The sequence below is a fragment of the Brucella sp. HL-2 genome (assembly GCF_025846885.2).
GTDB lineage: Bacteria > Pseudomonadota > Alphaproteobacteria > Rhizobiales > Rhizobiaceae > Brucella > Brucella quorumnocens.
The window spans coordinates 1-57671 of record NZ_JAOYTK010000008.1 but is presented as its reverse complement, the minus strand read 5'-3'; the positions used below and the strand labels follow the sequence as shown (position 1 = coordinate 57671).

The window sequence follows — 57671 nt, the reverse complement described above, 5'->3', positions numbered from 1 at the left end:
CCAAGCCGAAGACAACGCGTAAGAAGGCGGCACCTGCTGCTGCAGAAACGCCGGTGGCAGCCAAGCCCGTCAAGCCGAAGGCTGCGACCGCGAAGCCAAAAGCCAGCGTCAAAGCTGAACCGGCTGCAAAGCCGGCTGCACCCAAAAAGGCGTCTCCAGCAAAGCCTGCAACGGTGAAGGCGGACACTCCCGCCAAGAAGACCACGAAAAAGACGACTGAAAAGACAGGAAGCAAAGCGTGAAACGGGACGAGGACGAAATTGAACAGAGCGCCGCTCCTCTGCTCGAACACCTTATCGAACTGCGCCGCCGCCTGATCTGGGCGATAGTGGCGTTTTTCCTTGCTTTTATTCTTTGTTTTGCCTTTGCAAAGCACCTCTTCAATCTGCTCGTCGTTCCCTACCAATGGGCACTCGACTGGGCCGGGATGGACCGCTCGAAAGCAGAGCTGATCTATACCGCACCGCAGGAATTCTTCTTTACGCAGGTCAAGGTCGCGATGTTTGGCGGCGTTGTGCTGGCGTTCCCGATTATCGCTGCGCAGATTTATAAGTTTGTGGCCCCTGGCCTCTACAAGCATGAGCGTATGGCGTTTCTGCCATTCCTTATTGCTTCGCCGATATTGTTCCTGACCGGCGGTGCACTCGTTTATTTCTTCTTCACGCCTATGGTTATGTGGTTCTTTCTGGCCATGCAGCAGACGGGCGGTAATGGCGAAGTGCAGATTTCACTTCTGCCAAAAGTTTCCGAATATTTGAGCCTCATCATGACGCTCATTTTTGCTTTCGGTCTGGTCTTCCAGTTGCCTGTCGTCACAAGCCTTATGGCCCGTGTCGGGTTGGTTACGTCTGCAGGTCTCAAGGACAAGCGCAAATATGCGATTGTGATTGCTTTCGTGGTGGCCGCTGTTCTGACGCCACCCGATCCGGCGAGCCAGATCGGTCTTGCCTTGCCGACGATCCTTCTCTACGAGATTTCCATCATATTGGCCCGAATGATCGAAAAGAAGAGGGATGAGGCAAAGGATGAAGCTGAGGGTGATACCAAGGCCGATACTGGGGCAGAAGACAACGCCCCCACTTCCTGATCCGGCTATATGTTAAACAGAGGCTGCATAATCGCAGCCTCTCTTTCTGTTAAATTTCATGAAACGGCTTTTCTCATGCTCGATATCAAATGGATTCGCGAAAACCCTGAAGCTCTCGACAAGGCGCTTGCTAAGCGCGGAGCAGGGCCGCTCTCGTCCGAACTGATCGCGCTTGACGAAAAGCGGCGTGAGAATGTCGGCAAAGTTCAGGCTGCGCAGGAGCGCCGCAATGCGGCCTCCAAGGAAATCGGCAAAGCAATGGCCGAGAAGGACGCAGCGACTGCTGACAAGCTCAAGGCTGAAGTTGGTGAGTTGAAAACTTTCCTTGCTGATGCTGAGGAAGAAGAACGCCGCCTGGTCAAGGAACTGAACGACGCGCTTTCGAGCCTTCCAAATGTTCCAGCTGACGATGTGCCGCTCGGCAAGGACGAGGCAGATAATGTCGAAGTCCGTCGCATTGGCAATCAGCGCAATTTCTCGTTTCAGCCAAAGGAACATTATGAGCTAGGCGAGGCGCTTGGCTATATGGACTTCGAGCGTGCCGCGAAGATCGCAGGTGCACGTTTCACCGTTCTGAAAGGCCCGTTGGCACGTCTTGAGCGCGCACTTGGTCAGTTCATGCTTGATCTGCACACCACAGAAAACGGCTATATGGAAACCATGCCGCCGCTGATGGTGCGCGACGAAGCCGTTTATGGCACAGGTCAGCTGCCGAAGTTTTCGGAAGACTTGTTCCGTACGACGGATGGTCGTTGGCTGATCCCCACTGCCGAAGTTCCGCTGACCAATCTCGTTGCCGATGAAATCGTCGACCTTAAGACTTTACCACAGCGCTACACGGCACTCACACCTTGCTTCCGTTCCGAAGCAGGTTCAGCTGGTCGCGATACGCGCGGTATGCTGCGTCAGCATCAGTTTCTCAAGGTTGAGATGGTGTCGATTACTGATGCGGATAGCTCGGCAGCCGAACACGAGCGTATGACGGCCTGTGCTGAAGAAGTGTTGAAGCGTCTCGGCCTGCCGTTCCGCACCGTTGTTCTTTGTACGGGTGACATGGGCTTTGGCGCGCAGAAGACTTACGACATTGAAGTATGGATGCCGGGTCAGAACGCTTATCGCGAAATTTCGAGCTGCTCGGTTTGCGGAGATTTCCAGGGGCGCCGAATGAATGCGCGTTATCGCCCAGAAGGCGAAAAGGCCACACGTTTTGTGCATACGCTGAATGGGTCGGGCGTTGCAGTCGGTCGCGCTCTGATTGCTGTCATGGAAAATTATCAGCAGGAAGACGGCAGCATTCATATTCCTGAAGCATTGCAGCCATACATGGGCGGTCTCACGCGTATCGAGAAAGCCGCGTGAATTTAAACAGTTAAAACATTTCCAGCAAAAGTGGGAACCGGTTTTGCGTTCGGAAATGCGTAAAAACAAATAGTTACAGCGGTTCCAGCGATTCAATATTAACTAGAACCGCTGTAACGATGTGAATGAAGGAGAGACGACGTGCGAATTCTGCTGACGAACGATGATGGTATCCACGCTGAAGGCCTCGCAGTTCTGGAGCGTATCGCACGCCAAATCTCGGATGATGTTTGGGTTGTTGCCCCAGAAACAGATCAGAGCGGTCTTGCACATTCATTGACGCTTTCAGAGCCTCTGCGCCTGCGCAAGATCGATGATCGTCATTTTGCGCTACGCGGCACGCCGACTGATTGCGTCATTATGGGCGTTCGCCATGTGTTGCCGGAAGCGCCTGACCTCATCCTGTCAGGTGTCAATTCTGGTGCCAACATGGCCGATGATGTGACTTATTCGGGAACCGTTGCCGGTGCCATGGAAGGCACGCTTCTCGGTGTTAAGGCAATCGCACTGTCGCAGGAATATGATTACGAAGACGGCCGTCGCATTCTGCCATGGGAAACAGTGGAAGCTCACGCGCCTGCATTGATCAACAAGTTGATTGAAGCGGGTTGGCCTGAAGGTGTTCTGCTTAACTTGAATTTCCCGAATTGTGCTCCAGATGAAGTCAAGGGCACACGTGTAACAGCACAGGGCAAACTCAGCCATGATGCGCGCCTCGAAGAGCGTCGTGACGGTCGTGGCTTCCCTTATTTCTGGCTGCAGTTTGGTCGCACCAAAGCAGAAGTTGCAGGCGATAGCGATATCGCTGCCATCCGCGCGGATTATATCTCTGTAACGCCGCTGCATCTTGATCTGACGGCACAGAAGGTACGGGCTGAACTCAGCAAAGCACTTGGGGTTGAAGCATGAATCAGGCTGTGTCTGAACGCCAGCAGCTTTCGGACAGGGAAGGATTTGCCTCCTTCGTCATGCGCATGCGAGCGCGGGGCATCAATGATGCCCGGCTCTTTGCTGCAATCGAATCGACGCCGCGTCAAAGCTTCATGGGTTCGTCATGGGCGCATCTTTCATTTAGCCAGCGTACTGCACCGCTCGATTGCGGCGAGTATATCGAAGGCATCGACGATCAGGCGCGCGTCATTGCCGCACTTCAATTAGAATCAGGCCATCGCGTATTGGAAATCGGCACCGGCTCTGGCTTTACCGCTGCAGTCATGTCGATGCTTTCAGGTCGCGTCACGACAGTCGAGCGCTATCGCAAATTATGCGACCGCGCCTTGCAGCAGTTTGTAACGCTCAAGCGCGAAAACATCATGGTGAAACATGCCGATGGTCGCCACGGTATGCCGGGTGGACCGTTTGATCGCATCGTGATCTGGTTGGCTTGTGAAGACATTCCGCGCCATTTCGTAGAGCTTCTGGCAACCCATGGTGTGCTTATCGCACCAATTGGGCCTGGAGACGGTCAGCAAATGGTGACGCGAATCGCAAAGGTCGGTAGCCGCTTCGAGCAGGAAAACATCATGCCTGTTCGTTATCAGCCATTTATCGAAGGCATGTCCTCCGTTCTGTGAGGACTTCGCAGCCTCTTTTTTGAGACTTACAGCGGTTCCAGTTAGTATTGGATCGTTCGAACCGCTGTAACTATTTGTTTTTACGAATTTCCGAACGCAAAACCGGTTCCCACTTTTGCTGGAAATGCTTTAACCGCTGTTGCATCGGCACGATGCAATAGAGCTCCACGCGCCCTCTTGGGCGCACAAAGGCCACTTTAAACTATTCAATCTATGCATCGTGCTTACCAAAAATCGTTTCCGATTTTTGGGTCGATGCTACGGCGGTTTTTTTGTGTAATGCACGAGCAAAAAAACGCTTTTGTGCGCTTATGGTATTTAATTGGTGAATATTTTTTCGAAGAAATCTCGATTCTTAACCAGCGAGTAACATTAACGCGTTTTAATGAGTCCAAGTGAGTATTAGAGTATGGGCGAGTTGAACATGCGTTTTCCAATATTGCAGCATACGTCCGAACGTCTCCTGCGGAATGCAGCGATCGTTCTGATTGCCGGTTTTGGTGCAGGGTGCAGCGCCGATACGATGCGCTTCACGGATGGCCTTTATACTGGCTCCACGTCTAATCAGCGTGTTGTGCAACAACAGCCTGCCGGCGATGTTTATGCATCTGCGCCGGTGGCGGCCGCCCAGCCGGTTTCGAGCGGGTCGGTTCAGCGTAACAGTCTGCCGCCAGTGTCCTCTGCGCCGGTTGTGGCTGCGGCAACGCAGGCACAGAATCAGGTTAATCAGGCTCAAGACATGGCCGCCAATCGTGTGAATGGCGCTGTGAACAATGCTGGAACTCAGGTGGCAAGCGCCGCCGGTGCTGCAAACAATGCAGCCGCTAATGCGAAATCAAACGTTCTCGGGCAGTTGCCAGCAACGGCAAATGGCGTTCCATTGCCGGCCGCTAACCATGCTGCTGCACCGCAGGCGCAAGCTCCTGTTGCAGCTCCGCAAACTGCCGCAGCAGGTGGTGCTTACACAGTTAAGTCCGGCGATTCGCTTTTCTCCATTGCACAAAAGCACAACGTACCGGTTGAACAGCTAAAGCAGGCGAATGGCCTTACCAACGGTGCAATTCGTGTCGGTCAGTCTCTGGCAATTCCATCAGCCGCCGGTGGTGCAACACAGGTTGCAGCGGTTTCACCGCAGCCAGCAAAACCAGCCGCAGCAGCGCCAGTGCAAACTGCATCAGTGGCGCCTGATGCCGCGTCAAATGTGAAGCCTTATACGCCACCACAGGCGAGCAATAAGGTGATCGAAGACGCTGAGAAGGATCAGTCGGCTGCTCCATCTTCAACGGGCATTTCGCAGATGCGTTGGCCAGTTCGTGGCCGCGTTCTTGCAAGCTTCGGCCAGCGTGATGGCACTTCAGTTAATGACGGTATCGACATCATGGTTCCGGAAGGTACCGCTGTTAAGGCCGCTGAAAATGGCGTTGTCATCTATGCAGGCGACGGCTTGAAGGAGTTCGGTCAGACGGTTCTGATCCGTCACGACAATGGACTGGTTACAGTCTATGGCCATAACAGCCAGATTCTCGTGCAGCGCGGTCAGAAGGTTCGTCGTGGCGAGGACATAGCGAAGTCCGGTATGAGTGGGAACGCAAAATCGCCTAAGCTGCACTTCGAAGTGCGCAAGAATTCATCACCGGTCAATCCTTCCAAGTATCTGGAATCTTGATCGAAAACGGTTCGACGGAATAAGAAAGGCGGGTTAGACCCGCCTTTTTCTTTACATCGCTTTGCCCATACGACCAGCAAGATCCTGAATATACTGCCATGCAACACGACCAGAACGATTGCCACGTGTCGTCGCCCAGGTCAGGGCTTCTGCGTGCATCGCCTGCGGATCATAATCCAGCTTGTAGTGTGCTGCATAACCATCAACCATCGCGAGATAGTCGTCCTGGCTGCATTTGTGGAAGCCGAGCCAAAGGCCGAAACGATCTGACAGTGATACTTTTTCCTCAATGGCTTCAGACGGATTGACGGCGGTCGAACGCTCATTGTCAATCATATCGCGCGGCATCAGATGGCGGCGATTGGACGTTGCATAGAAGATCACATTGTCCGGGCGCCCTTCGACGCCGCCTTCGAGCGCTGCCTTCAGCGATTTGTAGGACGTATCATCGTGATCAAAAGAAAGATCGTCGCAGAACAGGATGAAGCGATACGGCGTTTCCTTGATGATGTTCATCAGGGCAGGGAGGCTGTCGATGTCTTCACGATGAATTTCAACAAGCTTCAATGGCAGCTTTTCGGTCTGCTCTGCATTGACGCTGGCTTGTGCCGCTTTGACGAGCGATGATTTGCCCATGCCGCGCGCGCCCCAGAGCAGGACATTATTCGCCGGATAGCCTTTTGCAAAACGTCGGGTATTGTCAACGAGCTGGTCACGCACCAAATCAACGCCACGAATGAGCGAGATATCGACGCGATTAACGCGGCTGACGGGGTCGAGTGTTAGACGCTCGGGTGCCCAGACGAAGCAATCGGCTGCTTCAAGGTCGGGTACGGTTGGTTGTGGTGGAGCAATACGCTCCAGTGCAGCGATCAGTCGGTCCAGTTTCTGGCTGAGTATATTTTCGGTGGTCATTCCAAGCCCTCAAATAGTGAGGATCAGGGCTTAACATGCCACAGCGGGCGGGAAAAGTGTGCGACCTTGGCGCAGTAGGGCCTTCGCCGGTTGCAATTGACGCGCTAACCATTGTAATGCCGTAAAGAATTTGTCTTCGAGACTTCAGAGGAGTTCCTAATGTTCGTAACACCGGCTTTTGCACAAGCCTCCGGCGGCGGCGCCGGGCCAGACATGCTCATGAGCATTCTGCCTTTCGTCCTGATCTTTGTAATCATGTACTTTCTCATCATCCGCCCACAGCGGACCCAGATGAAGAAGCGTCAGGAAATGCTGGCAGCAGTTCGTCGCGGCGATACGGTTGTGACCGGTGGCGGCATTGTCGGTAAGGTCCAGAAGGTCCACGACGACGGCGAACTCGACGTTGAAATCGCTGAAGGCGTTCGCATTCGCGTTCTGCGCAGCGCTCTTTCCGAAGTGCGGGTCAAGGGCGAACCAGTCGCCGACAACAAGAACAAGTAATTTTTATCAGATTACGCGAGTCCGGTAAGGTTTCCATAACCGGGGCTCGCTCATTATCGCGTGTGGGTCATATATTGTGACCCATTCGCCAAGCTGGAGAGCCGTTTGTAACACGTACGCTCCGGCACGCTCTACCCAAGCCGAAACGGAATTGCTGTTCGATGCTTTATTTTTCACGTTGGAAGTCGGCTCTGATCTGGTTGGCAATTATTGCCAGCTTCCTCATTGCGTCGCCTAATTTTTTCTCGCGTGAAACACTGGCAAATCTGCCCGGATTTTTGCCCACAAAGCAGGTCGCGCTTGGACTTGATCTTTCCGGTGGTTCCCGTCTTGTGCTTCAGGTGCAGAATGCTGGTAGGGGCGATCTTGATCGCACCAAAGAGATCATGCGCCAGCGTCTTGAAGAACTTGGCTATGGCAATCCCATTGTCGAGGAAGAGGGACGCAATCGCATTCGCGTTGAAGTTCCCGGCCTTTATGACGCTCAGCTTCTAAAAGACATTCTCAGCATCCGTGGCAATCTTTCCTTCCGCGCAGTTGACGACAGCGTTTCGCCCGACGATGCTATTCGCGGAACGCCGCCTGCCGACAGCACGGTTGTTTATTCTTATGATGACCCGCCTATTGGTTATCTTGTGAAAAACGAGCCTGTGTTTACAGGGGCTGACGTTACGGATGCCAAAGCCACACTTTCTGAAGACGACAATGAACCAATCATCACGCTGACGCTGGATGAGAAGGGGCGCAGCAATCTGGCTGCAGCGACCACTCAGGCCATCGGCAAAAGCTTTGCAATCGTCGTCGATAATCAGGTTGTTTCTGCACCTGTTGTGAGCGAACCGCTCGATACAAATGAATTGCAGATTTCAGGCGCGTTCGATCTGCAGTCCGCCAACAATATGTCAGTTGTTCTGCGGTCCGGTGCGCTGCCACAGGCAGTTTCTGTTCTGGAAGAACGCACAATTGCTTCGGCGTTGGGTGACGACTATGCAAGTGCTGCTGTTTCCGCAGCACTGCTGGCCGCCTTGCTCGTCGGTCTTTTCATGGTGCTTTCCTACGGCATACTTGGCGTCATCGCCATGGTGGCGCTCGCCGTCAACATGATTATCCTGATCGCGATCATATCGCTGATCGGTGCATCTATTACGTTGGCGAGTGTCGCGGGTTTGGTGCTGATTATCGGCATGGCCGTCGATGCCAACATTCTTATTTATGAACGCGTTCGGGAAGACCGCCGCAAAGGTTATTCCGTTGTTCAGGCAATGGAATCCGGCTTTTATCGCGCACTTTCGACGATTGTCGACGCCAATCTCACGACAATGATTGCAGCTCTGGTGCTGTTCCTGCTTGGCTCTGGTCCGGTTCATGGCTTCGCGCTGACTGTTACAATCGGTATTGGCACGACGCTATTTACCACGCTGACCTTCACGCGCTTGCTGATTGCCCAATGGGTGCGCACGGCGAAACCGAAAGAAATCCCCAAGCGTCGTCTGAAACTGGTTCCGACAGTTACGCATATCCCGTTCATGCGCCTGCAGTTCGTAACGCTTGGCATTTCTGTTCTGGCGAGTGCGATCGTTGTGGCACTTTTCGTCAATATCGGCCTCAACTACGGCATCGATTTCCGTGGTGGTTCGATGGTTGAATTGCAGGCCCGTAGCGGCGATGCAAATCTGCCGGATATTGAAGAACGTATGAGCGAACTCAATATCGAAAGCGCGCGCGTTCTTCCTGCCAAGTCGCCACGTTCGGCGCTCGTGATCATCGGCAGTCAGGAAGTGGGCGACGATGCGGAGCAGACCGTTGCCGTCAAACTACGTGGTGAGTTCGAACAGGATTATTCGTTCCAGCGCGTCGAGGTTGTCGGTCCAACGGTTTCGGAACAGCTGTCACAGGCGGGGCTTCTGGCGCTATTTCTCTCGCTGGCAGGTATCTTCATCTATGTCTGGATAAGATTCCGCTGGCAGCTGGCACTCGGTGCTGTGTTATCGACCCTGCACGACGTTATCATTCTGGCCGGTGTATTCATTGTATTCCGAATGGAATTCAATTTGTGGAGCGTTGCCGCCGTTCTGACCATTATCGGCTACTCGCTCAATGATACGATCGTCATCTATGACCGCGTGCGGGAAAATCTGCGCCGTTATAGCAGCGCGCCATTGCCCGCGATTATCGACGCCTCGATCAATCAGACACTGTCACGCACCTTGCCTACCGCCTTTGTGACTTTCATTGCACATATTCCGCTCTATATGTTCGGTGGAGCGGATATTCGTATGTTCGCACTGGCACTGAGCGTCGGCATTATCGTGGCGACTTATTCTTCGATCTTTATTGCAGCACCTCTGCTTGTACAGTTTGGCCTCAAGCCGCGTGCAGCCGAAGGAGATGATGCGATGGGCGACGATCTTGCACAATCGCTCAATCTGGACAGTTAGAGCGCATCCCGAAAAGTGTGAAACGGTTTTCGGACAAGATGCGCGTAAAACAAATGGATAGAGCATTTCTAATGACTCAATCCAAACTGGAAATGCTCTGACATGGCAAAAGGCATAGAAATTCGCGAAGCCCATTTTCCGGGCCGGGCACCTATTGATGCATATGGCAATGGCGGCTTTCGCTTTGCAGATATGTCGCACAAGGGGTCTATTCTCTGTTTGCCGTCGGGTATTCATGGCTGGGACCCACAGACACCGCCAATTATATCGCGCCATGATCTGGGTGCCATTCTTGAGCAGGCGAACGATATAGAAATCCTCCTGGTCGGTACGGGTATGGATTTGCGCCGCATTCCGGAAGACGTGCGCGCTGTGCTTCGTGAACACCGTATTTCGTCCGATCCAATGAGCACAGGTGCTGCGGTCCGCACTTATAATGTGCTGCTCGCTGAAGATCGCGCAGTTGCCGCTGCACTGATTGCTGTAGACTGATTTTCATGAACCAGAATGAGGCACATTGCTTGGCGCTTCTGCGCGAAGCCGACCGGGATCGTTATCTTTCGGTGCTTTATGCGCCGGAGGATAAACGCGGCGCGCTTGCAGCACTTTACGCGTTCAATGCGGAAATCGCCCGCATTCGCGATCTGGTTCACGAGCCACTGCCCGGCGAAGTGCGTCTGCAATGGTGGCGCGATCTTCTCAATGGTGAGGCAAGGGGCAGTGCAGATGCTCATCCGGTTGCCGCAGCTCTGATTGAAACAATCACCAAATATGATCTGCCGCGTTCTGCATTCGACAATTATTGCGAAGCGCGGATTTTTGACCTTTATGACGATCCGATACCAAGTAGGAACGATCTTGAAGGCTACTGTGGTGAGACCGCTTCCGCTCTCATTCAGCTGGCAGGTTTCATCCTCGACCGTGATGCAGCCCAGTCTCATGCTGAGACAGCGGGACATGCAGGCGTTGCGCAGGCTGTGACGGGTCTGTTGCGTCTGATGCCGATCCATCGGCGTCGCGGACAGCTTTATGTCCCTGCAGATATGTTACAGGCCGTTGGTGTGACGCGCGAGGCCTTCCTTGGCAATGAAGACAAGTCGGCACATGGGCGTGTGATTAGCGTGATGACGGCTCTCGCACGTGAACATCTCGTGATTTTTGAGAAATCCAGACAGGCTTTGCCCAAAAGTCTCGCTCCGGCATTCTTACCGTTGGCGCTAGTCCCTGCTTATCTGAAGTCGATTGAACGACTGGGGGACAAGGCGGCTGATCAGGTTGCTGACCTTTCAGCGCTGCGCAAACAATGGCTGATGTTCAGAGCTGGTTTCTAAAAGATAGGGCGGTTTTCTTTTTCAAGAGAACCGCCTTAAGTCTTTGATTTACATTTTCTTTCAAAACTATGCGTTATTATCCAGCCATTCCTGGAAATCAGCGAGTGCGCGAGCAGACAATGCGCGCTTTTTAGCAATCGTCTTTTCCTTGCCGCGCAGACGCTTGCCTTCCGGCTTTGGAACGTCAATCGGCGGAAACAATCCGAAATTCACATTCATTGGCTGGAAAGAGCGCTTGCCGGGTTCTTCATCGTCAGCAACGATGTGACCGCCGGTGATGTGGCCGAGAAGCGCACCGAAAGCTGTGGTCTGTGGTGGCGCAACAGGAGTATTTCCGAGCTTTTCAGCGGCGGTAAAACGTCCTGCAAGCAGGCCAATTGCAGATGATTCGACGTAGCCTTCGCAGCCGGTAATCTGGCCCGCAAAACGCAGGGATTGGCGCGATTTCAACCGCAGTACGTTATCAAGTAGCACCGGCGAATTGAGATAAGTGTTGCGATGCAGCCCACCAAGACGTGCGAACTCTGCATTCTCAAGGCCGGGGATCATCTTGAAGATACCGGTTTGCGAGCCGTATTTCAGCTTCGTCTGGAAACCGACCATATTGTAGAGCGTGCCAAGCGCATTATCCTGACGCAATTGCACGACCGCATAGGCTTTCACTGTCGGGTTATGCTCATTGGTAAGGCCCATTGGCTTCATCGGTCCATGGCGCAATGTTTCGGCGCCGCGTTCGGCCATGACTTCAATCGGCAGGCAGCCGTCGAAATAGGGCGTACCTTCCCATTCCTTGAACTCAGTCGTATCGCCTTCGATCAGTGCTGCGACAAAAGCCTCATACTGCTCCTTATCCATGGGGCAGTTGATGTAATCCTTGCCGGTACCTCCGGGGCCGACCTTGTCGTAGCGCGACTGGAACCAGCAAATATCCATATTGATCGAATCAAAATGCACAATCGGCGCAATCGCATCGAAAAATGCCAGTGCATCGGCGCCAGTCTGTGCCTGAATGGCTTCAGCCAGTGATGGCGCCGTCAGCGGGCCGGTTGCCACAATCGCCGTGCCCCATTCTTCCGGTGGCAGGCCCGCGATTTCTTCGCGCTCAATGGTGATGAGTGGATGGGCTTCAAGTTTTGCGGTTACCGCCTGCGAAAAACCTTCGCGATCAACAGCCAAAGCACCGCCGGCTGGAACCTGATTTGCATCCGCACAAGCCATGATCAGCGAGCCTGCAAGGCGCATCTCGGCGTGGAGCACGCCTACAGCGTTGGTCTCTGCGTCATCCGAACGGAAAGAATTTGAACAAACCAGCTCTGCCAGCTGCTCTGTCTTATGCGCATCTGTGCCACGGACGGGACGCATTTCATGCAGGATAACAGGAACGCCAGCCTGCGCAATTTGCCACGCGGCTTCAGAGCCGGCGAGGCCGCCACCAACAACATGTACGGGGGAGAAATCGGTATCTTTTGACATGGCAAATCCCTTACCGCCTTTGCATGTCGCCTTCAATGGGAGATGAGCGTCAGAGGTTCGTAATTAGATGCCAGAAACACAAATGGCATCCGGCGCGGGAGGAGGTGCGACGGATGCCATTATTGTCAGACCGGAATTGGGAGGAGGAGAGACCGGTCTTGGTATCGCAAAGCATGGGAGGAGGAGTGCTTTGCGACGAACCGAGCCTGATGGGAGGAGGATTCAGGCTCAGGAAACTGAAATCTGATTAGCGTGCCTTGGACTGACGCGCTACATATGGGATGTCTGCGCGGGAAATGCCAAGGTCGTTAAGTTCGCGAGTCGAGAGCTGGTTCAGCTCGTTAACGGTATCGCGGTAACGGCGCCAGTTGTTGTAAGAGCGGAAGAGGTTCATGGTATTATTCCTTCATCGTTGAGGAACTGGTGATCAATTCATCTTGTTTGTTGCCCATTATATAACTCATTGTTTTCGCTACTTGCAGACCCGAGTTTGCATAGCTGCCTTGCGGGTTCTGCACGACGCGCTAAATCGATTAGACTGGTCAGGCACAAATTTGCCTCAAACTGATTTGCTCTAACTATTTGCCGACTGGCGAGTTTCCTATATGTTCTCAGCCACTTGGTAAGTTGGTGACATCAACGGATAGATTGTTCGGGAGTTGTTTTGTCGTTTTCAGTATCTGTAGAGCGCCTGATTGAGCGCTGGCAGCATGAAGGACTTATCGATGCTGAAACGGCATCGCGCCTGAATGTTGATCTCGAAAAACGTGGTCCCCGGTTCAGTCTCGGCTCGGTTCTCGCGACGCTTGGCGGATTATTGCTGGGAGCTGCGGTCATCATGCTGATTGCAGCGAACTGGCAGGACATGCCACGCATCATGCGCATTGGCCTGATCTTTGTATTGATCTGGGCTTGTTATCTCGGTGGGGCATGGCGGCAGTCGCGTGGCGACAGGCTATTGCCGCAAGCGCTTTATATAGTGGCGGCATCATCCTTTGGTGCGGGCATAGCGCTCGTCGGTCAGATGTATCATCTGTCGGGTGATGTGCATTCGGCAGCACTGGTCTGGGCAGGCGGTGTCTTGGCTTCTGCCTTCCTGTTGCGTTCGCCGGTGCTGACTGCTTTCGGTGCAGGAGTCGCATGCTTCTATCTGTCTACATATGCTTTCGATAATGACTATGGCGATCTCAGCTATCGCTGGATGGGGCCTTTGTTGGTTCTGGTGGGCGCGGGCGCTGCGCGTTTTACGCGATCTCGTCACGCTGCGCATCTCTGGTGCCTGTTTGTTTTGGGTTGGGCTGTTCTTCTTTATTCGGAACATGAAAGCCGAGCGATTCTCGGCATGATGTTGATAATCGGTATCGCCCTGATGCTGGCAGATGCATTTGCACATGAAGCTCTTCAAAAGCTGACGCGGTTTGCGCATCCTCTGGCTTCCTACGGTTTGCTGCTTGCTCTTCTGGCACTTGGCATTCTTCAGGTCGACAAAATGATTTCCTCGATCTTCAACCAGGCCGTCACGCAAGACGTCGTCTATGGAATCCTCATTCTCGCGCTTTCCATCGGAGCGCTGGCCATATGTGGACGTGACAACGGCAGCTTGCGCTCGATTGCTTACGCAGCCTTCTCAGTTGAAGTGCTTTACCTCGCCTTCACGACCGTCGGCTCGATGATCGGTACGTCTGGCTTCTTCCTCACTGCTGGCGTGCTGGTGTTACTGCTTGCGGCCTTTGTGCGTCGTATGGAGAGCAGGTTCGGGCGAAAGCGCGCAGTGGAGGTGCAGCCATGAGCATAATAAGAAGGAAATGGCTCTACGCGGGCGCGGTTATTACTGCAGTGCTGCAGACAGGCATTCTGTATGCGAGCATCGAGAAGCGGGCTTCGGTACTGCGTTCTGGCCATGAGATTGTGTTGCAGACGCGGCCTGTTGATCCTCGCGATCTGATGCGCGGCGATTATGTGATCCTTGGCTATGATATTACATCGATTGATCGCAAGATTATTCAGGGGACCCCTGCCGACGGTTCTCGCACTGTTTATGTCGCGGTGAAGCCTGACGACAAAGGAATATGGAATATTTCGCGCGCGTCGTTCACGCCGTTTGCAGACTTAGCTTCTGATGAAGCTCAGATTCGCGGACAATCGACCTACGCCATCTCCGATTTCCCGGATGCGACAATCAACATGCGTTACGGCATAGAACGCTATTACGTACCCGAAGGTGAGGGCCGTGTAATAGAGGATAGCCAGCGTGATTTGGATATCACTGCGGTAGTTGCCGTCGATGATACGGGCACCGCTGTGATGAAAGCTTTGCGCGATAACGGCAAGCAACTTTACCAGGAGCCGCTCTATTAATATCGCCCTTGAAGAAAAGGGGCTTGGCTAAGGCTATAAGATCGCTATATAGGGGCGGACAGAACGAAAGCGCTTCGGCTTGAAAGAGCTGGCAAATCAATGCCGGTAAAACGGCTTTTTTCCTTTGAACCGGGAAAATTGAATGATATAGAGACGCGCGCTTTCGAGAGGCGGTTCATTATCTGAGGCGAATTTAGTGCATTCGGTGGAGTGCACTTCGGTTCAGAGGCGGATATGGCGAAATTGGTAGACGCACCAGATTTAGGTTCTGGCGGGAGACCGTGGGGGTTCGAGTCCCTCTATCCGCACCAACTGCCTTAAGGCAAAAGAATTTCTCTCCCGCGACGAGGCATAAGCGCCGGTAACGGCGGGACAATGACAAGAAGTGAAGGTTTGAACATGCAGGTTACCGAAACGCTCAATGAAGGGCTGAAGCGCGAGATTAAAGTCGTGGTTCCGGCCGGAGATCTCGAAGCCAAGCTCGCTGAGCGGCTCGAAACTGCGCGTGGTCGCGCCAAGATCAATGGTTTCCGTCCAGGCAAAGTGCCAACGGCACACCTGCGCAAGACCTACGGCAAGTCCTTCATGGCTGAGATCGTGAACGAAATCCTCAACGATTCGTCGCGCTCGATCCTCGCTGAGCGCAACGAAAAATCGGCAACCCAGCCAGTCGTTTCTATGTCGGAAGACGAAAAAGAAGCCGAACAGGTTCTCGACGGCAAGGCTGATTTCGTTTTCTCGCTGAACTACGAAGTTCTGCCAGCTATCGAAGTCAAGGATTTCTCGAAGATCGCGGTAACCCGTGAAGTCGTAGACATCGCTGATGAAGAAGTTGACGAACAGGTTAAGCGCGTTGCTTCATCGACCCGCACTTTTGAAACCAAAAAGGGCAAGGCCGAAAATGAAGATCGCGTAACGATCGACTATCTCGGCAAGCTTGATGGCGAACCATTTGATGGTGGCGCAGACACTGATGCGCAGCTCATCCTCGGTTCGGGCCAGTTCATTCCTGGCTTTGAAGAGCAGCTCGTTGGCGTCAAGGCTGGCGATGAGAAGGTCATCAACGTAACTTTCCCAGCTGAGTATGGCGCAGCCCATCTCGCAGGTAAGGAAGCAACCTTCGACATCACCGTGAAGGAAGTTGCCAAGCCAAACGAACTCGTTCTCGACGACGAAACCGCAAAGAAGCTCGGCATCGAATCGCTTGAGCGTCTGCGTCAGGTTGTTCGTGAGCAGATCGAAAGCCAGTACGGCCAGATCACTCGTCAGAAGGTAAAGCGTCAGATTCTCGACGCTCTCGATGGCGATTACCAGTTCGAAACCCCAGAGAAGCTTGTTGACGCAGAATTCAACAACATCTGGCAGCAGATCAACTTCGACCTGCAGCAGGCTGGCCGCACGTTCGAAGACGAAGGAACCACTGAAGAAGCTGCTCGCGAAGAATATCGCAAGCTTGCTGAACGTCGCGTTCGTCTCGGTCTGGTTCTCTCCGAAATCGGTGAAAAGGCTGGCGTAGAAGTTTCTGAAGAAGAACTGCAGCGCGCTGTTTACGATCAGGTACGTCGTTACCCAGGTCAGGAAAAGGAAATCTACGAATTCCTGCGCAAGACGCCGGATGCCGTTGCTAACCTTCGCGCACCGATCTTTGAAGAAAAGGTCGTTGACCATCTGCTCGCAAACATCAACGTGACCGACAAGAAGGTCTCGAAGGAAGAGCTTACTGCAGAAGACGAAGATGATGCGTCGGAAGCAAAGCCAGCCAAGAAGGCTGCTGCTAAGAAGAAAGCCGCTCCTAAGAAGAAGGCAGAAGACAAGTCTGAAGAGGCTTAATTCTTCTTTTCTCAAATTTAATAAAAAGGCCGCGCACAGCGCGGCCTTTTTATTTGTAGTTTAATCCGCGATCGAAGGAGCTATGACGTGATCAATTTGCCATATCTTCATTTGGCGCTGACGATGCAGGAAGAGCCACGTAAACCTGTGTGGCCGACAGATGTTGCGATAGGTGCATTCTCTGAAGAATATGCTCAGCGCACCCATGCATTGCTGGTCAATTCCTATACGAATGGAGGCGGTTCAGTAGCGGATTTTGAAACGTGGCACCGTGGATTGATCTCAGATAGCGAGTATGATCCGGACTTTGTTGTCCCGGTACTGGATCGGTCTGATCGAGTTATCGCTTTTGTGCAATGCTGGAACAGCGCCTTTATAAAGGATCTGGTTGTCGATCCAGACAGGCGACGAGAAGGAATAGGCGAGGCGCTACTGCTCCACGTTCTTGGGCTTTTCTTTCACCGTGGACAGCATAAAGTCAGTCTGAAAGTTGAACCGAACAATCCCTCTGGTGCTGAACGGCTTTACAGACGAATTGGTTTTGACGACGTTCTTTCGGCCTAAAAGCCTATGAATCCCTGAGCAAATTGCCGTGAATGGCAGAGAAGGCTTGCCAGTCTCCCCCGTTTGTTTTAGCCAAAGTCAGATAGAATTTTTGCTGCGCATTGCGTCGCACAGGAAGAGATAGACGAGTTACTATGACCCTTATTGATACGCGTACGCCCGAACCAAAACGCTTCATCTCTGGCGCCACCGGCGACTGGGAAATCGTCATTGGCATGGAAGTCCACGCTCAGGTCACGTCCGAGTCGAAACTGTTCTCAGGCGCTTCTACATCGTTTGGCGCAGCTCCGAATGCCAATGTGTCTCTGGTTGATGCGGCGATGCCGGGCATGTTGCCTGTCATTAATGTGGAATGCGTCAAGCAGGCCGTACGTACGGGTATCGGCCTCAATGCGCAGATCAATCTGAAGTCGGTATTCGACCGCAAGAACTACTTCTATCCCGATCTGCCGCAGGGTTATCAGATTTCGCAGTTCAAGCAGCCGATTGTTGGCGAAGGCAAGATCATGATCTCGGTCGGCCCCGACAATAAGGGGCAGTTCGAAGATGTCGAGATCGGCATTGAACGGCTCCATCTCGAACAGGATGCCGGCAAGTCGATTCACGATCAGCATCCGACGATGTCTTATGTTGATTTGAACCGCTCTGGCGTGGCGCTGATGGAAATCGTCTCCAAACCTGACCTGCGTTCGTCTGATGAGGCCCGTGCCTATTTGACCAAGCTGCGCACGATTGTCCGTTATCTCGGCACTTGCGATGGCAATATGGACGAAGGCTCAATGCGTGCCGACGTGAACGTTTCCGTGCGTCGTCCAGGTGGTGAGTTCGGCACACGTTGCGAAATCAAGAACGTCAATTCCATCCGCTTTGTCGGGCAGGCCATTGAATATGAAGCACGTCGCCAGATCGGTATTCTGGAAGATGGCGGCTCTATCGATCAGGAAACCCGCCTGTTTGATCCTGTAAAAGGTGAAACGCGTTCGATGCGCTCGAAGGAAGAAGCGCACGATTATCGCTATTTCCCGGATCCAGATCTTTTGCCGCTTGAATTCGATCAGGCATTTGTCGATGCGCTTGCCGCTGAATTGCCGGAACTGCCAGACGTCAAGAAAGACCGCCTCGTCGAAAAACTCGGCATTTCGATCTATGACGCATCGATTCTGGTCACTGAAAAAGCCATCGCTGACTATTATGAAGCGGTTGCTGAAGGCCGCGACGGTAAGGCCGCTGCGAACTGGGTCATCAATGATCTTCTTGGCGCGCTGAACAAGGCTGGCAAGGACATTGAAGAATCGCCAGTTTCGCCAGATCAGCTTGGTGCGATTATCGATCTCATCAAGGACGGCACGATTTCCGGCAAGATCGCCAAGGATCTGTTCGAGATCGTCTGGAACGAAGGTGGTGATCCGAAGAGCCTCGTTGAAGAACGCGGCATGAAGCAGGTTACTGACACCGGCGCTATCGAAAAGGCAGTTGACGATATCATCGCAGCTAACCCGGACAAGGTTGAGCAGGCCAAGGCAAAGCCAACAATGGCTGGTTGGTTCGTTGGTCAGGTGATGAAGGCAACAGGTGGCAAGGCTAACCCGCAGGCCGTCAACGATCTGGTCAAGTCCAAGCTTGGGATTGAAGAATAATGTGGGTTCGCAGCGCCAGTGAAGCCGATCTGAAGGCCGTGCATGAACTCCTGGTTTCAACCTGGCACGCGACCTTTGACGATATTATTGGCCGAGAGATGGTGAATACCGTTACCGGTCAATGGCATTCCGTTGCAGCTTTGAAAGCCAATCTGAAAAAGCCATACTCGGAATTCATCGTTGCCGATAATGGCGCAGGCGGCATCGATGGAATGGCTTTCGCAAGTCAGACTGGCGATGGCAAAGCCTCGCTTCATCAGCTTTATGTTCGCCCTGATGCGCAGGTGCAGGGTATTGGCACCATGCTTCTGGCAGAAGTTGAAATGGCCTTTCCCGGTGTAAATACGATGCGGCTTGAAGTGATCGAGCGGAATGCAAAGTCAGTCCGCTTCTATGAACGCAAGGGCTATGCACAGGTCGGCCGTAGCGAAGATTGGGGCGACCCCAATTGCAAGGAGCCAGTGCTTATTATGGAAAAGTCTCTTGAAGGCTGGTCTATGTAAAAAGCATTTCCAGCAAAAGTGCGAAGCGGTTTTGCGTGAGGTAAATGCGTAGAAACAAAACATTTCCAGCAAAAGTGCGAAGCGGTTTTGCGTAGGATAATGCAACACGTAAATTCGGCTTGTCGCTGCATCATACTCTTGTGACAGCGGCAACTTGCCCCTTGCCTTGGTCTTTCGATAGGGCCATAAGCGTTCAAAACCCAGCAGTCACTCTGCCTGTGGCGAAAACGGATCTGGATAGGTCATGAAGAAATTTCTTATACAAGTCTTCACCTGGTGGAATGGCCAGACGCTCGGCACCCGCCTTCATACGTGGCGCAAGGGCGAGCGCGTAGGCGAGGACGAGTTCGGCAATGTCTACTATCAGGGTGGCAAGGACTCTGAAGGTCGCACACGTCGTTGGGTCATTTTCAATGACTATGCAGAAGCAAGCGCAATTCCTCCGGGTTGGCATGGCTGGATGCATCACCGCGTTGATACACCGCCAAGCAAGGAAGATTACCAGCCGCGCGACTGGCAGAAGCCACATTTGCAGAACCTCACGGGTTCACCGCTGGCGTATCGCCCAAAAGGTTCGATCGCTATTCCGGGTACGCAACCTGCTGAGCGTCCGCGTGTGACCGGCGAATACGACGCCTGGACACCAGGCAACTAAAATACCGAAATTGTGGTCCGGCGTGACATTTCACGCCGGATTTTTCATCTCCGATTGCCAGTTTGCAAAAGGTTTTGAGGATAGAGGTGCCGCACAGGCGCTGTGGGTTCATTGCTGCTTGCAGCAGGGCAACGAATCGTCACATTTCATGCTTAGGAATTATTCCGGCTTTTTAATTCACCATTTTGATGCGGATATCCGTTTTGACGAAGCATTCTCCCGGCAGGGCTGGCAATGGAAAGAACTGGATCAGCAAGGTGGCACAGGTTGCCCTGATCGCGCTTCTTTCAAGCACAAGCGGCATTCAGCTTGCTCAGGCCGAACGGATATCAAACCCAGTGGCCGAGTTTTCGGGGCTGGACAAGATTACAGGTCGCATCACGAGTTTTGACGTTTATATCAACGAGACTGTGCAATTTGGTGCGCTGCAGGTGACGCCAAAAGTTTGCTATTCCCGCACCGAAAATGAAGCGCCACGCACCGATGGCTTCGTCGAAGTCGATGAAATTACGCTGGATCGTAAGATCAGACGTATTTTCACTGGTTGGATGTTTGCCGATAGTCCCGGTCTCAATGCTGTTGAGCACCCGATTTATGACGTGTGGTTGAAGGACTGCAAGCAGAAGTCTGAAGTTCCGCCACCGGATCAGCGTAAATAATTAAGCGGAGACGCACTGCCAAAAGCCAAACGATTGTGATGGCGCAGTTTAAATAAAACTGCCCGATACATCGTCAGAACGTAGCGTCGCCTTGAAGCGCTTGCTCAAGCATCACTTCGTATTTTTTACGCCTTACCTCTATCGCACCGAAGCGCTCCAGATGAGCGGTTGTGAATTGCGTATCGAGCAGGACGAACCCTTGCCGGTTCAGATGTTCCACCAGATAGGCAAGGCAAACCTTTGAGGCATCGCGTTTCCGTGTAAACATGCTCTCGCCAAAGAATGCGCGGCCAAGCGTGACGCCATAAAGCCCACCGACAAGTTGTCCGTCATGCCATGCTTCGACCGTGTGACAATGTCCACCTTCAAACAGCTTGCCGTATGCTTCGCGGATCGGACCATTGATCCATGTGCGTGCACGCTCACCGGAGCCACTTGCGCAGCCGTCGATAACGCCCTCGAAATCACTATCGAGCCTGATCTCAAAAATAGCTTGTCGGATTGTTTTTTGCAGGCTTTTCGGGATGTGAAAGCCATCAAGCGGGATGATGCCGCGCTTCTCAGGACGAACCCAGAAAATCTCCGGATCATCCGCTTCTTCGGCCATCGGGAAAACCCCGGTGGAATAGGCCCGCAGGAGCAGTTCCGGCTCGATCGAATAGTCGTCCGGGGAAGCTCCTGCGGTCACTTTACTTATGCACCTGGTGTTTCTGACTGCTTGGCCAGATATTTTTCCAGCCAATGAATGTCATAGTCGCCATTGGCAATGTCCTGATTGGAAATCAGGTCCTGGAACAGGGGCAGGGTCGTCTTGACGCCATCGACCACGAACTCATCAAGCGCACGACGCAGACGCATCATGCATTCGACACGGTTGCGACCGTGTACGATGAGCTTGCCGATAAGGCTGTCATAGTAAGGCGGGATGCGGTAGCCGGAATAGACGCCCGAATCCACGCGAATGCCGAGACCGCCTGGAGTGTGGTAATGCGTGATAAGACCCGGCGATGGCGTAAAGTTGCGCGGATCTTCTGCATTGATGCGGCACTCGATAGCGTGACCCGAGAAGCGCACATCGTCCTGCTTGACCGAAAGGCCGAGACCAGCGGCCACACGAATCTGTTCATGAACAAGATCGATGCCGGTGATGGCTTCGGTGACCGGATGTTCCACCTGCAAACGGGTGTTCATTTCAATGAAATAGAACTCACCGTTTTCATAAAGGAATTCGATCGTACCCGCACCGCGATAGCCGAGATCGGCCACAGCGTTGGCGCAGATCATGCCGATCTTGTGGCGTGCTTCTGCGTTGAGCGCTGGAGAATTGGCTTCTTCCCAGACCTTCTGGTGGCGGCGTTGCAAGGAGCAGTCGCGTTCGCCCAGATGGATTGCGTTACCAGCACCGTCGCCCATGACCTGAACTTCGATGTGACGCGGCTTTTCGAGATACTTCTCGATGTAGACTGCGTCGTCACCAAATGCTGCACCGGCTTCGGTACGAGCGGTTGAGAGCGCTACAGAGAGGTCTTCCTCGGTTTTCGCGACCTTCATACCACGTCCACCACCACCAGCAGATGCCTTGATGATGACAGGGTAGCCGATTTCCTTGGCAACGCGAGCAGCTTCAACATCATCGGTAACGCCACCGTCCGAACCCGGCACGACAGGAATACCAAGGCGCTTTGCAGTGCGCTTGGCTTCGATCTTATCGCCCATGATGCGGATATGCGACGAGGTTGGTCCGATGAAGGTAATGCCGTGTGCTTCAAGAATTTCAGCAAACTTGGCATTTTCCGACAGGAAGCCGTAGCCCGGATGGATTGCATCCGCGCCTGTGATTTCGCAGGCGGCAACGATTTGATGAATATTCAGATAGCTGTCGCGTGATGGAGGAGGTCCAATGCAAACGCTTTCGTCGGCAAGGCGAACGTGCATTGCATCAGCATCTGCCGTTGAGTGAACTGCGACCGTCTTGATGCCCAGCTCTTTACAAGCTCTGAGCACACGAAGAGCGATTTCGCCACGATTGGCTATGAGTATCTTTTGAAACATTGCGCTTTGCTGCCCGTTCATTGAATAAGCCGAAGTTCTTCTGACCAGATGGTCGTCTTATTCGATGACGACGAGCGGCTCGCCGAATTCTACAGGCGCTGCATCTTCAATCAGAATAGCCTTGACCGTACCGGCGCGTGGAGCGGCGATCTGGTTCATGGTCTTCATAGCTTCGATGATGAGAAGGGTCTGGCCTTCCTTAACCTGGGTCCCAACTTCAATGAAGTTGCGTGCTCCAGGGGCAGGGGCGAGATAGGCGGTTCCAACCATAGGCGAAGGCACGGCGTTCTTCGACAGCTCTGCCTTGGTTGGTTCAGCGGCAACAGCAGCGACTGGTGCTGCGGCAGCTACTGGTGCAGCCTGCATTACGGTGGCAGCAGCCTGAACCGTTACCTTGCGCGAAACGCGAATACGCAGATCGCCATGCTCGACTTCGATGTCGGTCAGGTCGGTTTCATTGAGGATGTCCGCGAGATCGCGGATGGTTTCCTTGTCGATGACGGAAGTTTTGCTGGACATATTAGGCCCCTTTTACGCTTTGCCCGTTGTTTTCTTCTTCTTTGGCAATTGCCGCGAGTGCGCGCAGGCCGAGCAGGTATCCTTCCGCGCCAAAGCCGCAGATGACGCCTTTGGCGACTGCGGAGACATAGGAGTGATGCCGGAAAGCTTCACGCGCATGAATGTTCGACAGATGCACTTCCACGACCGTAACTTTGGCCGAGCGGATTGCATCATGAATAGCAACCGAAGTGTGGCTGTAAGCAGCTGGGTTAATCAGGACATAGGCGTTTTTATCACCCGCTTCCTGAATCCAGCTAACCAGATCACCTTCATAATTGGTCTGGCGAAAATCGACCTCAAGACCCAGTTGTTCAGCCTCACGCTTGCAGCTCGCTTCGATATCATCGAGCGTTGCCACACCGTATATGCCAGGCTCACGCTTCCCTAGAAGATTGAGATTGGGGCCATTCAGAACAAAAACTGTTTTCACCATATTCGTCCGTGGTCGATAACGGGCCTATTACGAAATTTCGATTACACTTCGCATTCCATATAGAGGGCTTGGATGCAAGTCGAAACCCTCTAATTCAATGCTAATGTTTCACCACAGCGTTTTTCCCGCTATTCTTTGTGGAATGGACGCAATATGTGGCAAAAATAGTTATTTCCGCGATATGATTTATTGACCGCATCTCGTGTGATGTATGCGAGCACCCACGAGACACGGTTCTAATCAAATCAGCTTTTGCTTGCTGCGCGTGCAGCGGCGATTCTTTCAATCAGGCCTTCCGCACCGATCGCGCCCGGAACAAGCTCGTTTCCAATGATATAGGATGGCGTGCCGGTGATGTTGAGCTTGCTGGCGAGCTGATAGGTGCTCTGGAAAGAACCGGTGATCGCCGGGTCCTTCATTTTCTCGCGCAGCTTTGCTTCGTCAGCACCCAACGTGACCGCGTCAGCAATCGCAGACTCTTCAGTGGCGCGTTCTTGTGCTCCGAGCAACACTTCGTGATACTCAGCATATTTGTCTGGCATTAGCGCTCTGAAGGCTTGTGCTACGATGTGCGCCCGCATGGAATCCGGACCGAGGATCGGGAATTCTTTCATCACGAAACGGACGTTTGGATCGTTCTTGAGGATGGCTTCCATGTCTGGCAATGCGCGTTTGCAATAGCCGCAATTGTAATCGAAGAACTCAACAACAGTCACGTCACCATTCGGATTGCCAAAAACAGCATCATGGGGTGAATTGTAAAGTTCGTCCTGGCTGGAAGCCAATACGTCCTTGATTTGTGCCTGTGCAGCTTGAGCCTGCTTTGTTTCAAGTGCTGTCTGCACTTCAATCATGATTTCAGGGTTCTGCAACAGATAGTTGCGAACGATGTTTTCAACAGCCTGCTGTGACATGTCAGATGAAGCGGGGGCTGCAATAGGTGCTGCAGCGACAGGTGCTGGTTGTTGATGGGCAGTGCCTGCATAATAACCAGCGGCGAGAGCAGCAGCGCCAACCACGACACCCGCAATCGAGCCTAAAATTACATTCTTCATACCGATCACTTTCATACGTTCTGAAAATCCGCTTGGGATATCGCTACAGCATTGGCCCAAAAATCGGAATCGATTTTTTGGAAAGCACGATGCGTAGATTCAATAGTTTAGAGCGCCCTTGTGTGGCGCCCAAGAGGGCGCACGGCGATCTAGAGCATGTCTCCCAAAAGTGGGAACCGATTTTGGGAGACATGCGTATAAACAAACAGTGAGACGCATTTTCTACGATTCATCTTAAACAGGAAATGCTCTAAGGCGTTATCCGCGCGTATTACTTTTTTGCTTTGGCGTTGATGATATCCTGCGCACGCATCCAGTCCGGCGATCCGGATTTCATCTGTTTTTGTGCACGGATCGCAAAAATCTGAGCCTGCTGTAGCTTGCCGGAATAATAGTTCATGTCGGCTGTGGCAAGGTCTGCACGCGCCATATCACCCGATTGGCCGTAAGCCTGGGCGAGATAGCCATATCCGCCCGGAAATTCAGGGTCGGCTGCAATGCCTGCTCTGATCTCTTTGATTGCGGTCGGCATATTCGCTTTTGATCCCGTCAACATCAAAGCGCGACCATAGCTCATCCGAAGAAGCGGGGACTTGCGTGTGTCGAGTGCAACGGCACGTTGGAAAGCCTTGGCAGCGCCCTGAGGATTGTTGGCTTTGATCAGAACTTCCCCCATCATTTCCTGAAAATATGGGTTCTTGGGCTGCTCTTTAATGAGTGCATCAAACTTGGGAAGAGCAGAACGCGCCGAGCCATTCAGATATGTTGTAATAGCACTGCCGTAGCGCGCGGGTAATCCGCCAGGGTTCCCCCTGAACATGCGTTGCAATGCGCCCATATTGTTGGAATAGGCAGCAATTTTTGCACGCGCCATATCATGTCTGAGCTGAAGAGCTGCGGAATCCGTCTTGTTGTAGTTGGGGCTCTTTTTGGCAAGCTCCTCAAGATTGGAAATGCGCTCGCGTGGCAAAGGATGGCTGATGCGATACTGATCAATCTGTGTGCCCGACAGCGAAAGCGCCGAGGCAAAACGCTGGAACGTATCAAGCATGCCCTTCGTGGATTGACCGGTGGCATTTAGGTAGTTCACAGCCAGTCGATCTGCAGTCATTTCTTCGGTGCGCTGATAGCTGAGCAGGCTGCGCATTGCCATTTCTGTGCTGCCCATGGCGATGCCGCCACCGGCACCCGCAGCCGCACCGCTGCCAGACGCTGCACCAGCAACGCCAGCGCCTACACCGAGAAGCATGCCTATAACGGCCATCGTGCGCGCACGGCTCAGCTGTTCGCGCAAGCGGTCCTGATGTCCACCAGCTATGTGTCCAGCTTCATGCGCGATAACGCCGATGATTTCGTTCGGTGTTTCGGCTTGCATGATGGCGCCTGTATTGATGAAAATACGACGGCCGTCGACAAAGGCGTTGAAGCTCTGAGAATTGACGAGAATAACACGGACACCACGTCCGCCTAATCCGGCGACTTTAAGGATCGGCGCTGCATAATCGGCGACAAGCGCTTCAATTTCAGCATCGCGCACGATGGGAACACCACCGCCGCGTGATTGTGCCTGAACAGGCAGAACGCCTGTCACCGCGACAGCAAGCGCTGCAAAGGCAGCAACTGAACGACGCATTACATTCTGAAAAGAAAACGCTTTGGTCATGAAAGTTGCAGTCATGCTCCCCATAGTGCTCCTCATCCTGCTCAAACGAAACAAAAGCGAATCTTACAAATCAGGCCTAGTTTAAGGGCTTTATATCAATCTTCATCGCTGTTTTTACTACAGCGCTGTTGCTTTACCAATCCGGCGATTATAGGGCGGGTGAGTTGCATTGCATTCCCGCTTTTTTGGAGGCTAAGTTGAATACTCTTTCCAACCGTAGCGCAGTTGAACCGTTTCACGCCATGGATGTTCTGGCGGAGGCCAATCGTCGCCGTGCTGCGGGCCATCCGATTATTTCGATGGCAGTTGGGCAGCCAGCAGACCCGGCACCGCAAATCGTGCGGCTGGCTGCAGAACGCGCCTTGAAAGATGGCCGTATCGGTTATACCGATGCTCTTGGGCTGATAGAGCTGCGCGAAGCAATTGCCGCGCATTATGCTGACAATTATGGCGTAACCGTATCGCCTGAACGTATTGCGATTACGACAGGGTCATCGGCCGCGTTCAATCTGGCGTTTCTTGTCTATTTCGATCCAGGCGATCGCGTTGCAATCACGCGTCCGGGTTATCCCGCCTACCGCAACATTCTGACAGCGCTTGGTCTTGAAGTCGTAGAGATAGCCAATGAGGGTGGAGCATCCGGCGCATTGACAGCCAAAGCGCTTGCTGCTGCCCATGCTGAAAAGCCGCTCAAAGGTGTGCTGTTTGCAAGTCCCGCAAACCCGACGGGTGCAGTGATCGACAAGCCTGAATTAAAGGCGATCATAGAGACTGCCCGCGATCTTGGCATCCGCGTGATTTCGGATGAGATCTACCACCGTCTTTCTTATGAAACAGAAGACGTTACAGCACTTGAGATTTCGGATGACGTGACGATTATCAATTCGTTTTCGAAATATTATTGCATGACCGGCTGGCGCATCGGCTGGATGGTTCTGCCAAGTGCAGACGTTCGGGCTATCGAACGCCTCGGACAGAGCCTCTATATTTCGGCACCTGAATTATCCCAGCGCGCTGCAATCGAAGCTTTTCATGCGACAGCAGAACTCGAACGTGTGAAGGACCGCTATCGGCAGAACCGCCAGATTTTGCTCGATCATCTTCCTCGAATGGGACTGAGCCTTGCGGCACCCATGGATGGTGCGTTCTACGCCTATTGTGATGTTTCGCGTTTCACCAATGACAGCATGGAATTTGCACGCCGTATGATTGCTGAAACCAATATTGCGGCTACACCCGGACGCGACTTCGATCCGGTTGATGGGCATCGCACCATGCGCTTTTCCTATGCTGGCAAGGTAGAGGAAATGCAGGAAGCGGTCCGTCGCCTCGAAGAATGGCTTCCACAACAAAAAGCTTGAATAGAAAATCGATAAAGCAAAAAGAAAACCGGCGTTTCCGCCGGTTTTCTTATATTACGTATTAAGCGGCCAGGGCTTAGAAAAAGCCCTTTTTCTGCCACCAGCCACCACGCTTTGGCTTCTGCTCTTCGGTTTCACTCGAGGTGACGACAGGCTCGGAAACCTTCTGTGGTTCAGCAGCAGGAGCAACTTCGGTCTCAGCAACAGCTTCTTCCACTTCCGGCTTGGCGGCTGCCTTGCGGGTGCGGCGCTTTGGCTTGATCTCTTCTGCTTCTTCAGCCGGTGCGGCCGCTTCTACAGGAGCTTCTTCCTCTGCGAGCTTCTTACGCGAACGTGTCTTGCGCGCGGGCTTTGCAGGCTCTTCTACTGCTTCGACTGCAACAACTTCGTCCGAAGCAACCTCTTCGCTTTTCGCAGCCTTGCGGCCACGTGGCTTGCGAGTTGGCTTTGCAGGCTTTTCGCCAGCTTCAGCAGCTGATGCTTCAACAGCCGGAACCACCTCAACCGTGACCGTTTCAACAGCAACGGCTTCACTGACGACTCCTTCAGCAGCTTTTTCTTCTGCCTTTGGCGGGAAGACGGGCGTGTAGCCTACTGGCTCAGCATCGGGTACTTTCTTGACCTGAATTTCGTCTTCGCGACGGTTCTTGCGTCCGCCACGTCGACCACGGCGACGCTTCTTGCGACGATCTTCTTCGCTCAGCGAAGCGTTGCTCTGAGGGCTGGTATCTTCGTCCTCATCGCCATCTTCGTCCGCAGCTTCTGCACCGGATTCAGTCTGTTCCGTCTGTTCGCGATCACGACCACCGCGACGGCGGCGACGACGACGACGCTTGCGATCGCCTTCTTCGCTGCTTTCTTCGCGAGCTTGTGGTTCAGCCTTGATTTCTTCTTCGGCTTCGTCGTCCTCAAGCGGAATTTCAGGATCTTCGAAATCATCTTCATAAACCATCGGCTGCACAGGCTGAATGGTTACAGGACGTGTCGAAGGTGCGCCCTTGTCGATGACGAAATGCTGATGACCAACGCTTTCATCTGCGTCAATGCTGATATTGGCGCCGAAACGACCTTCCAGATCAGCCAACAGCTGGCGCTTGTTGTTCAGCACATAAAGAGCCGATGCGGCAGGGGTGCGAACGACGATGTCGTAACCCGAATGACGCAGGAGATAATCTTCAATGCCACGGATGATATGCAGAGCCATTGAGGAGTCAGAACGGATATGTCCTGTACCGCCGCAATGCTGGCAAACCTGCATCGTGCTTTCAAGAACCGATGCGCGGATACGCTGGCGCGACATTTCGAGAAGGCCGAAATGCGAAATGCGGCCCACCTGAATGCGAGCCCGGTCGTCCTTGAGGCAATCCTTCATCTTCTTTTCGACAGCGCGATTGTTGCGCTTTTCTTCCATGTCGATGAAGTCGACAACGATCAGACCGGCAAGGTCGCGCAGACGCAGCTGACGCGCGACTTCTTCGGCCGCTTCCAGATTGGTCTGGAGAGCCGTGTCTTCGATCGAATGTTCGCGGGTTGAACGACCCGAGTTAACATCTATCGCAACCAGCGCTTCGGTCTGGTTGATAATGAGATAGCCGCCGGATTTCAGCGTTACCTGTGGCAGAAGCATACGATCAAGCTGTGCTTCAAGGCCATAGCGCGTGAAGACAGGAACTGGTTCGCGGTAAGGCTGAACGACCTTGGCATGGCTCGGCATGAGCATGCGCATGAAGTCTTTCGCTTCGCGATAACCGTTTTCACCTGCGACCAGAATCTCGGTGATGTCTTTATTATAAAGATCGCGGATCGAGCGCTTGATCAAGCTGCCTTCCTCATAAACGAGGGCAGGCGCAGTCGATTGCAGCGTCAGCGAACGCACGTTCTCCCACATGCGCATCAGATATTCATAATCGCGCTTTACTTCGGCTTTGGTGCGGTTAGCACCTGCCGTACGCAGGATCACACCCATGCCCTGCGGCACTTCGAGTTCCTTGACGATTTCCTTGAGACGCTTGCGGTCCTGCGGATTGATGATCTTGCGCGAAATACCACCACCGCGAGCGGTGTTTGGCATCAAGACGGAATAGCGACCAGCGAGCGACAGATAGGTCGTCAGAGCAGCGCCCTTATTGCCGCGCTCTTCCTTGACCACCTGTACCAGAATGATCTGGCGGCGCTTGATGACTTCCTGAATGTTGTACTGACGGCGATTGGTGCGGCTATGCGAAGGAAGTTCTTCCATCGCATCCTCGGAACCAACCGATTCAACCATGTCTTCTTCGTTCTCGACTTCCGAATCGTCGTCATCGTCACCATTGTCAGCGTCGATGGCTTCTGAAATGACATGGCCAGCCTGCTTCATCAGTGCGATGGCTGGCGTACCTGGTACATAGTTTGCAAAATCAGGTCCGACTGGTTCTGCAGCAGGCAGGCCGTTACGGGCTACGTTTGATTGCGAATCACCATTCTGACCATCACGACGTCCACGACGGCGATTGCGACGCGAACGATCGTTGTTCTTGGCCTTTGGTTCGTCTTCGTCGTCTTCGCTCCGGGCAGCTTTGGCTTCCGCTTCGAGCAAGGCCAAACGATCAGCAACAGGAATCTGATAATAATCCGGATGGATTTCAGAAAAAGCGAGGAAGCCATGGCGATTGCCGCCATATTCCACGAAAGCAGCCTGAAGAGAGGGTTCGACGCGGGTGACGCGTGCGAGATAAATATTACCCTTTAGCTGCTTCTTGTGCTCTGACTCGAAGTCGAATTCTTCAATCTTGTTGCCACGCGTTACGATGACGCGGGTCTCCTCCGGGTGGGAGGCATCTATAAGCATTTTGTTGGACATTAGTGTCTTTCCTGCCGGCGCTAGGACGCAAGCCGCGTGCGCCGGACGAAACCCTGAAGGCTGTCGTCCTGGCTGGGATGCATCTGCCGAATGATATTGGGTTCGTCGGAATAAAAGCTGCTGTCCTTACGCGCGATGGCCTCGTGGCGGTCACGGTCTTCAGGCTTGCAATGGTCAGTCTTGCTTGACCCATAGCTGTTCCGAACGAAACGACCTCATATATGACCCGAAAAAGCCGGGCCGACCTCTTTGCTCTTTCAGAGCGCTGGCGACAGCGCGTATCAATGCGCAGTCGGCCGATTAAAAAACGGAGGCGGCAGGGGAGCCGTATTCCGTTGAATTCTGTGCGGGTTATTGGGTGGCGAACTCAATACGCCACTGTTTTTGCTATCTTTCCTCGCGCTCCGTTTTAAAAACCGGCAAACGATTCTGACAGCTACTCCATAACCTACCTTAGCTTTTATGGTGTCGTTTGAACTATGACAAGTATGAATATCAGTTGACACCTTCATCGTAATTTTGCCGAAAGGTGATTATAGAGGTCAAAACCACCCGCCGAGGCCGTGGAACGCGGGGAGAAAAGCCTTCGTTAACCATAATTTTGTACGGATAGATTTATGAAATGCGCGCAATCACAGGCTATGGCTTAAATGTCTGATCCAAGATTATTCCATAATATTTAGATCGCGATTACGGATGCATTCTCTGAGTAATAAAAACGGTTCTCAAAAAATGTTGGTGGTGCGAAACATGTTCGTGCTGCTGGTGATGATGTGCGCCGGTTTTTTTCAAGCCGGTTCAGCCATGGCTGCCAATAGTGGTAATGATCCACTTTCGGCGCTGACATACCGTATGGCAGGCGATGATCTGCGGATGCGCGTCGTCGTCATGTTCGACCGTGAGCCTGAATATTCGACACTCATGTTCGGCAATCCGCATCGTCTCGTCTTTGACCTTCCTGAAACGCGTTTCGGTTTCGATGAGAAAAGTTTGGCGGCGAGGGGGCTTGTCTCTCATGTGCGTTATGGGCTCGTCGGAAATCACCGTTCTCGCCTCATTCTAACGCTGCGTGGCCCGTTCAGCGTCGAAAACATTCAAGTAATCAAGAACGAAACCGCTCCGGGCTATCGCCTTGTTGCGGATATTGTCGCGTCATCAGATCGAGAGTTTGCTGCAAAGCTCGCATCGCAACACGATGTCACCGGATCAACCGAACGAAAACAGGGGAATGGGAATGCAGCTCTCTTATCGGAGTCTGGCGGCGCGCGACCGTTTATTGTGATGGTCGATCCCGGTCATGGCGGCATCGACAGTGGTGCGGAAAGCCTGAGCGGTATTAAAGAAAAAGATTTGACCCTCGCTTTCGGGCAAGAGTTGCGTGATCGCCTGGCGAAGGAAAAGAACATCAAGGTTTTGATGACCCGTGACGACGACACTTTCCTGCGTCTTTCGGAGCGTGTGCGTCTGGCGCGTCAGCAAGAAGCCGATCTCTTCATTTCGATTCATGCCGACACCATCAATCAAACCGATATCCGTGGCGCAACGGTCTATACCATTTCTGACAAGGCATCTGACTCTGTCGCTCGCGCCATGGCTGAACGCGAAAACAAGTCCGATAGTGTTGGCGGCGCTGTTCCCGAAGAGTTGCCGGAAGTTGCTGACATCCTGCTAGACCTTACCCGGCGCGAGACACACACATTTTCATTGAGCTTTGCCGAGAAGGTTATCAGTTCTCTTCAGGGGGAAGTGAACCTGATCAATAACCCGCATCGCTTTGCCGGGTTTCAGGTTCTGCGAGCTCCCGATGTGCCGTCGGTGCTGATTGAAATTGGCTATCTTTCCAATGCAGAAGACGAGAAACTGATCAGCAATCCTGAGTGGCGTCGTAAGCTGGCTGATAGGATTGCTCGGGCGATAAAGTCATTTGAAGCACAAAAGCACCCGGACACTTTGTCAAAAGGGTAGAATTATGTAATGTTTAGTAGGGCTTCATATTTATCCCTGCTTATAAGATGCATGGTTGCAACAGTTTCACGTATTTTTGTCGTTGCCCTGCGTTTGCATGCGTTAAATTGGTAAAAACACGGAAACGATCTTGCCTTTGACGCATTTGATGGTCACTAAACCAGCTGTTGCCCATGCGGCATTAATCGACGGGCACTTGTTTTGACTGCTCCCTTAATTTTGCGAATGATCTGAAGGCAGGATTCCGGATTTATGGTAAGGCTTATCGGATATTTCTTCGGGATTGGAACCGTTCTGGCGCTTCTGGTAGCCGGGGCTGTTGCTATCTATATCGGAAGCCTCACAAAGGAACTGCCCGATTACGAAGTGCTCGCAAAATACGAGCCTCCTGTGATGACGCGCGTCCATGCATCGGACGGTAGCCTCATGGCGGAATTCGCGCGCGAACGCCGCATGTATCTGCCGATCCAGGCTGTGCCAAATCGCGTTAAGGCCGCTTTCATCTCCGCCGAAGACAAGACTTTCTACGAGCATCATGGCCTCGATTTTGGTGGCCTCGCTCGTGCAGTTCTGACCAATGTGAAAAACATGGGTTCTGGCCGTCGCCCGGTCGGCGCGTCCACGATTACCCAGCAGGTCGCAAAGAACTTCCTTCTAAGCTCGAACCAGACATATGACCGCAAGATCAAAGAAGCGATTCTTGCGATGCGTATTGAGCAGGCCTATTCCAAGGACCGCATTCTGGAGCTTTACCTTAACGAGATTTTCTTCGGCTTGGGCGCATATGGTATTGCCAGCGCGGCGCTCACCTATTTTGACAAATCAGTTGGCGAATTGAGCATAGCCGAAACAGCTTATCTGGCTGCTCTCCCGAAAGGTCCGAACAATTACCATCCGTTCCGTTTCCCAGATCGCGCGATTGAACGCCGCAATTGGGTCATCGATCGTATGGCTGAAAACGGCTACATCACCACACAGGAAGCTGAAGAAGCCAAGAAAGAACCTCTTGGTGTGAAGACGCGTACGGCAACGCATTACCTGTTCGCATCCGAATATTTCAGCGAAGAAGTGCGCCGCCAGATCATTCAGAAATACGGCGTTGATGCACTTTATGAAGGTGGCTTGTCGGTTCGTACGACGCTCAATCCAACCATGCAGGTCGAAGCGCGCAAGTCGCTGCAGACAGCATTGCTTCGTTACGACGAGGCACGCGGCTGGCGCGGACCTTTGAAGCACGCTGAACTTGGCAGTGACTGGGCCACGGCTTTCGGTGATTTGCAGGCCTATCCTGATGTGCCTGAGTGGCAGCTGGCTGTTGTCCTGAACGTTTCGGCAGCTGGCGCTGACATAGGTCTTCAGCCCGATGTCGAAGGTTCGGGTTCGCGCAGCAAAGAGCGTACGCGCGCATTTATCGCTGCTGATGACATGAAATGGGCAATGCGCGTCACCAATATTGGTGGCAAGCGCGGTAGTGCAAAATCTCCAGAAGGCGTTCTGAATACTGGTGATATTGTCTATGTCTCAAAAATCGGCGACGGCGAATCCCGTTTCCGTCTCCAGCAGCCGCCAAAGCTGCAGGGTGCACTTGTTGCTATGGACCCGCATACCGGCCGTGTTCTGTCGATGGTTGGCGGTTTCTCCTTTGGAGAATCTGAGTTTAACCGCGCAACACAGGCCTATCGTCAGCCGGGATCGTCGTTCAAGCCGTTCGTCTATGCTGCTGCTCTCGATAATGGCTACACGCCAGCCTCCGTTGTTCTGGATGGTCCGCTCGAAGTTAATCAGGGTGGTGCGCTTGGCGTATGGGCTCCGAAAAACTATTCGGGCAAGTTCTCAGGTCCTTCGACCCTTCGTTACGGTATCGAACAGTCGCGTAACGTCATGACCGTGCGTCTTGCACAGGACATGGGTATGAAAACTGTTGCGGAATATGCAGAGCGTTTCGGTATCTACGACAAGATGCTGCCGGTTCTGTCTATGGCGCTTGGTGCTGGTGAAACGACTGTCTTGCGTATGGTTACGGCTTATTCCGTCATCGCAAATGGCGGACAGAGCATTACACCTTCGATGATCGACCGTATTCAGGATCGCTACGGCAAGACCGTCTTCAAGCATGATGCGCGTCAGTGTGAAGGCTGCAACGCCCAGCAATGGTCAAATCAGGAAGAGCCTACTCTGATCGATAATCGCGATCAGGTGCTCGATCCGATGACCGCCTATCAGATCACATCGATGATGGAAGGCGTTGTGCAGCGCGGTACAGCACAGCTTCTTAAGAGCCTTGATCGTCCGCTTGCTGGTAAGACCGGCACGACGAATGACGAAAAAGACGCTTGGTTTGTCGGTTTCACGCCTGATCTGGTTGTGGGTGTTTTCATGGGCTATGACACACCGACCCCGCTTGGTCGCGGTGGCACAGGTGGTGGTCTGGCAGCGCCTGTCTTTAAAGAGTTCATGGGCCAGGCCCTGGCTGGAACTCCTAAGGTCGATTTCCGTGTTCCGGAAGGCATGACGCTGATTGCGATCAATCGCAAGACGGGTATGCGCACCAACAAGGGCGATCCGAACCTCATTATGGAAGCGTTCAAGCCCGGAACCGGACCGTCCGACACTTACTCCGTTATCGGTATGGACCAGTATCGTGAAGGATCGCCAGTTCAGCCACAATCGCCACAGGCGACCCGCGCAATCAATTCGGGTTCTGGCGGACTTTACTGACCTATCCCTCTTTACACTGCGTCGCGTGCTAATTATGGTCCGCGGCGCTTGAAAGGCTTTTACGCCTTCTTGCGTAGAGGTAGAGCGCTTTGCTTTGATGTGATGCGCTTCGGAACAAAATTGCTCGCAGTGCGAGCTTCTGTTCTCTCTCCATTTTCGAATGACTTATTGAAGGAACGATTTGCCCATGCGCGCGGAAATCGAGACGTTGGTTGACGAAATCCAGCAGGCCATAAGCCTGCTGAGGAGGCATCTTTGACTGGGATCAGGCAATAAAACGTCTGGGCTATCTGAATCAGAGAGCTGAAGACCCAACGCTATGGAATGATGCACAGGAAGCGCAGAAGCTGATGCGTGAGCGCCAGCAGCTGGAAGACAGCATCAACGGCATTAACACGCTGAAGCAGACGCTCAATGACAGTGTCGAACTCATCGCCATGGGCGAAGAGGAAGGCGACAAGTCGATTATTGCTGACGCGGAAAACACAATCCGCGAGTTGAAGCAGGAAGTCGACAGCCGACAGATCGATATGCTGCTTTCCGGTGAAGCGGATGCGAACGATACCTACCTTGAAGTGCATGCCGGTGCAGGCGGTACGGAAAGTCAGGATTGGGCATCCATGCTTCTGCGCATGTATACCCGTTGGGCCGAACGCAGTGGGCGCAAGGTTGAGGTGATGGAAGTGCATTACGGCGAAGAAGCCGGCATCAAATCAGCATCGATTCTTATCAAAGGCCACAATTCCTACGGTATGGCAAAGACGGAATCCGGCGTTCATCGTCTGGTGCGTATTTCGCCTTACGATTCGAACGCGCGTCGTCATACTTCGTTTGCGAGTATCTGGGTTTATCCTGTTATCGATGACAACATTGATGTGCAGGTGACTGAAGCCGATGTACGCATCGATACCTACCGCGCTTCGGGTGCAGGTGGCCAGCACGTCAATACAACGGATTCGGCTGTGCGTATCACGCATATCGCAACCGGCATTGTAGTGCAGTGTCAGGCAGAACGTTCGCAGCACAAGAACCGTGAAAAAGCATGGTCAATGTTGCGCGCTCGTCTTTACGAAAATGAGCTGAAAAAGCGCGAAGAAGCGACTGATGCGGCTAATGCCAACAAAACCGAGATCGGTTGGGGTCATCAGATCCGCTCTTATGTTTTACAGCCTTATCAGCTTGTAAAAGACTTGCGTACCGGCGTTGAAAGCACCAATCCGCAGGAAGTGCTTGATGGCGCTGTAACACCATTCATGGAAGCAGCACTTGCTCACCGCATCCATGGCGGCGCTGAGCTCATTGAAGATATAGATTGATATTTTTGAGAACGTGTTCTTAAAAAAACCCGGCCTTGAGCCGGGTTTTTTGTACCTGAGTCAAAGAGCCATATTGTGAACGGTTGCCGTTCAGGAATCCTTTGAAGCAGTGCCTCCTGCATCGGCGCGCGGTTTATATGCGCGAGGACCGGTGATGATCGGGTCTATACTCTGAATGCTGATCGCATCTCCGGGAACCAACAGTTCCTGCTGAGCTGAAATGTTAGGCACTGATTCTGTTGGCTTTTCGGGTAGCGGCTGCATGACAGCTGGCTTTTTGAGCACGGATGCTAGCCTGCTGGCCGGCTCATTCAAACCTTTTCGGCTTTCTGCAGTGTCATGCATGTTTATATAGACGCCAGCACCAAGACTTGCGATGAAGATCGTTGCACCTAATGTGGCCAAGCTTGCACGCATCGTGAAGAAACTGAGGCGTTTGATAGGCGTAGAAGACGCGATTACATCAGTGAGATGTTTATCGCGGCTTGTCGTCTTTAGCCCCTTCGACTTCTGCACCATGCGGCAGTCTTCTCATTCCAGATCGTTGATTCGATTGCATGTTATCATGGTTAACAAAGCTTTTCCGAAGCTTTAGTCGTATGCATTTTCCACGGAATGGACGGGAAAACTTGCGGTAGTTTCAGTTGTCAGGCTGGTCGGAGCGCGCGGGAGGCCTCAAGGACGGATTCCGCATGGCCTGCCACTTTTACTTTTTCCCACATGTGCGCAATACGTCCTTCCGCATCGATCAGGAAGGTCGCGCGTTCCACGCCCATATATTTGCGCCCATACATGCTCTTTTCGACCCACACACCATATGCTTCGAGAGCCGTTCTGTCTTCATCGGCTGCCAGATCGACAGTCAGTTCATGTTTCTTGCGAAACTTCGCATGCTTTTCTGCGCTGTCGGGTGAAAGTCCGATCACGCGAGCGCCAATTTTGTCGAATTCTGGCTTCAGCTGAGAGAAGGCAATGGCTTCTTTAGTGCAACCAGACGTGTCATCTTTTGGATAAAAATAAAGAACGACTGGTTTGCCTTTGAGTGACGACAAGGTAATCGTGTCGCTATCCGATGGCAAAGTGAAGTCTGGTGCCAGATCTCCAACTTGGGGACGAGCCATATCTGCGCCTTTCTTTTATGGATAAACGGGGAAACTGCCTGTTACACTTCGAGCTATCGCATTCGGGCTGGGCTTGTGCAACTGCTCAAGCGCACCCGGTTTGACTTGATGACGTGCAGCGATGACATGTCAATCAAGCTGATCAGCGGTTGTGCTGAAATGAAGAAGCTTAATAAAAGCAGAGTGATAACAAGTTTTTGTAATCCGCCTTGTAAGGGTGACCATTTGCGGAAATTAGATGTTCGGCTGGAATATTGACAGATAAACCGCGCAAAATCCGCTTTAGCAAGCGTGAGTTGAAGAGAATCGAACGCCTCGCAGCCGAAGGCGCGGATGGCATTGTGCTTCCTTCAATGCGCTCCCGGCGCTCGTTTATGTCGTGGTGTTCCCACGCTTTTCTTTCCTTGTGCATCGTTCTTGTGCTGATTGGTGGTGTGGGTTTTGTGGTATTGCGCGGGGGCGTGAACAGCGATCTCTTACGTGATGAAGCCCAGAAAAGCTTGAGCGGAATTCTCGGCCAGGATGCCTCAGCCACAATCGGCAGCGCCGGATTGTCGCTCGATCAGAATAGTCTTGTTGCGATGGAGGCGAGGGATGTTTCGATCGTCGATCCGAAACAAGGCATCGAAATCAAGAACATCAAGTCTGTACGCCTTGGTTTGGCGCCTTTGCCACTGCTGACAGGCAAAGTCCGCGTCGCTGAACTCGAAATAGACGGCGCTTCTTTCGATCTGCCTGAGCAGGAAGGTGCCGGTTTCTGGAAATCTCTCCCGTATGACAAGCGGGGCTACATTGATTTTGACGCGGTTTCCGAAGAGCTTTTCTCAACTATGCGGCGCAATCTGGAATTGCTGCGCGATCAAAACACCCAAGCCATCGGACTGCTGAACACAACAATTCGTTTCAAGACTGGCGACACACAGCAAAGCATAGTGGTGCAGAAGCTGCGTTTGGTCGAAAATTCTGGAAAGATTTCGGTTCAGGGTAGCGTTATTTGGCAGAACAAGACGATCACGGTTGATGGCAGCATTGATCGTAAAGGGCATGAAAACGATCTGGATGCGTTCCAAATCAAGGTCAGTAATTTGCCCATTGACCTTGGATCGCCAGAAGAGGTTGCGCCGGTTATCGATGGTAATCGCGTTAATCCCGCGCATTTCGATCTGAACGGTAAAGCCAGCCTTGCTATATCGGGTAGAGCCGCCAATGGTGAAAATCCGGAGCGGATCACAGCCGAATTGGCTGTTGATGGCATTGATATGGAGATTGGGCGAGTCACAGATGTTCGCGGTAGCGCTTTGCTTCGCATTGAACATTCGAGCGGCAGCGGCAAGATAGAAGTCAAACCCTCCCGCATTCGGTTAGGCGGAATGAACGCGGAGTTTAACGGTGCTTTCGGACCGGAACCGGACGTTGAAAACAATACTGGTGGCCCAAGCTATCGCTTTGAAGTGCTGACGAGTTCTGCCACCAGCATGCCAGCGGAATCAACAGATCCGGAATTGGCTTTCGGCGTGAAAATCGCCGGTCGCTTCCTGGCCAATCAACAACGGCTCCAGTTCTCCAATCTTGATGTCCAAACCAATACGGGCGAACTATACGGCCAGGGAAGCATGGGCTTTGGCAGCGGCTCGCCTGAAATGATTTTCATGCTGCGCATTCCAAAAATGGCAGTCGCGGATGCAAAACATCTTTGGCCAATCGATGTGGCTGATGGCGCGCGTGAGTGGGTTCTGAAGAACCTCTTTGGCGGCACATTGAAGGATAGCCGCATTGATATTTCTCTGGCAGGCGGACGCTTCAATGGTCCCGGTCTGCCGCCACCGTTGACGGGTGAGGAAATCAAGGCCGATTTCAATGTTTCCGACACGCGGTTTGATGTGATTGGCGAACTGCCTCCTGTCCGCGACGTTGCTGGCAGTATTTCGGTGCGGGGTGCGCATACAACAATCAAATTGGCAAATGGCGTTGCATACACGCCGGATAATCGCAAGGCGTCTGTTTCAGACGGAACGTTGATTATCCCCTGGGGCCCGCAGCGACCAGTTATCGCTGACCTTGATTTGCTCGTTTCAGGCGACGCCGCAGCGATCGCGGAAATTGCGGGCAAGAAGCCCATCGATGTATTGAAGAACGTGCCTTTCAAGCCTGAAGACGCGACAGGAGATGTTAAGGCGCGCGTGAAAGTCGGTTTCGCCGTTTCCAAAGATGCACCACCCGGAACGCTGACTTGGAATGCCGATATTGGGTTCTCCAACCTCGCTATCTCGAAGCCTGTGGGCGGCTCCATGGTGAGTAATGCCGATGGCAGTATTAAAGTCGATCAGACAGCGGCTTTTATTACCGCAGACGCAAAACTTGACGGCGTTCCTGCAAAGATATCAATGACTGAGCCTGTCGATCGTTCAGGGCCGACGAAACGCGAACAGAAGATCAAGCTTGAGCTTGATGAAAGCTCACGCAATAAATTGCTGCCCGGCTTGAAAGATTTGTTCTCTGGTCCGATTTCCGTTGATCTCGGCATGGAAGAGAACGGCAAGCGACATGTATCGGCAGACCTGGACAGGACACAGGTGGATTTGCCGTGGCTTAGCTGGCGCAAGGGTAGCGGCGTTCCTGCAAAAGCGACATTCGATCTGATCAAAAGCACGGGCAATGATGGTAAACTCGATATCCGCAATCTGGTTCTGACTGGCGATGCATTCGGGGCGAAAGGCAATCTCTCGATTGCTGGAGGCGATTTTCAGTCGGCCGATTTCAGTGACATACGGCTTACCCGTTCTGATCGGTTGAGCGTTAAGGCGACCAAAAGCTCGGGTGGCTATCGCGTAACGATACGCGGATCTCAATTTGACGCCCGTTCGATCATTAAACAGGTATCGGACATTCAGAAAAAGAGTGGAGGCTCTGGTGGCAAGAGCCCGCGCGTGGTTGTCAGTGCGCAGATTGATGAAGTGAGCGGATTTAATGACGAGAAGCTGCGCAATGTGGCTGTTTCGTATGAGAATGCAGGAAGCAAGATTTCCGGCGTGTCGGTGAACGCTGTCACGACTTCCGGTCAGGCTTTCGTTGCAACCAACAACGATCAGGGCGATGCACGGTCAATTTCGCTGCAATCCAATGATGCGGGTGCTGTTCTGCGCTTCTTCGATTTCTATGACAAAATGCGTGGCGGCAAAATTACTGTGGGACTTGCCGGGCAGGGCAATGGTCCTTTAAGCGGCCAGATCGATGCGCGTAATTTCGCGATCATCAATGAACCGCGACTGGCAAAGATTGTTTCAAGCTCGCCTAGCAGCGGCGGCACCAGTCTCAATCAGGCGGTCAAACGCGATATCGACGTGTCGCGCGTTGATATCGAACGGGGATTTTCGTTTATCGAAAAGGGCGAAGGCTATCTGAAACTTTCCAAGGGTGTCGTGCGCGGACCGTCTGTTGGCACGACTTTTCAGGGCACTCTGTATGATCCGCGTGGCAATATGTCGATCACCGGCACCTTCATGCCAGCCTATGGCGTGAACCGCATTTTCGGCGAAGTGCCGATCTTTGGCGCACTGCTGGGCAATGGACGTGATCGGGGTTTGTTGGGCATTACCTTTAAGCTCGAAGGCAGTGCAAAGCAGCCGCAGGTTATCGTGAACCCGATTTCCATAATCGCTCCGGGTATCTTCCGCTCGATCTTTGAATTCTGAGGCTGAGGAAATCAGCTTAATAAAAAAGCCGGGCTGTGCCCGGCTTTTAGCGTTATGAGACACGGCTCATGCAGGACGAATAAGCACGTGGCGTTTCTTGCCAAGGGATACCTTGATCACGCCCTGCTCGTTGAGAGAAGACGCATTGATAGTCATGCGCGGATCGGTAGCTGGTTCATCATTGATGCGAACCGCACCGCCTTCAATATGGCGACGTGCTTCACCATTGGTGGCGCAGAGTTCTGCGAGCACCATCAACGCCAGAACACCGATGCCATCATTAAGCGTTGCCTTGTGTACACCAACGGTAGGGAGGTTCTGCGACAGTTCACCTTCTTCAAACGTTTTGCGCGCAGTTTCCGCAGCTTCTTCAGCGGCATCACGGCCGTGGAGGATAGCAGTAATCTCGGTTGCGAGGATTTTCTTCGCTTCGTTGATTTCAGAACCACCAAGCTCGGCCAGCTTTGCAATCTCATCCATTGGCAGCGTTGTGTAGAGCTTGAGGAAGCGTTCTACGTCCGCATCTTCAGTGTTACGCCAGTACTGCCAGAAATCATAAGCGCTCAGCATATCGGCATTCAGCCAGATTGCACCGCCCAGTGACTTGCCCATCTTCTGACCGGAAGCTGTGGTAAGCAATGGCGAGGTGAGGGCATAAAGCTGCGGCGTTCCCATACGGTGACCGAGATCGATACCGTTGATGATATTGCCCCACTGATCCGAGCCGCCCATCTGCAAACGAATATTATGACGCTTGCTTAGCTCCACAAAATCGTAGGCCTGAAGGATCATGTAGTTGAATTCGAGGAATGAAAGCGACTGCTCGCGATCAAGACGCGTCTTGACCGAATCAAACGACAACATGCGGTTGACCGAGAAATGGCGGCCCACGTCACGCAGGAATTCGAGGTAATTGATGTTACGCAGCCAGTCGGCATTGTTGACCATCAGCGCGTCGGTGGGGCCATCGCCGAAGGTCAGGTAATTTGCAAAAACGCGTTTGATACCAGCGATGTTCTCGGCAATGGTATCTTCGGTCATCAGCTTGCGCGCTTCATCCTTGAAGGATGGATCGCCAACCATACCTGTGCCGCCACCCATAAGGGCTACAGCCTTGTGTCCGGTCTGTTGCAGCCAATGCAGCATCATGATCTGGATCAGGCCGCCAGCGTGCAAGCTTGGCGCTGTTGGATCAAAGCCAATATAAGCCGTCACGGTTTCCTTGACCAACAGTTCGTCGAGGCCCGTTTCATCAGACATTTGATGAATGAAGCCGCGCTCGGAAAGCGTGCGAAGAAAATCGGATTTGAAACCGGACATGTCCTTTTCCTGACTGATAAGGCGTGATTGATGTGAGCAGTAATAAGTGCTTACCGCATTATGATATTTTGCCTTGTTATATTTTGCCTTTAACATCATTCAATCGGGAATAACAAGGAAACTCCGGCATGGCCGATTTGAAACGCGCTATTGGATTGATGAGTGGTACTTCGATGGACGGCATCGATATCGCTCTCATAACAACAGATGGCGAAAACTGGGTCGAGCGCGGTCCTTCAAGTGCCGTGTCTTATTCGGATGGATTTCGCGCGCGGTTGAAGGCTGCTCTCGTTGATGCGCGTAGTATCACTGATCGCAATGAGCGTCCCGGAATCTTAAAGCTACTCGAGCATGACCAGACATTGCTTCATGCTGTTGTCATTCAGGACTTTCTGCACGAATTTGCGTTGCAGCCGGAAGAAATCGATGTGATCGGTTTCCATGGACAAACTGTGCTGCACCGACCGCGGGAAGCGCTGACTGTTCAGATTGGCGATGGGCCACTTTTGGCTGCCGAGACAGGTATTCCCGTTGTCTATGATATGCGCGCTGAAGATATGCGTCATGGTGGCGAAGGTGCGCCATTGATTCCTGCCTATCATGCAGCACTTGCAGCCAACTTGCCATTTGGCCTCGAAGGGCCTGTCGTCTTCGTCAATATTGGTGGCATTTCCAATCTGACCTATGTGGACGAAGGCGGTGTGCTAATCGCTTATGATAGTGGACCGGGTAATATGCTGATTGATCAATGGATGGAGTTGCACGGGCAGGGCAGCTTTGATCACGGTGGCATTACGGCAATGAGCGGTAGTGTCGATGACGTTCTGGCCGCTCGATATCTCGATCATGAGTTTTTCAAGGGGAATCATCGCCGCTCGCTGGATCGTGGCGATTTTATTGTGCCTGCCAAAGACGAGGCCTCAGTAGAGACAGGCGCACGCACGCTGGCCTATGTCAGCGCCGCTGCAATCTTGCGGTCAGCATCTCATTTGCCGACACAGCCACGTACTTATGTCGTGAGTGGCGGTGGACGCAAGAATGGAGCGATCATGACAGAGCTGAGCGCTCTTGCCGAACGCCAAGGCGCACGAGTGCTGGATGCAGATAATGCTGGTTTTGACGGGGATGCGATGGAAGCAGAAGCCTGGGGCTATCTCGCCGTGCGTTCGTTGCGAGGGTTGCCATTGACCTATCCCACAACAACTGGCTGCGATAAGCCCGTTTCAGGTGGCGTTTTGGCTTCAGTAGACAAATAAAAAATCCGGCGAGACAACTCGCCGGATTTTGTTTTCAAAGTATTAGCGCAGACGCTTAGGGCGAACTTCGACCAATTCGCCAGCAAGGCGACGGTCCAGATATTCAGAGCATTCTTCAATAAGCAGGTCGCTTTGGCCTGTGAAGAAGTGGTTCGCGCCAGGGAGCGTATTTTGGGTAATCGTAATACCCTTCTGCGTCTTGAGCTTGTCCACCAATCCCTGAACATCTTTTGGCGGTGCGACCTTGTCCTGATCGCCATGGATGATCAGGCCAGAGGATGGGCAAGGCGCCAGGAAGGAGAAGTCATAGGTGTTTGGCTGCGGTGCGACCGAGATAAATCCTTCGATTTCCGGACGACGCATCAGAAGCTGCATGCCAATCCACGAACCGAATGAATAGCCAGCAACCCAGCAATTCTTGGAATCGGGATGCAAAGCCTGCACCCAGTCGAGTGCGCTTGCTGCATCCGACAATTCGCCTGCGCCATGATCGAACTCACCTTGGCTGCGGCCGATACCGCGGAAGTTGAAGCGAAGTGTCGTAAAGCCGCGCTGCTGGAACATATAGAACAGATCATAGACGATCTTGTTGTTCATGGTTCCGCCGAACTGCGGATGCGGATGCAGGATCAGGGCGATAGGTGCATTCTTTTCCCGGGAAGGCTGATAGCGGCCTTCGAGGCGTCCGGAAGGACCGTTGAAAATGACTTCAGGCATGTGTACTCCGCTTGTGATCGGAAGATCGGCTTCAGGGTGGCGAACTTGACGTGGGGGTGCGCCGCTTCTAGAACCGATTTGAAATTTCGTTAGTCTGAACCAATGTTCAGTACCTAATGTGGCTTAATAGGCTTTTCCTGATTGAAAATTCAAGAAAATTGCGCGCGAACTACGTGCGAATAGCGTGCTGAGCCACTTTAAGATGTTGCTTAGGAGATAGTATCGGTGATCGGAACCGGCAAGAGGCTCTATCTGGACTATAATGCCAGTGCGCCTTTGCTTGATGAGGCGCGCAATGCGGTCATCGAGGCATTGGGCATTCTGGGTAATCCGTCATCGGTGCATCGTGAAGGCAGAGCGGCACGCGGACTTGTTGAAGCTGCGCGCCGCAGTGTCGCAGCGCTGGTCAGTGCAAAGTCTGATCATGTTTTCTTCACGTCAGGCGCCACAGAGGCCGCGTCAACGTTGCTCACGCCCAATTACATGATGGGTCGTGCGCCTGTGCGTCTGTCGCATCTTTATGTGAGCGCGACCGAGCACCCATGCATGCTGGCTGGTGGACAATTTCCACCTGAAAACATCACCATACTTGCCGTGGATGAAAATGGTATCGTGAAGCTGGACGCACTGCAACAGGCGTTGGAAGCGCATGACAAGAGTGCCGGCTTGCCACTCGTTGCGGTTCAAGCCGCAAATAACGAGACCGGCGTTATTCAGCCTGTCCGTGAAATTGCGGCGCTGGTCAAAGCCGCAGGCGGAATTTTCGTGGTTGATGCTGTGCAGGCCGTTGGCCGCATTAAATTAGACATTACAGATAATTGCGGGGATTACCTGATAATATCCTCGCACAAGATCGGTGGCCCGAAAGGTGTCGGTGCTGTTATTGCAATTTCTGATCTCATGATGCCGAAAGCGCTCGTTCGCGGTGGCGGTCAGGAAAAGGGGCACCGTGCAGGTACTGAAGCTTTGCCTCTTATTGCAGGTTTTGGTGCGGCAGCAGATGTTGCTGCGGCACGCTTGAATGGCAATGGTTGGTCGGCGGAAGTGCGAGACAGGCTTGAAGCCGGGCTTATAGAAATTGCGCCTGGCGCTACAATCCATGGCAATGCTGTTGAACGCCTACCGAACACGACCTTCTTTACGCTTGATGGACAAAAGGCAGAAACAGTTCAGATCGCGTTTGATCTCGGCGGAATAGCGCTGTCCGCTGGATCGGCGTGTTCTTCCGGCAAGGTTGGTCCAAGCCACGTTCTGGCTGCTATGGGGCATGAAGATGGTCCGGGCGCGATCCGTGTTTCGTTTGAAGCAGATGCTCCGATAGAATCTATTGATCAGTTTCTCGATGTTTTGCGCAAAATCGTTGCCCGTCACGAGCGCTCAAAGGCCAGTTAAACGCCCAATCGGGCCTAACCTCGTAAATTATTCTTGAATTTTACGGGCAAATTTAAAGCTGGGCTTGAAATTTAGTTTAGAGAGGTTTTAAAGAAGCATCACGCACACTATATTGTGGCGAGGATAGCGACTATCATCGCCCTGACGTTTGCAACTGTCGGACCTTGAATCTGACGAGGATGGAGAACGCCAATGCCTGCAGTGCAGGAGACCATTGATCAGGTTCGCGGCTTGGACGTGGACCAGTATAAGTACGGCTTCGAAACGACAATCGAATCTGAGAAGGCCCCAAAGGGACTTAATGAAGATATCATTCGCTTCATTTCCGCCAAGAAAGACGAGCCGGAATGGATGCTTGAGTGGCGTCTGAAGGCCTATGAACGCTGGCTCACCATGGAAGAGCCAACATGGGCACGCGTCGAGTATCCCAAGATCGACTTCCAGGACGTCTATTATTATGCGGCGCCGAAGAATCAATCTGGCCCGAAGTCGCTTGATGAAGTCGACCCGGAATTGCTTCGCACTTACGAAAAGCTTGGTATTCCTCTGCGCGAGCAGGAAATCCTTGCTGGCGTGCGCAAACAGGGCGATCCGAGCGAAATCGACGGCAACCCATCCGATAACGTCTATGCATCGGGCCGCGTGGCTGTTGATGCCGTGTTCGACAGTGTTTCGGTTGTCACGACCTTCAAGGCAGAACTTGCCAAGGCTGGCGTGATCTTCTGTTCGATCTCCGAAGCCATCCGCGAGCATCCTGAACTGGTTCAGAAGTATCTTGCTTCTGTCGTTCCTGTTTCGGATAACTATTATGCGACGCTGAATTCGGCTGTCTTTACCGATGGTTCGTTTGTTTACGTGCCAAAGGGCGTCCGCTGCCCGATGGAGCTTTCGACCTATTTCCGTATCAACGAAAAGAATACGGGCCAGTTCGAACGCACGCTGATCATCGCTGAAGAAGGCGCTTACGTCTCCTATCTCGAAGGTTGCACAGCACCACAGCGCGATGAAAATCAGCTTCACGCAGCAGTCGTTGAATTGATCGCGCTTGATGATGCGGAGATCAAATACTCGACCGTTCAGAACTGGTATCCGGGTGATAGCAGCGGCAAGGGCGGCATCTATAACTTCGTTACCAAGCGTGGCGATTGCCGTGGCGACCGCTCGAAGATTTCTTGGACGCAGGTTGAAACCGGCTCGGCGATTACATGGAAATATCCTTCCTGTATCCTGCGCGGCGACGATTCACGCGGTGAGTTCTACTCGATTGCCGTATCCAACGGATATCAGCAGATCGACAGCGGCACGAAGATGATCCATCTCGGCAAGAACACGTCGAGCCGCATCATCTCCAAGGGTATTTCTGCCGGTAATTCCAACAATACCTATCGCGGACAGGTTTCAGCGCATCGCAAAGCTGAAAACGCCCGCAACTTCACCCAGTGCGACTCGCTTCTGATCGGCAACGATTGCGGCGCGCACACTGTGCCCTATATCGAGGCGAAAAACGCCACTGCACAGTTTGAGCACGAGGCAACCACCTCCAAAATTTCCGAAGACCAGCTGTTCTACGTCATGCAGCGCGGCATTCCGGAAGAGGAGGCAATCGCCCTCATCGTCAATGGTTTTGTGAAGGAAGTTATTCAGGAACTGCCAATGGAATTCGCCGTTGAGGCGCAGAAGCTGATTGGCATTTCGCTTGAGGGCAGCGTCGGTTAACCCGACGCTCTCTGACTGCCTTCCCGCATCCGATTTTCTGGCCAGCCCTTTAACTGGCATAAGCAGCCCTCTTGAAAGGCTGCGTTGAGAGACAAGGTTTATACCCATGCTTGAGATCAAGAACCTTCATGCAAAGATCGCTGACACGGATACCGAAATCATCCGTGGTCTGAACCTCACCGTGAACAAGGGTGAAGTCGCCGCCATCATGGGGCCGAACGGCTCCGGCAAGTCGACGCTGTCCTATATTCTCGCCGGTCGCGATGATTATGAAGTCACCGAAGGCGACATTCTCTACAACGGCGAGTCGATCCTTGAACTGGACCCAGCCGAACGCGCTGCCAAGGGTATCTTCCTTGCGTTCCAGTACCCAATGGAAATTCCAGGCGTTGCCACGATGGAATTCCTCAAGGTTGCGATGAACAGCCAGCGCAAGGCGCGTGGCGAAGCTGAGCTCAAAATCCCTGAGTTCATCAAGCGCGTCAAAGACGTTGCCGGTGGTCTCAACATCGACATGAATATGCTCAAGCGTCCGCTGAATGTCGGATTCTCGGGTGGTGAAAAGAAGCGCGCAGAAATCCTGCAGATGCAGCTTCTTGAGCCAAGCCTCTGCGTACTCGACGAAACCGATTCCGGCCTTGATATCGACGCTCTGAAGATCGTTTCTGATGGTGTGAATGCACTCCGTTCGCCTGACCGTGCGGTGATCGTAATCACACACTATCAGCGCCTGCTCGAATATATCGTGCCGGACAGCGTTCATGTTCTTTACAAGGGACAGGTCATCAAGTCGGGCGACAAGAACCTTGCACTTCATCTTGAAGAAAATGGTTATGCCGACATAATCGGCGAAGCTGCCTGAGGAGGGATGGATCATGAATATCCAGACCGCTCCCACAGCAAAGCCGAGAACGGCTGCTGAAAGCGCGCTGATCGACAATTTTGCCACCCGCATGGGCGAATTGCCCGGCAATGGCGATGTTGTCATTGCGCGTGACAACGCACTGGAAACGCTAAAAGTTCACGGTCTTCCGTCGCGTCGTATCGAGAGCTGGCATTATACGGATTTCCGTACGCTGCTTAAAGGCGTTGTTGAGTTCAACTCGGCTGCTGGCACGAATACGCTACCCGCACTTCTCGCAGGCTCGTTCATTATTCCTGCCAGCAATGGCGTGGCTCTCGATGCCAAGGCACCAGAAGGTGTGTCGCTAACCCGTATTCACGATGCGCTCGCTGACGGATCACTGGTCTCGGAGCTGAATATCCGTGGCACTGACGACACAATCGGGCAGATCAATGCCGCCTATGTCAGCGATGGCTGGGCAGTCTCGATTGCTGACGGCACTGAGCTTGAAACACCGCTTGAGCTGCAGAACATCCAGAAAACCGGGCAGGGGCATACCCGCTTCCCGATGCAGATCGGTTCGGATGTTAAGGCGACTATTGTCGAACGACAGTCCGGTGGCGAGGGCGATGCTTTCTCGACCTCTGTAAGTCACGTGACCGTTGGCGATGGCGCCGAGATCGTATGGGTTATCCTGCGCGATTTTGGTCAGGCCACGCAGCTTGCCCAGTTCAATGCAACCATTGGCAAAGGCTCCAAGCTCACGCTTTACATCGTGAATGCTGGTGGCAAGCTGGTGCGTCAGGAAGTGCATCTGAATGTCACGGGCGAAGATTCGGACTTCGAGCTTCGCGCACTCAACCTTCTTGCGGATGATTCTCACACCGACATCACCATGACGGTAGGGCATGTGGTTGAAAATACGCGTTCAACCCAGATCATTCGTAACGTGGTCAAGGATCGTGCACGTGGTGTTTTCCAGGGTATGATCCGCGTTTCGAAGATCGCGCAGAAGACCGATGCTCGTATGGCCTGCAACACACTTCTGCTGTCTGATGATGGTGAGTTTGATGCGAAGCCAGAGCTGGAAATCTTTGCCGATGACGTCGCTTGTGGTCACGGCGCAACGGTGACGGAACTCTCCAAGGACTATCTCTTCTACCTGATGGCTCGCGGTGTTCCGGAAAGCGAAGCACGTGGCCTGTTGATCAAGGCATTTATTGCCGAGATCATCGAGGAGCTGGAAAATGAAGCACTGGTTGAAGCACTTGAAGATGTGCTTTCGACCTGGCTTGCAGCCCACGCTTGATTGAACAAGGCGAAGTGAGTTGTTCACTTCGCCTTTTCTGCCTGATTTAGCGGTCAAGCGGTAGAAGGAACGATCATGGACCAGAAGAACCCGCGCGTTGCGGCTTATGATGTCGATGCGATACGCAGGGACTTTCCGATCCTGTCACGACAGGTTCATGGCAAGCCGCTTGTTTATCTGGATAATGGTGCTTCTGCGCAAAAGCCGCAAAGCGTCATCGACGCTGTTACCCATGCATATGCAAATGAATATGCAAATGTGCATCGCGGTCTGCATTTTCTCTCGAATGCTGCAACAGACGCTTATGAAAAGTCGCGCGAAACAGTTCGCCGTTTTCTGAACGTTGGCTCCGTCGACGAAATTGTGTTCACGAAGAACGCTACTGAGGCGATCAATACGGTCGCTTATGGATATGGCATGCCGAATATCGGCGAGGGCGATGAAATCCTCCTGTCGATCATGGAGCATCACTCCAATATCGTTCCCTGGCATTTCATCCGGGAGCGACAGGGCGCGAAGCTTGTCTTCACGCCGGTGGACGACGAGGGCGTGTTCCATATCGAGGAATTCGAAAAACGCCTGACCGAGCGTACCAAGCTTGTCGCAATCACCCATATGTCCAATGCGCTTGGCACAGTGACACCGATCAAGAAGATCGTGGAACTGGCACATGCGCGCGGTATTCCGGTGTTGGTGGATGGCAGTCAGGGCGCGGTGCATTTGCCTATAGACGTGCAGGAACTGGGCTGTGATTGGTATGTGTTTACCGGTCACAAAGTCTATGGCCCATCAGGCATCGGCGTCCTTTATGGTCGGGCAGAAATGCTTGAGAAGATGCGCCCATTCCAGGGTGGTGGCGAAATGATCGAAGAAGTGACGGAAGAAAACGTCACTTACAATCATCCGCCTCATCGCTTTGAAGCTGGTACGCCGCCAATCGTCCAGGCCATTGGGCTGGGAGCGGCTCTCGAATATATGGAAAAGATCGGCCGTCATGCGATCCTCGCGCATGAAGAAGATCTGCGCGATTATGCGCACGAGCAACTCGGCAAGATCAATTCCTTGCGCATTTATGGAAATGCACCTGATAAGGGCGCAATCATTTCCTTTGCGCTCGAAGGCATCCACGCGCACGATGTTTCAATGGTGATCGATAGGGCGGGGATTGCGGTTCGCGCAGGCACGCATTGCGCACAGCCGCTCTTGAAACGCTTTGGCGTCACCTCTACATGCCGTGCATCCTTCGGGATGTATAATACCCGTGCCGAAGTAGACGCGCTGGCAGAAGCCTTGGAAAAGGCAAGGAAGTTTTTCGGATGACCGAGATCGAACAAAAAGTTCAGGAACAGACTGAAACGAAGACCGACGATGCGAGCGTATCGGCGGAAGGGAAGTCTGTTTTCTCCGCTTCTGCGATACCGCAGGAAGAGCTGCTGCGCCTGACTGATGATATCATCAGTGCGTTGAAGACAGTCTATGACCCTGAAATCCCAGCAGATATTTACGAGCTTGGTCTTATCTACAAGATCGACATTGAAGATGACCGCACCGTCAAAATCGAAATGACGCTGACTGCTCCAGGCTGCCCGGTTGCTGGCGAAATGCCGGGGTGGGTCGAGAACGCTGTTAGTGCTGTCGAAGGCGTTTCCATGGTTGAAGTCACCATGACTTTCGATCCACCTTGGTCTGCTGATCGCATGTCGGAAGAAGCACAGGTCGCTGTCGGCTGGTACTAAGATCGATACTGAAAAAAGCCCCGCAATGCGGGGCTTGTTGTATGTCGGATCAGTATCCTGTCGTACTCGCGTAATGCAGCGAATTTTTCCCGAAACACCCCTGCAAAATGCCAACGAGTCCGCCTAGAGCTGTTGCGGCTGAAACAAGCCCCTGACCGCCTCTAAACGGTATGGACAAGACTGTGCCGAGAAATTTGAATGCCCGGCCGATGATCTTGATCGGTAGTTTTTTCAGCGTCTTGCGAGGATTTTCGCGATAACGTGCACCGAATTCCGTAATATTGTGGTCTCGATTGCGACGATAGTGATAGCTCAGCGTCAATCGGGACGAGGGCACTGTCTCATAGACAATGGCATCACAGGCCCAACCGGTTCTTGCGCCAAGCGATTTTGACTTTGCCCAGAGATTCCAATCTTCACCGCCTGTCAGGCCAAAATGGGAATCGAACCGCAATCCTGTGTTGCGGAAAAACTCTAGTTTTCCCATCCAGCTGCCTGTGGCAACCTTGATCGAATCCCCATGGCCGGATTTACATTTGCGACGGCATTTCATTTCAGATTTGTAGCCGCTGCGCTCAATGCCAGACCAAACCAGCTTTTGCAGAAACGTGAGCTTCTCATCAAAAGGCTTAGGTCTTACAGGCGAGCCGATAATGTCGAGATCAAGAAGATCCCGCTCAGCGAGCAAAGTAATAAGCCAGTCCGGCTCGACAAACTCATCATCGTCTACATAGACTAGAAAATCGAAATTCTGTTCGATTGCATAATTAAGCGCACGATTACGTGCTGACGAAATGCCTAAGACGCCTTCGGTAATGTAATCGATCTGATCCCCGGGCATCTGAGCACGGAAACCTTCAATAGTTTCATCAAGCGTCGGAGAGGAATTATTCTCAACAATAAGAAAAGTAATAGATGCGTGGTCCGGCTTCTTTATCGAAGCGAGTGATGAAAAAAGATTGCACAGCATTTTTGGTCTGCTGCGAGTGACGACGGAAACACATATACGCCGCTGTTGCATGATGTACTAAGCCCAAAAGGTTTATTTGCGATGTTATGCATGCTTAATATGTATTTATTATGAATGCAATGGTTGCGATTAAGAAGCATTACAACTTAGAAAAAGAGAATATAATCCCTTATTCTTGTAGGTCTATCAAATTTCAAAGGAAATAAGGTAAAGCGCTTGGTGCTGTGCGCTAATGGTGCCCCCAGAGAGACTCGAACTCCCGACCCCCTGATTACAAATCAGGACCGAGGCCTTATTTTCTGGGCTTCATAACCTCCATGTTGCATCCATGTCGCGTTAGCTGTGGCCGCTATAGATTGAGTCCGCCGCCGCAGCAAGTTCTTTTCCATCGTCATCACGCGGGAAAAGATGTCCGTATGTGTCCATTGTCATGGCGATTGTCGAATGTCCCATACGCTCCTGGACGAGCTTCGGAGGTAATTCCAAGCCGCCGTCAGCCTTACGGTTTATGCACCAAGATGCGTACCAATGTCGCAGGCAATGCATTCCGGTGTATTTCGCTTCAAGGACCGAGTCGCCCTTTTCGTCTTTCTCTCCGGTATCAACCGCAACGTTCGCCGCTATCCATGCTGGATGAAGACCGCGCCGAAGAATGTTACGAAGCCCTTCGACGTTTCCAGCCCCGTTTGGAAAGACCAGATCGAGCACTGTCACGGGGTTACCGTCTGCATCCTTCTTTCCGGTATCACGGCGAGGGCAGGCGAGTTTCCATTCCTTCAGTGTGTTGATGACCAGCGGCGGGACAGGAATAGTTCGTTCGCCAGAAATCGTCTTGGGCCTGCCAATTTCATCGTAACGATCTGCACGCTGATGCACGCGCAATATTCGCTTGTCGATGTTTATATCTTCCCATCTCAGGCCGCGAAGCTCTGATGCTCGCAGGCCTGTAAATACTGCTGTCATGATCAATGGACGCCAGCGCCCCGATATCGCGCCAAGAAGAGCGGTTATCTCTTCGCGGGTGGGGATACGGTCGTCCTGCTTCAAAGTCGTGTTGATGGTGTTGAAGGCGATATGACAGCCATTTCGAATGCGCTGACTGAGGTCAATGCATCGGTTGACGGCAACGTATCGAGCGCGACTTGGCGCATGACTGCAACGTCTGGCAGTGGTGGATCATCCACCAAAATCTCAGCGTTCGCCAGAGTGGGCACGACTGACAGCTGGAAAGAGGCAGGTTGGTTCGTCAATGTCACGCCGACCAGTAGTCAGTTCATTGTCATCGCAAACCAGTTCGCAATCGCTAATCCTGGTGCAAGCGGTGGTTACACATATCCCTTCGTTGTTCAGAATGACGAGGTTTACGCCATGAATATGCGCCTCGGAACACTGAGGTTCGACCGACTTTTGTCGAACAACAGCAAGTTCGATGCTCGCGGGGATGGCGGCAATGCGTATCTGAGGATTATCGTCTAATGGTCAGTTGGTTTGTGGGCTGGAAGCCGGGCGTAGGCGCGGTGATGAAGGTCAATAAGTATGACAGCGATTGGCCTCTGGATGTGCCGAACGATGCGCATAATCGTTTCTACTTCAATTCGGAGGCGAGCAATCTTTCCTATGTGTTTGGTAACTTTCAGACACCTCAGCCTCTGAACAAATCGAACTATCCCGGGGGATATCTCCCGGGGGGAATGTATGGCCTGCAAACTGGTTCTCTTGGCGATCAATGGGTGATGAAAAGCACCTACACGACTGCTGGCGAGACTGGCACTCGGTACGACATCTATGGTCTGATTGGTCGGATGCCTGATCTCGCAGGCACCATCCCATTTGCAGAGGTGAAGTTCATCTCTGCGGATGGAACATCTCGCATTCTCTGGAACAATAAACCGGGTAGTTCGAGCGCCTATTATTTCAGTGTGACAAACTATGGCGTGACTTGCTACTCCACTGAAACTGGAACAACTGGCCTCGGCTATCGACGTATCCCCTCAAACTTTGGCTATACCGGATGGTGCATAAGGCCATCGGACACGTCCGCGAGTTTTGACACCTACCTCGGCGGCGACAAAGAATACGTGAATACGATGATCTGGGATTTGCCGTGTAACAACGTGCCAATCCCCAAGCCTGTCGGAACGCCTGTCGCAGGGCAGATAGCGTTTGAGGCGTCCAATACCCGCATCAAGATGGCAAGGCCGGGGTTTTCCATTGATACAGCGACAGGGCGTCAGCTCATCATGGATAGTGACAGGACTCCGATCAAGTGTGTGATGATGGGCGAAACGCCGCCAATCGCGCCGGGAACATCTTACTTTGTCGCAAAGCCTACATCGATTGACTTCGACCTGTCTCCTTCGATGGTCTGCGATACGATTTGCAGCCTGAACGGTTGGGGGTTCGCAATTCCTCCAGTCAATCTGAATGCAGGCTTCGACGCGGAACAGACATGGGCATATTACCGCGTCGAGCATGGTGGAATAAGGTTTTCAGTCGTCGGAACCCATTCGGTTGCTATTCGCTTCATGCTCTACGCTACCGGCATCCAAGGCCGGACATCAGGCGGAAGCGCTGTAATCCGAAAGGTTGAAGGTCAATATCTTCAGATCAAAAGTCCGGGTTCAAGTGATGTCGCGCCGGGGTACAACGATATCCTTCTGGACACTCGTTTCGCAGCCGTGACGGTATTGGCAGACGGTTATATCCCAGCCTCTAGTTTCAGCGCCGCCAATCAGGTCCACTGGCGTTACGGGAATATCGCGGCGCGCATCAATTTCGACAGCCAAGGCTTATTCGTGTTTCCCAAGGTTATTGTCGATTTTGGGGACATGTTCCGGCAGGGCAATCACACCATGTACCTGTCACCCGGTGGCGGTGTCGAAGTGCTTCGGCACTCAATGGCGACCGTGATCAATAGTGATCATTGCATTGTCCATATCTCACCCGGCAACAGCGCTGGACCCGGTGTGACTGGTTTCCCAGACCCTGTCGGCGTTCGCTACTACATCCTCGGAGCCACCACGCTCTAATAATCCGAAATCGGAGAATACTATGACTGTTTTGTCAGATTACACCTCTGGCACGATCACGCTCGCCAACGGTTCAACGGCTGTGACCGGAACCGGCACCCTGTTTGACGTGGCGAAGTTTCGTGAAGGTGACACACTTCAAATCCAGAACCTGACGGCGGTCATTGCCAGTGTGAACAGCAATACCTCGCTTACGCTGGCTGCGCCATGGACTGGCACTTCGCTAACCAGTGCGCCGTATAGAGCGCGATATTTGGCAGACGGTGCTCGTGTGACCGCGCAGGCGACGACGCTGATCGAGCTGCTCGGCAATGGCGTTCTGTCTAACCTTGCTGAGCTTGGTGTTGAAGAGGGCAAGGTGCCTGTCGGTAATGCGGCTGGTGAGTATGAGTTGCAAGACTATTTAGAGGACCCGAACGAAAGCCTTGGCAAGCTTGCGGCACTGACATTAGCGGCCAATAAGATCATCCGTACCGATGCGGCGGGGAATGCATCACAAGGCGAAATCACAAATGCCGCCGCTGCTTTGCTAGCTCTTGCTGGTGCGGCAAACAAGCTGCCGTTCTTTGACGGTGCAAATAGTGCTGCTCTGACAGATTTGACAGCGTTCGCCCGAACAATCCTCGCAACAGCAAGCGGGGCTGCGATGTGGACGGCTTTAGGCGGTACACAGTCCTTGTCTGCAAATGGTTGGGTAAAGTTTCCGAACGGCTTCATTATTCAATGGGGGCGAAACTATGCGGCGGATGGTGATAGAGCCATTACATTTCCTACTGTATTCCCTGTTCGTGCAGCCGTTAAGTTTGCGATAGCGGAACTAAATTATCAGCCCCAACTCACCCGCGTTGCGACCATCGATGACCCTGATAACAAAAACTCAATCGCCATTCGTATTAGAAATGTCGCCAACGGTGGAACAGTTTCTGTACCCGGTGATGCAACAGTAACTTGGTTCGCGTTAGGATATTAAAAATGGCTGTTTTTGCAACCTTTGATGAGAATGGGTTTCCGACCGGCTTCTATTCTGAAGATGTTCATGGTCTGCGCAAGTTGCCGGTGTTTGGACCAAAGCCGGAAGCTACTGAGGAAGAACCTACCCCTGTTGCACCCGTAATCGGTGAAAAGGATAACCCGGATTGTCACATCCCAGCATGGGCTATCGAGATCACAAGCGAGCAATATGCTGATCTTGTAACCAATCAGCCTTTCCGTAAATGGGATGGATCGAAGGTGGTTGAATATACGCCGCCAACACCTGATCCTGAACCTGTTGTTACGATCCTGCCAGCCGTTACACTGTGGGAGCGGTTGACGGAAGATGAGGCCGATCAGGTTAATGAGGCCATGGCAACGCAGCCATTTCGCACCCGAAAGATATTTGAAACGGCAAACACATTCCGCTCAGATCATGAGCTTTGGCCGCTGTTGGAACAAGTTGCGACGGGGTTGTTTGGAGCGGAAAGAGCGGGTGATCTCTTGGCTCCGTAAATAAACAACCACAGCCTGACCTGCCCACCGCCCTTGAGGCGGTTTTTTCATGCCGAAAGAAAAGCCCCGGCATGTGGAATGAAGGATAGCACGAGCCGGGGCTACGCAAGCCTCCAGTCGCGTTAGATTGTTGGCTTATGCCTGACAGCTTTACACTTGGTACCAAACAAAGAAAACCCCGGCGACCGCAAAGCCCACCAAGGTTCTGCGCCTTAGCTTAGGTTGCGGGCCTCAGCGCAAAAAGATCATCTCACAATCTCAGGAAAACACAATGGATAGAACCCTGCCAGCAGGTGGGCTCAGAGCAGGGTGATGAGATTGCTACGAATAAGGGCTGCATGCTTCGGGACCATTACCTCCAGCCCAGCATCAATAAATTCAATGATGGCTTCGCAGCATTCTTTAGATAAGCAGGCAAATTCCTTAGCCTTGTCCAGTTCGAAAGCTGGATGGCAAACGACCTTTGAAATATCCAAATAACTGTCGTGCTTCACCAGCTCATGAATTCCAGCAGGAAGAAATAACTGGTCACAGTTATGGGGACGAGGGTTTGTATTGATCCAAA

The 57671-nt window shown here is 52.7% G+C and carries 51 protein-coding genes, 1 tRNA gene and 1 pseudogene (1 of these 53 running past the window's edge); 36 read left to right on the top strand and 17 right to left on the bottom strand.

All coding sequences use genetic code 11. The features are described 5' to 3' along the window. From tatB to dipM, 6 genes are all read left to right on the top strand, one after another. Nucleotides 1-242, top strand: the 3' portion of a protein-coding gene (gene tatB / locus OIV19_RS11770) for a Sec-independent protein translocase protein TatB (protein ID WP_264231735.1). It extends 403 nt beyond the left edge of the window; the window shows 242 of its 645 coding nt (coding positions 404-645); its start codon lies off the left edge, out of view; the stop codon is at nucleotides 240-242. Next, the gene (gene tatC / locus OIV19_RS11765) at nucleotides 239-1087 is read left to right on the top strand and encodes a twin-arginine translocase subunit TatC (RefSeq protein ID WP_095446502.1); all 849 of its coding nucleotides are present in this window, start codon (nucleotides 239-241) and stop codon (nucleotides 1085-1087) included. Before tatB ends, tatC begins: the two co-directional genes overlap by 4 nt. Before the next feature lie 75 nt (nucleotides 1088-1162). Next, nucleotides 1163-2446 (top strand): serine--tRNA ligase, encoded by a 1284-nt coding sequence (gene serS, locus OIV19_RS11760; protein ID WP_264231734.1) that lies wholly within the window; start codon nucleotides 1163-1165, stop codon nucleotides 2444-2446. 141 nt (nucleotides 2447-2587) lie between these two features. Further along, on the top strand, nucleotides 2588-3355 hold the full coding sequence (gene surE, locus OIV19_RS11755; protein ID WP_264231733.1) for a 5'/3'-nucleotidase SurE: 768 nt from the start codon (nucleotides 2588-2590) through the stop codon (nucleotides 3353-3355). Next, nucleotides 3352-4020 (top strand): protein-L-isoaspartate(D-aspartate) O-methyltransferase, encoded by a 669-nt coding sequence (locus OIV19_RS11750; protein WP_095446505.1) that lies wholly within the window; start codon nucleotides 3352-3354, stop codon nucleotides 4018-4020. Before surE ends, OIV19_RS11750 begins: the two co-directional genes overlap by 4 nt. A gap of 409 nt (nucleotides 4021-4429) precedes the next feature. Continuing rightward, a complete protein-coding gene (gene dipM / locus OIV19_RS11745; protein ID WP_095446506.1) occupies nucleotides 4430-5686 on the top strand; it encodes a cell division endopeptidase DipM in 1257 nt (418 codons plus the stop codon). Between the two features lie 51 nt (nucleotides 5687-5737). Here the strand turns inward: dipM and OIV19_RS11740 are convergent, their stop codons facing one another. Then, complete coding sequence (locus tag OIV19_RS11740; RefSeq protein WP_095446507.1) at nucleotides 5738-6601, bottom strand: ATP-binding protein; 864 nt, start codon at nucleotides 6599-6601, stop codon at nucleotides 5738-5740. Between the two features lie 159 nt (nucleotides 6602-6760). Here OIV19_RS11740 and yajC point away from each other — a divergent pair, with 159 nt between their 5' ends. From yajC to OIV19_RS11720, 4 genes are all read left to right on the top strand, one after another. Next, a complete protein-coding gene (gene yajC / locus OIV19_RS11735; protein WP_095446508.1) occupies nucleotides 6761-7102 on the top strand; it encodes a preprotein translocase subunit YajC in 342 nt (113 codons plus the stop codon). Between the two features lie 83 nt (nucleotides 7103-7185). Beyond that, nucleotides 7186-9540 carry a protein translocase subunit SecDF gene (gene secDF / locus OIV19_RS11730; RefSeq protein WP_412535027.1) on the top strand — a complete coding sequence of 785 codons (2355 nt, stop codon included), beginning with the start codon at nucleotides 7186-7188 and terminating at the stop codon, nucleotides 9538-9540. Between the two features lie 102 nt (nucleotides 9541-9642). Then, nucleotides 9643-10032, top strand: a complete 390-nt coding sequence (locus OIV19_RS11725) for an Mth938-like domain-containing protein (protein ID WP_095446510.1) — start codon at nucleotides 9643-9645, stop codon at nucleotides 10030-10032. A gap of 5 nt (nucleotides 10033-10037) precedes the next feature. Next, nucleotides 10038-10871 carry a phytoene/squalene synthase family protein gene (locus OIV19_RS11720; RefSeq protein ID WP_264231732.1) on the top strand — a complete coding sequence of 278 codons (834 nt, stop codon included), beginning with the start codon at nucleotides 10038-10040 and terminating at the stop codon, nucleotides 10869-10871. A 66-nt stretch (nucleotides 10872-10937) separates the two neighbouring features. Here the strand turns inward: OIV19_RS11720 and trmFO are convergent, their stop codons facing one another. Together trmFO and OIV19_RS11710 are read right to left on the bottom strand one after the other, a co-directional pair. Continuing rightward, nucleotides 10938-12344 carry a methylenetetrahydrofolate--tRNA-(uracil(54)-C(5))-methyltransferase (FADH(2)-oxidizing) TrmFO gene (gene trmFO, locus OIV19_RS11715; RefSeq protein WP_264231731.1) on the bottom strand — a complete coding sequence of 469 codons (1407 nt, stop codon included), beginning with the start codon at nucleotides 12342-12344 and terminating at the stop codon, nucleotides 10938-10940. A 247-nt stretch (nucleotides 12345-12591) separates the two neighbouring features. Continuing rightward, complete coding sequence (locus OIV19_RS11710; RefSeq protein WP_094577128.1) at nucleotides 12592-12738, bottom strand: DUF1127 domain-containing protein; 147 nt, start codon at nucleotides 12736-12738, stop codon at nucleotides 12592-12594. A gap of 270 nt (nucleotides 12739-13008) precedes the next feature. Between OIV19_RS11710 and OIV19_RS11705 the strand changes: the two genes are divergently transcribed. The 9 genes from OIV19_RS11705 (at nucleotide 13009) to OIV19_RS11665 (ending at nucleotide 20550) form a co-directional block, all read left to right on the top strand. Next, entirely contained in the window at nucleotides 13009-14133 is a 1125-nt protein-coding gene (locus OIV19_RS11705) for a DUF2157 domain-containing protein (protein ID WP_095446514.1), read from the top strand. Continuing rightward, on the top strand, nucleotides 14130-14702 hold the full coding sequence (locus tag OIV19_RS11700; protein WP_095446515.1) for a GDYXXLXY domain-containing protein: 573 nt from the start codon (nucleotides 14130-14132) through the stop codon (nucleotides 14700-14702). The genes OIV19_RS11705 and OIV19_RS11700 overlap by 4 nt, the downstream gene beginning before the upstream one ends. A 228-nt stretch (nucleotides 14703-14930) precedes the next feature. Beyond that, nucleotides 14931-15013: transfer RNA gene (locus OIV19_RS11695), tRNA-Leu, on the top strand. An 88-nt stretch (nucleotides 15014-15101) separates the two neighbouring features. Further along, nucleotides 15102-16532, top strand: coding sequence for a trigger factor (gene tig / locus OIV19_RS11690; RefSeq protein ID WP_264231815.1), 1431 nt, complete (start codon nucleotides 15102-15104; stop codon nucleotides 16530-16532). Between the two features lie 87 nt (nucleotides 16533-16619). Further along, nucleotides 16620-17096, top strand: coding sequence for a GNAT family N-acetyltransferase (locus OIV19_RS11685; protein WP_264231730.1), 477 nt, complete (start codon nucleotides 16620-16622; stop codon nucleotides 17094-17096). 134 nt (nucleotides 17097-17230) lie between these two features. Beyond that, nucleotides 17231-18733, top strand: a complete 1503-nt coding sequence (gene gatB, locus OIV19_RS11680) for an Asp-tRNA(Asn)/Glu-tRNA(Gln) amidotransferase subunit GatB (RefSeq protein ID WP_095446517.1) — start codon at nucleotides 17231-17233, stop codon at nucleotides 18731-18733. Continuing rightward, complete coding sequence (locus OIV19_RS11675; RefSeq protein ID WP_094577133.1) at nucleotides 18733-19236, top strand: GNAT family N-acetyltransferase; 504 nt, start codon at nucleotides 18733-18735, stop codon at nucleotides 19234-19236. Before gatB ends, OIV19_RS11675 begins: the two co-directional genes overlap by 1 nt. Nucleotides 19237-19480: 244 nt before the next feature. Further along, nucleotides 19481-19891: an NADH:ubiquinone oxidoreductase subunit NDUFA12 gene (locus OIV19_RS11670; protein WP_264231729.1), complete on the top strand. Its 411-nt coding sequence runs from the start codon at nucleotides 19481-19483 to the stop codon at nucleotides 19889-19891. A gap of 188 nt (nucleotides 19892-20079) precedes the next feature. Next, nucleotides 20080-20550: a DUF2155 domain-containing protein gene (locus OIV19_RS11665; RefSeq protein ID WP_264231728.1), complete on the top strand. Its 471-nt coding sequence runs from the start codon at nucleotides 20080-20082 to the stop codon at nucleotides 20548-20550. A gap of 73 nt (nucleotides 20551-20623) precedes the next feature. Here OIV19_RS11665 and aat read toward each other — a convergent pair whose 3' ends face one another. The 6 genes from aat to OIV19_RS11635 form a co-directional block, all read right to left on the bottom strand. Beyond that, complete coding sequence (aat, locus tag OIV19_RS11660; RefSeq protein WP_264231814.1) at nucleotides 20624-21193, bottom strand: leucyl/phenylalanyl-tRNA--protein transferase; 570 nt, start codon at nucleotides 21191-21193, stop codon at nucleotides 20624-20626. Nucleotides 21194-21243: 50 nt separating this feature from the next. Further along, nucleotides 21244-22602: an acetyl-CoA carboxylase biotin carboxylase subunit gene (gene accC, locus OIV19_RS11655; protein ID WP_095446522.1), complete on the bottom strand. Its 1359-nt coding sequence runs from the start codon at nucleotides 22600-22602 to the stop codon at nucleotides 21244-21246. Between the two features lie 57 nt (nucleotides 22603-22659). Beyond that, nucleotides 22660-23121, bottom strand: a complete 462-nt coding sequence (gene accB, locus OIV19_RS11650; RefSeq protein ID WP_095446523.1) for an acetyl-CoA carboxylase biotin carboxyl carrier protein — start codon at nucleotides 23119-23121, stop codon at nucleotides 22660-22662. Nucleotide 23122: 1 nt separating this feature from the next. Beyond that, nucleotides 23123-23596: a type II 3-dehydroquinate dehydratase gene (aroQ, locus tag OIV19_RS11645; protein ID WP_095446524.1), complete on the bottom strand. Its 474-nt coding sequence runs from the start codon at nucleotides 23594-23596 to the stop codon at nucleotides 23123-23125. 245 nt (nucleotides 23597-23841) lie between these two features. Then, nucleotides 23842-24651 carry a DsbA family protein gene (locus OIV19_RS11640; RefSeq protein WP_264231727.1) on the bottom strand — a complete coding sequence of 270 codons (810 nt, stop codon included), beginning with the start codon at nucleotides 24649-24651 and terminating at the stop codon, nucleotides 23842-23844. A gap of 271 nt (nucleotides 24652-24922) precedes the next feature. Then, nucleotides 24923-26338 (bottom strand): M48 family metalloprotease, encoded by a 1416-nt coding sequence (locus OIV19_RS11635; protein WP_095446525.1) that lies wholly within the window; start codon nucleotides 26336-26338, stop codon nucleotides 24923-24925. A gap of 173 nt (nucleotides 26339-26511) precedes the next feature. Between OIV19_RS11635 and OIV19_RS11630 the strand changes: the two genes are divergently transcribed. Further along, on the top strand, nucleotides 26512-27675 hold the full coding sequence (locus OIV19_RS11630) for an aminotransferase class I/II-fold pyridoxal phosphate-dependent enzyme (protein WP_264231726.1): 1164 nt from the start codon (nucleotides 26512-26514) through the stop codon (nucleotides 27673-27675). A 76-nt stretch (nucleotides 27676-27751) separates the two neighbouring features. Here OIV19_RS11630 and OIV19_RS11625 read toward each other — a convergent pair whose 3' ends face one another. Beyond that, nucleotides 27752-30517 (bottom strand): Rne/Rng family ribonuclease, encoded by a 2766-nt coding sequence (locus tag OIV19_RS11625; RefSeq protein ID WP_264231725.1) that lies wholly within the window; start codon nucleotides 30515-30517, stop codon nucleotides 27752-27754. A 2-nt stretch (nucleotides 30518-30519) separates the two neighbouring features. On the opposite strand from OIV19_RS11625, the gene OIV19_RS11620 reads away from it, so the two are divergent. The 4 genes from OIV19_RS11620 (at nucleotide 30520) to prfB (ending at nucleotide 36516) form a co-directional block, all read left to right on the top strand. Then, nucleotides 30520-30705: a hypothetical protein gene (locus OIV19_RS11620; RefSeq protein WP_264231724.1), complete on the top strand. Its 186-nt coding sequence runs from the start codon at nucleotides 30520-30522 to the stop codon at nucleotides 30703-30705. Between the two features lie 562 nt (nucleotides 30706-31267). Beyond that, nucleotides 31268-32482, top strand: a complete 1215-nt coding sequence (locus OIV19_RS11615; RefSeq protein WP_151095455.1) for an N-acetylmuramoyl-L-alanine amidase — start codon at nucleotides 31268-31270, stop codon at nucleotides 32480-32482. A 252-nt stretch (nucleotides 32483-32734) separates the two neighbouring features. Beyond that, nucleotides 32735-35200, top strand: coding sequence for a penicillin-binding protein 1A (locus tag OIV19_RS11610; RefSeq protein ID WP_095446528.1), 2466 nt, complete (start codon nucleotides 32735-32737; stop codon nucleotides 35198-35200). Between the two features lie 187 nt (nucleotides 35201-35387). Beyond that, nucleotides 35388-36516 (top strand): peptide chain release factor 2 gene (gene prfB / locus OIV19_RS11605; protein ID WP_151095458.1). Its coding sequence is split into 2 segments (ribosomal slippage): nucleotides 35388-35456 and nucleotides 35458-36516, totalling 1128 coding nucleotides; the frame shifts between segments, so codons are not numbered across the junction. A gap of 90 nt (nucleotides 36517-36606) precedes the next feature. Here the strand turns inward: prfB and OIV19_RS11600 are convergent. Together OIV19_RS11600 and OIV19_RS11595 are read right to left on the bottom strand one after the other, a co-directional pair. Next, nucleotides 36607-37035 (bottom strand): hypothetical protein, encoded by a 429-nt coding sequence (locus OIV19_RS11600; protein WP_264231723.1) that lies wholly within the window; start codon nucleotides 37033-37035, stop codon nucleotides 36607-36609. A gap of 128 nt (nucleotides 37036-37163) precedes the next feature. After that, nucleotides 37164-37637: a peroxiredoxin family protein gene (locus OIV19_RS11595; protein WP_264231722.1), complete on the bottom strand. Its 474-nt coding sequence runs from the start codon at nucleotides 37635-37637 to the stop codon at nucleotides 37164-37166. Nucleotides 37638-37933: 296 nt separating this feature from the next. On the opposite strand from OIV19_RS11595, the gene OIV19_RS11590 reads away from it, so the two are divergent. Continuing rightward, nucleotides 37934-41329, top strand: coding sequence for an AsmA family protein (locus tag OIV19_RS11590; RefSeq protein WP_264231813.1), 3396 nt, complete (start codon nucleotides 37934-37936; stop codon nucleotides 41327-41329). Between the two features lie 66 nt (nucleotides 41330-41395). Here the strand turns inward: OIV19_RS11590 and tyrS are convergent, their stop codons facing one another. Continuing rightward, entirely contained in the window at nucleotides 41396-42649 is a 1254-nt protein-coding gene (gene tyrS / locus OIV19_RS11585) for a tyrosine--tRNA ligase (RefSeq protein ID WP_095446532.1), read from the bottom strand. 128 nt (nucleotides 42650-42777) lie between these two features. On the opposite strand from tyrS, the gene OIV19_RS11580 reads away from it, so the two are divergent. Continuing rightward, the gene (locus OIV19_RS11580) at nucleotides 42778-43905 is read left to right on the top strand and encodes an anhydro-N-acetylmuramic acid kinase (protein WP_264231721.1); all 1128 of its coding nucleotides are present in this window, start codon (nucleotides 42778-42780) and stop codon (nucleotides 43903-43905) included. Between the two features lie 42 nt (nucleotides 43906-43947). Here OIV19_RS11580 and OIV19_RS11575 read toward each other — a convergent pair whose 3' ends face one another. Then, nucleotides 43948-44622: an alpha/beta hydrolase gene (locus tag OIV19_RS11575; RefSeq protein WP_264231720.1), complete on the bottom strand. Its 675-nt coding sequence runs from the start codon at nucleotides 44620-44622 to the stop codon at nucleotides 43948-43950. Nucleotides 44623-44847: 225 nt separating this feature from the next. Here OIV19_RS11575 and OIV19_RS11570 point away from each other — a divergent pair, with 225 nt between their 5' ends. The 6 genes from OIV19_RS11570 (at nucleotide 44848) to OIV19_RS11545 (ending at nucleotide 51619) form a co-directional block, all read left to right on the top strand. After that, entirely contained in the window at nucleotides 44848-46014 is a 1167-nt protein-coding gene (locus OIV19_RS11570; protein WP_264231719.1) for a cysteine desulfurase family protein, read from the top strand. 192 nt (nucleotides 46015-46206) lie between these two features. Then, a complete protein-coding gene (gene sufB / locus OIV19_RS11565; protein ID WP_095446536.1) occupies nucleotides 46207-47730 on the top strand; it encodes a Fe-S cluster assembly protein SufB in 1524 nt (507 codons plus the stop codon). 106 nt (nucleotides 47731-47836) lie between these two features. Continuing rightward, a complete protein-coding gene (sufC, locus tag OIV19_RS11560; RefSeq protein ID WP_264231718.1) occupies nucleotides 47837-48592 on the top strand; it encodes a Fe-S cluster assembly ATPase SufC in 756 nt (251 codons plus the stop codon). 13 nt (nucleotides 48593-48605) lie between these two features. Next, nucleotides 48606-49883, top strand: coding sequence for a Fe-S cluster assembly protein SufD (sufD, locus tag OIV19_RS11555; RefSeq protein ID WP_264231717.1), 1278 nt, complete (start codon nucleotides 48606-48608; stop codon nucleotides 49881-49883). A 75-nt stretch (nucleotides 49884-49958) separates the two neighbouring features. Beyond that, nucleotides 49959-51203 (top strand): cysteine desulfurase, encoded by a 1245-nt coding sequence (locus OIV19_RS11550; RefSeq protein WP_264231716.1) that lies wholly within the window; start codon nucleotides 49959-49961, stop codon nucleotides 51201-51203. Next, nucleotides 51200-51619 (top strand): SUF system Fe-S cluster assembly protein, encoded by a 420-nt coding sequence (locus OIV19_RS11545; RefSeq protein ID WP_095446540.1) that lies wholly within the window; start codon nucleotides 51200-51202, stop codon nucleotides 51617-51619. The genes OIV19_RS11550 and OIV19_RS11545 overlap by 4 nt, the downstream gene beginning before the upstream one ends. Nucleotides 51620-51668: 49 nt before the next feature. Here the strand turns inward: OIV19_RS11545 and OIV19_RS11540 are convergent, their stop codons facing one another. Both OIV19_RS11540 and OIV19_RS11535 read right to left on the bottom strand, forming a co-directional pair. Beyond that, nucleotides 51669-52640 (bottom strand): glycosyltransferase, encoded by a 972-nt coding sequence (locus OIV19_RS11540; protein ID WP_264231715.1) that lies wholly within the window; start codon nucleotides 52638-52640, stop codon nucleotides 51669-51671. A 285-nt stretch (nucleotides 52641-52925) separates the two neighbouring features. Beyond that, nucleotides 52926-53618 (bottom strand): annotated as a pseudogene (locus tag OIV19_RS11535) (site-specific integrase); the annotation flags it as partial. Between the two features lie 45 nt (nucleotides 53619-53663). Here OIV19_RS11535 and OIV19_RS11530 point away from each other — a divergent pair. Genes OIV19_RS11530 through OIV19_RS11515 form a run of 4 tightly spaced genes read left to right on the top strand, consistent with a single transcriptional unit; the run spans nucleotide 53664 to nucleotide 57106 of the window. Further along, nucleotides 53664-54065, top strand: a complete 402-nt coding sequence (locus tag OIV19_RS11530; protein ID WP_264231714.1) for a phage tail tip fiber protein — start codon at nucleotides 53664-53666, stop codon at nucleotides 54063-54065. Beyond that, complete coding sequence (locus OIV19_RS11525; protein WP_264231713.1) at nucleotides 54065-55618, top strand: hypothetical protein; 1554 nt, start codon at nucleotides 54065-54067, stop codon at nucleotides 55616-55618. The genes OIV19_RS11530 and OIV19_RS11525 overlap by 1 nt, the downstream gene beginning before the upstream one ends. A 22-nt stretch (nucleotides 55619-55640) precedes the next feature. Continuing rightward, complete coding sequence (locus OIV19_RS11520) at nucleotides 55641-56588, top strand: gp53-like domain-containing protein (RefSeq protein ID WP_264231712.1); 948 nt, start codon at nucleotides 55641-55643, stop codon at nucleotides 56586-56588. 2 nt (nucleotides 56589-56590) lie between these two features. Further along, a complete protein-coding gene (locus tag OIV19_RS11515) occupies nucleotides 56591-57106 on the top strand; it encodes a hypothetical protein (RefSeq protein ID WP_264231711.1) in 516 nt (171 codons plus the stop codon). A 299-nt stretch (nucleotides 57107-57405) separates the two neighbouring features. On the opposite strand, the gene OIV19_RS11510 is transcribed toward OIV19_RS11515, so the two are convergent. Further along, nucleotides 57406-57671: hypothetical protein (locus tag OIV19_RS11510; RefSeq protein WP_264231710.1), on the bottom strand; the 266-nt coding region annotated here is incomplete at its 5' end.

Coding starts and splice junctions, on each gene's coding strand:
- OIV19_RS11545 (WP_095446540.1), top strand. CDS start 51,200: ATGACCGAGATCGAACAAAAAGTTCAGGAACAGACTGAAACGAAGACC.
- OIV19_RS11615 (WP_151095455.1), top strand. CDS start 31,268: ATGTTCGTGCTGCTGGTGATGATGTGCGCCGGTTTTTTTCAAGCCGGT.
- accB (WP_095446523.1), bottom strand. CDS start 23,121: ATGTCCAGCAAAACTTCCGTCATCGACAAGGAAACCATCCGCGATCTC.
- tyrS (WP_095446532.1), bottom strand. CDS start 42,649: ATGTCCGGTTTCAAATCCGATTTTCTTCGCACGCTTTCCGAGCGCGGC.
- trmFO (WP_264231731.1), bottom strand. CDS start 12,344: ATGTCAAAAGATACCGATTTCTCCCCCGTACATGTTGTTGGTGGCGGC.
- OIV19_RS11595 (WP_264231722.1), bottom strand. CDS start 37,637: ATGGCTCGTCCCCAAGTTGGAGATCTGGCACCAGACTTCACTTTGCCA.
- sufC (WP_264231718.1), top strand. CDS start 47,837: ATGCTTGAGATCAAGAACCTTCATGCAAAGATCGCTGACACGGATACC.
- dipM (WP_095446506.1), top strand. CDS start 4,430: ATGGGCGAGTTGAACATGCGTTTTCCAATATTGCAGCATACGTCCGAA.
- OIV19_RS11700 (WP_095446515.1), top strand. CDS start 14,130: ATGAGCATAATAAGAAGGAAATGGCTCTACGCGGGCGCGGTTATTACT.
- OIV19_RS11540 (WP_264231715.1), bottom strand. CDS start 52,640: ATGCAACAGCGGCGTATATGTGTTTCCGTCGTCACTCGCAGCAGACCA.
- tig (WP_264231815.1), top strand. CDS start 15,102: ATGCAGGTTACCGAAACGCTCAATGAAGGGCTGAAGCGCGAGATTAAA.
- OIV19_RS11525 (WP_264231713.1), top strand. CDS start 54,065: ATGGTCAGTTGGTTTGTGGGCTGGAAGCCGGGCGTAGGCGCGGTGATG.
- sufD (WP_264231717.1), top strand. CDS start 48,606: ATGAATATCCAGACCGCTCCCACAGCAAAGCCGAGAACGGCTGCTGAA.
- OIV19_RS11725 (WP_095446510.1), top strand. CDS start 9,643: ATGGCAAAAGGCATAGAAATTCGCGAAGCCCATTTTCCGGGCCGGGCA.
- OIV19_RS11610 (WP_095446528.1), top strand. CDS start 32,735: ATGGTAAGGCTTATCGGATATTTCTTCGGGATTGGAACCGTTCTGGCG.
- OIV19_RS11720 (WP_264231732.1), top strand. CDS start 10,038: ATGAACCAGAATGAGGCACATTGCTTGGCGCTTCTGCGCGAAGCCGAC.
- OIV19_RS11520 (WP_264231712.1), top strand. CDS start 55,641: ATGACTGTTTTGTCAGATTACACCTCTGGCACGATCACGCTCGCCAAC.
- OIV19_RS11670 (WP_264231729.1), top strand. CDS start 19,481: ATGAAGAAATTTCTTATACAAGTCTTCACCTGGTGGAATGGCCAGACG.
- OIV19_RS11635 (WP_095446525.1), bottom strand. CDS start 26,338: ATGGGGAGCATGACTGCAACTTTCATGACCAAAGCGTTTTCTTTTCAG.
- OIV19_RS11750 (WP_095446505.1), top strand. CDS start 3,352: ATGAATCAGGCTGTGTCTGAACGCCAGCAGCTTTCGGACAGGGAAGGA.
- OIV19_RS11740 (WP_095446507.1), bottom strand. CDS start 6,601: ATGACCACCGAAAATATACTCAGCCAGAAACTGGACCGACTGATCGCT.
- OIV19_RS11665 (WP_264231728.1), top strand. CDS start 20,080: ATGCGGATATCCGTTTTGACGAAGCATTCTCCCGGCAGGGCTGGCAAT.
- OIV19_RS11675 (WP_094577133.1), top strand. CDS start 18,733: ATGTGGGTTCGCAGCGCCAGTGAAGCCGATCTGAAGGCCGTGCATGAA.
- serS (WP_264231734.1), top strand. CDS start 1,163: ATGCTCGATATCAAATGGATTCGCGAAAACCCTGAAGCTCTCGACAAG.
- OIV19_RS11600 (WP_264231723.1), bottom strand. CDS start 37,035: ATGGTGCAGAAGTCGAAGGGGCTAAAGACGACAAGCCGCGATAAACAT.
- yajC (WP_095446508.1), top strand. CDS start 6,761: ATGTTCGTAACACCGGCTTTTGCACAAGCCTCCGGCGGCGGCGCCGGG.
- OIV19_RS11580 (WP_264231721.1), top strand. CDS start 42,778: ATGGCCGATTTGAAACGCGCTATTGGATTGATGAGTGGTACTTCGATG.
- OIV19_RS11640 (WP_264231727.1), bottom strand. CDS start 24,651: ATGAAGAATGTAATTTTAGGCTCGATTGCGGGTGTCGTGGTTGGCGCT.
- OIV19_RS11515 (WP_264231711.1), top strand. CDS start 56,591: ATGGCTGTTTTTGCAACCTTTGATGAGAATGGGTTTCCGACCGGCTTC.
- sufB (WP_095446536.1), top strand. CDS start 46,207: ATGCCTGCAGTGCAGGAGACCATTGATCAGGTTCGCGGCTTGGACGTG.
- OIV19_RS11625 (WP_264231725.1), bottom strand. CDS start 30,517: ATGTCCAACAAAATGCTTATAGATGCCTCCCACCCGGAGGAGACCCGC.
- aroQ (WP_095446524.1), bottom strand. CDS start 23,596: ATGGTGAAAACAGTTTTTGTTCTGAATGGCCCCAATCTCAATCTTCTA.
- OIV19_RS11550 (WP_264231716.1), top strand. CDS start 49,959: ATGGACCAGAAGAACCCGCGCGTTGCGGCTTATGATGTCGATGCGATA.
- gatB (WP_095446517.1), top strand. CDS start 17,231: ATGACCCTTATTGATACGCGTACGCCCGAACCAAAACGCTTCATCTCT.
- OIV19_RS11530 (WP_264231714.1), top strand. CDS start 53,664: ATGACAGCCATTTCGAATGCGCTGACTGAGGTCAATGCATCGGTTGAC.
- OIV19_RS11575 (WP_264231720.1), bottom strand. CDS start 44,622: ATGCCTGAAGTCATTTTCAACGGTCCTTCCGGACGCCTCGAAGGCCGC.
- OIV19_RS11710 (WP_094577128.1), bottom strand. CDS start 12,738: ATGAACCTCTTCCGCTCTTACAACAACTGGCGCCGTTACCGCGATACC.
- accC (WP_095446522.1), bottom strand. CDS start 22,602: ATGTTTCAAAAGATACTCATAGCCAATCGTGGCGAAATCGCTCTTCGT.